We start from the raw sequence: 57,671 nt of genomic DNA on the forward strand, positions 1-57,671 counted from the left end.
GTTGGATTATCACTTCTTGTGTAGTCATAAATTTTATCACCATCTTGTTTTTTTAAATCAAATGTTCCTGTATTGTAAATAGGAAAGTGAGAAGCTCCTGTTTGTTCTTTAAATGGTGCAAATTTTGCAATATGGCTTAATGATGTTTCTACATGTTTTTTCATAAAGTGTCCTAATTGTTATTGTAATTTTTCATGATTATATCTAAGTTTTAATAAGAGTTAAAATGATGAAAAAAGAAGTATTAATTTTTCTAATACTAGAGTAAAATAGTTTGATTTAAATTATGACATCAAATTATATTTTTTTGATTATTCTCAATTTCAAGTGTATCAAAAGTAAATTTTATATCTATATCTAATTCAACATTCTTTTTCATCCAATTTATATAATCTATATCATTATTATAAATATCACTTATTTTTTTGCCTTTATATTTACCATATTTAAAAATATTTAGAAGAATTGGTGTTTTAGTAAATTCTTGCATTTTATCTATAATATTGTCATTTGGAAACTTTTCTTTTGTTAGTATTTGAAGTTTTGAAAATAATAGTTTAGTAACTAATACATCACCAATTGCTGTATGTTCTTTCATAACAACGCCATATTTAATTGCTTCGTTTTCTTCATCTTCATATAATTTAAGTGAATATCTAAGATATGGAAGAGCTTTAGATCTATCTTCTGCTAAAAGATGTTTAGCAACTCTTAGCGTATCAATAATTTTAAAATTACACTCAAATCCTTCTTTTTCTAACATGCTTAAGTCAAATGGCATATTATGTGCGACTAAATAGTTTTTATCATTATTTAATTCAAGAAGTCTTTTATAAAATTGTGTTTGAGTAAATTTACATTTCTTTTCTATCATCTCTTGTGTGATTTTATGAATAAGGGTAGCTTCCATTTTTATAGGAACATCAGTACTACAAAGCTCGTCTAAAACTTGTATTTCACCTTTATTATCAATAATCATTGCCGCAACTTCTATGATTCTATCTTCTTTATAAAATCCAGTAGTTTCAGTATCAAATATTATAAATTTTGGCATATGTTATTCCTTAATTATTAGCTTTGATTGAATTCTTTTATATTATACATCAGAAAATAGTAGAATTTTTTTTATTTTTATAATATAATTTTGGAAATAAAAAATAATAAGGAAATAAAATGAAATATCTTTTACAGATAGATTTTCCCTTTAGTGGACCATTTAATGAAGAATTCTTTGAATCTATGAAAGATTTAGCTCAAGATATTGCACAAGAAGAAGGTTTAATATCTAAGATTTGGACTGAGAATGAAGAGACTAAAGAAGCAGGTGGAATTTATGTATTTGATAACTTAAATGATGCAAACAGATATTTACAAAAACATACTAAAAGATTAGAATCTTTTGGTTTTACAAATATAAGAGCAAAAATCTTTAAAATAAATGAGGAATTAAGTTCAATCTGTAAAGCTAATTTTTAATTAAAATATAATAATTTGGGGGACATTGATTTTTTATCATATTGATAAATAAAATTAGACTTCTTCTTCAAGTAAATAGTTCTGCATTCTATAAACTTTGGAAGCAATTCGTTTACAATCTTGCATATCGTGGGTAACCATTATTGTATGTAGTTTATGTTCTTGTGTGATATTTTTTACTAAGTCTAGCATTATTATTTTAGTTTGCTCATCTAATCCTGAAAAAGGTTCATCTAATAGTAGTATTGGTTCATTTCTAAGTAGAACTCGAGCTAGGGCAACACGTTGTTGTTGTCCACCTGAAAGTTGTGAGGATAGGGTATGCTCAAACTTTTCTAGTCCTACTTTTTTTAGAATATTTGAAACTGCTTTTTTATCATCAGCATTTGTTCTTCCTAATCCTAATAAAATATTTTTTTGTACATTTAAATGCTCAAAAAGATTATGGTTTTGAAATAAAATACTCATAGGTCTTTTTTCTACACTTAAACTTAATAGTTCTTTTTGATCTAATAGTATACTTCCGCTAAGTGGATCTATAAATCCAGCTATCAAATCTAAAAGTGTAGATTTCCCACTTCCACTTTGTCCTAAGATTGCTATAATTTCGCTTTCTTTTACTTCTAAATTATAAGTATACGTTTCTTTTGTATTTGAGTTTTTGTACTTGTATTGTAAATTTTTTATTTTAAGCATTTTTGCTCCTGAATATTCTTGGTATTAAAATAAACACAGCTAATACTAGTATTAAAAGTATTAGTGCCACACCTGCTGCATCGTTTGTATTGTATGAACCCATAAGCTGATAAAGGTACCAAGGTAAGGTTATAAATTCATCCGAACCAAATAGGGCAATAATACCTAAATCACCTAGTGAAAAACAAAAAGATAAAGTAAACACATAAGCAATTGATGATTTTAAATAGGGTAGTTCTACTTCTTTATATCTTTGGAAGGTACTAAGTCCTAAAGAAAAAGATAGTTTGTCATATCGTTTTGCTATTTTTTGCATAGCAGGTGCAATTACAGCTAAAGCAAAGGGTAAAGACATAAGTACATTTGCTGTTATTAGGGCGAATGTTGACCAAAGAACAAATGAACCATCATATTTTTGATACATCATAAAAAAACCTAAACCTAATACTAGTGAAGGTATTGCTAAATATATATTGCCAGAAAAAGCAATGAAAAGATTTAATATTTTAGAAAATGGATTTGAAGCTAGTCTTGTATCTAAGCTAAAGTTTCGTCTTGTATTACTTAGAAGTATTGCTGCAATTACTGTTATGATACTTGATACAGTTGCAAGTGTTATAGAAGTAAAAAATGATTGTATAAAAATCTTATCTGATAATATCTTTGTAAAGTTTGCACTCAAACCATCTAAAAAAATCACGATTAAAGGAGAGATAAAAAATATAGTAAAAACAAAAATGATAAACCATTGCAAAGTTTGAATTTTTTTAGAATTTTTCCAAACTATGAAAGTATTACTTGTTTTAATATTGCTAGTACTTATTTTAAAAGAAGAAGATAATACTACTAAAACAACAGAAATACTAAGCTGAATAAGTGCGAGTTTTAAAGCAGTTTCAATATCAAAATCTAACTTTACAGCTTCATAAATAGCAACTTCTAAAGTATTATAACTAGGATTTCCACCAAGCAATAAAACAACAGCAAAGGAAGTAAAACAAAGTAAAAATATTGTAGAAGAAATACTTAATAAGCTTGATTTCAAAGCAGGGTATTCTACATAATAAAAACATTTCAAAACAGAAAAGTTTAAACTCTTTGCTAATTTATATTTTTCTTTTGGAATTGCTTCAAAACTATGTAGTAATGATCGTAGCGCAAAAGAGGCATTAAGATAAACATGAGCTAATAAAATTCCACCTAAACCGTAAAGATATGTACCAAAAGAAGTATCAAAAAAATAAAGACTTATTTGATTTATGTATCCTTGCCTTCCAAAAATACCTATTATTCCAAAAACTACAATTAGTGTTGGCAATACTAAAGAAGAAGAAAACAAAGCAATTAAAGTTGAACGTCCTTTGAAATTAGTTTGATGACTTAACGCCCAAGCTAATAATAATCCTACAAATACTGAAAGAACAGTTGATAAAAAAGCTTGAAAAATAGTAAATTTTAATAAGCCATATATTTTACTATCAACTTGCGTAAAAAGATTTGTTTCTTGTGCGGTGTATAAAGTGTAAAATATAAGAAAAGAAAAAGATAATAGTGCAAAAGATAAAGCTCCACCCAAAAGTGTAGAACCCTTAAATCTTTTCAAATTTTTAAACATTATTATTTTTGTACTGCACTAAGCCATTCATTTATTATAGCTTTTCTTTTTTCTTCTACTTCTTTTCCATCCATTAAAATAAACTCTTTAGGTTTATGTAATTTATCAAAATCTTTATGAAGTTTAACACCTTTTATTACAGGATATGCCCAGTTAGCTGTTGGAATAAGTTGGGCAAATTCTTTAGTATATAAAAATTCCAAAAACTTTTTTCCTAGTTCTTTTTGTTTTGAAGATTTAACAATAGCTGCAACTTCAATTTGAGCATAATGACCTTCTTTAAAATCTGCTGATTTAATATTGTACTTATTTTCTTCTATCATATGATATGCAGGAGATGTTGTATAACTTAAAACCATATCAGCTTCACCTTTTAAAAATAGACTATAAGCTTCTGACCATCCTTTTGTAATAGTTAGAATATGTGGAGATAAACGTTTCCAATAATCAACTGTTTTATCTCCATAAATAGACTTAACCCATAATAATAAACCAAGTCCTGGAGTTGAAGATCGAGGATCTTGAATAACTATTTTAAAATCTTCTGGCATAGAAGCTAAGGATTCAAAAGAATCTGGTATATTTTTTATTTTTTTTTCATCATAAACAAAAGCAAAATAACTATAATCAAAAGGTACAAAAGTATCATCTTTATATGAATTTGGTAAATCAATTATAGATGTATCCAAACCATGAGGAGAAAAAAGTTTAGTTTCTTTTGCAACTTGTGCAATTGCTGTATCTAAACCTAATATTACATCAGCTTTTGTTTTTTTACCTTCAAGTTGAATTTTACGTAAAGTTGCAATTGAACTTGAAACTCCTACAAATTTTATATTACAATCGCAAGTTTTTTCAAAAGCTTTTTTCACTTTTGGTGCTGGTCCCCATGATGCTGCAAAAGCATCATAGGTATATACTGTAAGAGTTGGCTTTTCATTTCCAAAGGTTAAAATACTAGTTAAAAGTAATAAATATATTGTTTTTTTCATTAGAAATAATACTTCGCTGTAAATCCAAATGTTCGAGGATCACCCTCTTGAGTATAAAGTTCTGTAGCATATCCATTACCTGGATTATTTCCAAAACTTCCAAAACCTCTTGTTTGATAAGATTTATCAGTAAGGTTTTTACCCCATAAAGTTAGAGTCCAATCAGAAGCAAAATAAGAAACACTTGCATTTAAAAGTGCATAAGATTTTGATTTTGCATTGTGTCTATTTGAGAAGTAATATGAATCTTTACCTTCTACATCAGTTTTAAACTGAACATCATTTGTAAGCATATAATCAAAGCCTACATTGTATTGATAAACAGGAGATTGAGCTGGTGTTCTTCCATTAACATCTACATTACTTGGATTTGGGTCTTCATATTCATCAAACTTAGATTTAAGTAAACCAAGAGATGCAAATAAATGCAAAGTATTATCTGCATAATAATCTGTTTGTGCTTCTACACCATAATAACTACTTTTAGCAGCATTTGCTAAATAATCTGTAAATTCTGTACTTCCGTCAGTTCTTACTGTTACAGTAGAACTTTTAACTTGTTGGTCACGTCTTAAACCATAAAAAAAGTTTATTCTACTTTTTAGTTTGTTATCTAAGTTAGAAAAACTTTTCCCAATATCCAAGTTCCATAAATGTTCAGTATTAAACTCTCTTGCATTGCTTGATAGTGAATTATCTGCATTAACTCCACCTGGTTTATAACCTTTTGAAAGTGTTACATAGTATAAATCATTTTCATTTTCTTGATAATTTAATCCAACTTTTCCACCAACAAGTACTTCATCTGTATCTATATTTAAAGAATCAGAATCACTATATTTAGCTTCCCATTTTTCAACTCTTAAACCTGTTGTTAAAGTAAGCTTATCTGCAATATGAGAATCTAACTGTCCATAAATAGCTAAGTTTTCAGTATCGTAACTACTAGTATACGGTGAGCTAAGATATGTATAATTTCTTGTTAAGTCTTCACTTTGATTTTTATAATATGTTCCAAAAGTCCAATCTGTAGTATTATTTAAAATTCGACCATCTTCATCAGATACTAATCGTAAATCAATATCTACTTTTTCTCTTTTTCTTAAATACTCATCAAAAGAGCTATATGGATATAAACTATCTGCAAAAGCACCTTTATATGACCAATCTTCATCATAAGAATATGTACTATCTGATTTTGAGAATGATGCTTTACTTATTAAATGCATTTTTCTATTGATTTGATATGTAGATTTAATTGCAATTGCATTAGTTTCTTGTGCATCTGTTCCTGGTTGGTCTGAATAAGTATTATAAGAGTTATCAAATGTCCAAGCATCATAACCATTATCTACATCAATATGTGCAAGATTAATATCTACTGTATGCTCATCGCTTGCTAAGTAAGTTAATTGACCTTTAAGTGCTAGTTCATCAATATTTTGAGTATCTTTTTTACCTAAATATTTATTTTCCATAAAACCATCACTAGTATTTTTATAAACAGAAAATCTACCTAATAATGTATCTTCAATCAATGTCCCACCTAAAGCAAGTCCTATTGATTTTGTATTGTAGTTTCCAACTGTAGTTTCTATATGACCTTCAAAATCTTTTGTGGGTTGATTACTTTGTAAGCTAACAACTCCCGCCATTCCATTTGAACCAAATGTTGTACCTTGTGGACCTTTTAATACTTCTATTTGATTTACATCAAACATTGTAAGTGCAAGTGCTGATTCCGATACATCAATACCATCTAAAACTAAACCAACAGATGGATTTACAGGAGAGATAAATTGACTTCTTTCACCAATTCCTCTTATTTGAATATAGTGAGCTCTTGAACCTCCTGTTGAAAAGTTTACATTTGGTATTTGACCTATTACATTTTCAAATGATTGATGAGCTTTTTCTTCTATTTTATCTTCTGATAATACGCTAATAGCATTACTTGTTTGTGAGAGATTTTTATCTCTAAAATCAGAAGTAACAGTAATAGAATCTAATGTTATATCTTCGGCATAGGCTAAAGAACTTAATAATATAAATGATGTGCACGCAGATAGTGTTAAATTTTTAATTTTCAATATGTTTCCTTAAATAAAATTTTATTTATGTAGGAAAAAGTTGTATATAAAGTATGATTAAAATATCATAGTAGGATTATTTACATTTCTCTTCCTTACGCTGGAATTACCCAGTTCAAGTTCAACGGGACAAGCAATTTGCTATCTCAGCTTTTATCTTAAGAAGATAATAGCGCCCCTAGAGGTTGATTCTTAATTTTACTTTAAGTTCTATTTATGAAAGCTTAAATCAATTTATTCATCTGAAAGCAATTCTTACTATAATGCATAAATTCAAAGGAGATGATTTTGGATTTATCAATTATTACATATGAATTAATGATTATACTTTTTGCTGTCGCTGTCTTCGCAGGTTTTATCGATACTTTAGCAGGTGGTGGAGGATTGATTACAATTCCTGCTTTAATTTTGACAGGAATGCCTCCTCTTCTTGCTCTTGGTACAAATAAATTTCAAGCTTTTATTGGTAGTGGTACTGCTTCTGTTATGATGCTTCGTAAGAAAAAAATTACGTTTAATGAAGTTAAATATTTGATGCTTATGGCTTTTGTAGGTTCTGTAATAGGAACAATTTGTGTTCAATTTATTGATGTAAAACTACTAAATTTTGTAATACCTATAGTTCTTTTACTTATTGGTGTATATTTCTTATTTATGCCAAAAGCTTCTAATATTGAATCAAAAGCAAAAATAACTGAAAAAACTTATCAATATACAGCTGTTCCTTTTATTGGATTTTATGATGGTATGTTTGGACCAGGGACTGGTTCTTTTTTATCCTTATCCGCAATTGCATTAAGAGGAATTGAACTTATAAAAGCTACTGCAATGGCTAAAACTATGAATTTTGCAACTAATATAGGGTCTGTTATAATCTTTTTAATTTATGGACAAGTTATCTTTAGTATTGGTATTTTAATGATGTTAGGTCAAATGATTGGAGCATATATTGCTTCACATTTTTTACTTAGAATAAATCCTTTACATCTAAGAATTATTGTAATTGCTATGTGTTTTTTAATGTTAATTAAATATTCTTTTCAAATGGGTTGGTTAGGATAAAATATATGTATTATCATAGGCTTATAATCTCATATAAAGGAACAAATTACTTTGGGTGGCAAGACCTTGGAAATAATAGTGATAAGCCAACAGTTCAGGCAAGTATTCAAAAAGTACTTGATAAAATTTGCAAATATCAAGATAGTATTATTTCATCTGCAAGTAGAACTGATGCAGGTGTTCATGCCCAAGGACAAGTGCTAAAAGTATCTATTCCTTTGGAAATTGAATCCTCAAAACTACAACTTGGAATGAACTCATTATTGCCTCCTGATATTCGTATTTTAGAATGTGAAACTAGTAATATTGGATTTAATCCAAATAAAGACAGCGTGAGCAAAGAATATCATTATTGCTTTTCTACAGATAAAGTCTATAATCCTATTTTAAATGATATTGTAACTCACATATCTTCTAATAATGGAATACTTGATATTAAACTTATGAAAGAAGCTTGTAATCTTTTTATTGGTGAACATGATTTTTATTGTTTTGCTAAACGAGATACAAATATGAAATCTACAATTCGTACAGTTTTGTCTTGCGAAATATTAGAACTTCAAGCTTCTGCTTTTTCTAATAAAATCTACTATCTTAAGATTGTAGGAAATGGTTTTTTAAGTCATATGGTTAGATATATTATGGGAGCTTTATTTGAGTTAGGAAATAAGAAACTTAGTTTAAAAGATATTAGTGAAGCGTTAAAAAATCATAAAGAAGAAAAGATTAGTGTTAAAGCTAAATCAAAAGGCTTGCAATTGATTGGGATTTCTTATTAGAATGGAAATACTAATTAAAAGGATTCATAAATATGAATCCTTCGTGTTCCAAAAGTAAGTGATTGTAAAATGCCTTGTTCAGCGAAAAAAGGCGAGTAGTTTCTCCGATGCAATAACTTGTTATGCATCTCACCAATTGTATTTAAATATGTACAAAAATACTTTTGTGTTCTCGTCGCGACTTTGGAAGTTTGGCGTTATAGTCCTCTTCAATGTGATGATACCCTATAGCCAAAGCAACATCACACTGATAACCATCTAGTTCTTTTTTAAACTCTTCATTTACTAGATCGGTATCAATCCCTTCCATAGGTGTGGAGTCAATTTTTAGACGAGCTAAAGTATGTAGAGTATTTCCCAAAGCTAGATAAGTTTGAGCTTTAGTCCAAGCACTTGTATCACCAGATTCATCAGTATTAAGTTCAGCAAAAAACATACCACCAAAAGCACTTTCTCTCTTTTCGGGTTTAGTACGCTTATCTTTGATACCTTTATCTACTACTTCAGCGTAATCATCACGAGAGTAATGAGGGTTATATGCAAAGAGAATAATCATCGAGCTATCAAAAACATGCGGTTGATTCGTTTGAAATTTATGGGCAAAGGTTTTGTTCATTCTTTCTTTGGCTTCATCACTTTCAATCACAACAAACTTCCAGGGTTGAGAATTGATTGAGGATGCTGAAAGACGCATTGCTTCAAAGAGTATATTAAGATCTTCTTGAGGAATCTTTCTAGCCTTATCGTATTTTTTAGTAGTATGTCTCCAAAGAAGATCTTCAATTATTTGATTTTTTTCATTCATAATGTTTCCTCGTATAATATATTTATATAACGTTAATACTTACTTATTTAAATTATCTTTTACTTTTTCCAATAAACTACAAAGAAGTATTTTCTCATCGTTGGAAAATCCTTTATAAGTTTTATCTAAAAGTTTTGTAGATATTTGATCTAAGACAATAGGTTTAGTCTCATGTCCTTTTTGTGTAAGTTTTACTATTGTACTTCGGCTATCATGTTCATGTTTAAATTTTGTAAGAAATTCCATCTTTTCTAATTTATTGACTAAAGCTGTAACCGTTGATTTGTCTTTATTAATTGTTGATGTAATTTTATTCATAGGGACACCTTCCTCATTTTGATATAAGAGTATTAATATATCTCCATGAGATGGTGCAAGTCCTGTCAAATTATGTTTTTTAAGTTCATCAACAATAAGTTTATTTGCATTATTATGAATATTTGCAATTACTGAAATTACCGCGTTTGTATTTATCATTAGTTTTATATCCTACTATTTATAAATGAAATAATAACCACTATTTCTTTATTGTTTTATTTATCATTTTCAAAAACAAAGTTTTTAGAAGACAAGGCTTCTTCAGGTTTTTCACAAATCATATGAGGATAAAGGTCACTAGATTTAAGTGTTTCATCGTTAAATGTAGCAAGTTTTCCAAGTACATAAATTACATAATTTATACCCCATCTCTCCCTGTCTGTTTCTTTTCCTACTTTTGCAGTAACTTCATCTCCATCTTTATCTTTCATTGTTGTAATATATTCAGAAGAGAAATGTGTATATTCAAAGTTACTATCTGGCCAAAAGTTTTTTAATAAATCAATCATTTCATTTTGACTTAAACTATTATAATCCATTTGAACACACTTATTTAATGTTCTGTCATCAGTAAGTGCTAGGGCTGCAATGTGACCAATATCATCAATACTATGAGTGAAAATTGGAAGTTCCATTTTCCCAAACGTAGTGATTTTTTCAAAGAAACGTAAATTTGGAAGACAGTAATCAAATATTAAACCATTATAGAAAAATGTCCATCCTATTCCTGATTTAATTATCTTTTCATGTAGTGATTTCTTATAATCAAAAAGAATTCCATCACCTACTTTTATCCCTCTTGTATGAACACCAAACTCATTGGGTACAAATCTTTTAACACCTGCTTTAAGTGCTGCTTCTAATAGTGCAGGTTCCATTCTTGTAACAGTAAACTCATTTGCAGGAGTACAAACAATAACAGTATCGTAACCTTTCATAGCTTCGCTCATAAGCTCTACATTTGAAGTATCAGCTTCAACATAAACTTCTGCTCCAAGTGATTCATAAAGTTTTAATTTTAACTCATTTGACTCATCTCTTTTTCTTACAACTGCTTTTACATCATGACCTAACTTTAATAGGTTTTTTGTAAGTGGTGTTCCAATTTGACCAGCCGCGCCAACTACAAATACTCTTTTCTTATTCATTTCACACTCCTTCTTTTGAATTATTTATTATTACTAAAATTTACCGTTTGTATTTTGCCATTTATCTTGTGATGGAATTTCTTCAATAGTATCCCAATGCTCAACTATTTTTCCATTTTCTATTCTAAATAAGTCATAAAAAGAATGAGCTTTTCCATGCCATTGAACTTCACTTGTAGAAAGAACAAAGTTACCTTCTCCTAATATTTTATGTACTTTTTCATAAGTAAACATATCGTTTTTAGAAACTAAGTATTTAATAGCATTACCTAATCCAGATAAACCATCTTTAATTGCAGTATTGTGTTGGTGATAATTTTCTGTTGAAATATATTCTGTAATTTTATTTGGATTTTTTCCAAATAATATATCATCAATAAAATTTTTAACTAGTGTTTTGTTAGCTTCAGTTTTATCTAAATCAGTAATTTTAGTTGCTCCATCAAGTTGAGTTCTTCCACTTACTGTTTTTGCTATTTTTTCTTGTAAGTTGTCCCAATGTTCTACAATTTTTCCATTTTCAAATCTAAAAATATCAAAACCTACTTTGGGTCCAAAAAAATTATAATCTGTATGAGTAAACACAAAAGGTCCATCTTGGAATGCTCTAAGTACTCTTGCTTTTATGCTTCCTTTTGGTAACATTGCTAATACTTCACCAAAACCTTCAAGACCATCTTTAATACCCAAGTTGTGTTGAATATATTTATTTTTATTAATATAAGAAGCAGGTTTTTTATCACCATTTTCCATTGATTGCAATAACTCGACAACTTTTGTTTTATTTGATTTTACTTCTGCTTTGTTAACATCTTGATTTACAACACACCCTGCAAAAATTGAAGTAGCTAAGATAGATGCTAAAACTATTTTTGTGTTTAAAAATTTAATCATTTAATTTCCTTGTTCATTTTTAGTTTGACATCAAACTTTATTTATACTGGAATTATAGTTTGATATCAAACTAATGTCAAGAGTTTTTAACATAAATTTTTTAATTTATATTACTTGAAGTAATAAAGTATTTACTTCAGGATGAGGTCGTATGTTATCCCTTTATTAATCAAGTCTAATTACTATTCGACTTCGATAAACTTCATTGCAACTAACTTATTTCTTTAGTTCTTCAAATACTTTTTTAAAGTTTTCAAAACTTTGTGCACCTACAAGTACAACTTGATCATTAATTATAAAAGTTGGTACACTTGTAATATTGTTATCTCTACAAAAATATTTATTATTAATCAAACTATTTTTATATTTATCTGTATAAAATACATTATCAACTTCTTCTTCTGAAATTCCTATAGATAACGAAATTTTCTTAATTTCTGGAATTAATCCAATATTGATTCCATGAAAGAAGAAAGCCTCATACATTGCCGTATTATACTCTTCAGACTTATTTACAGATTTAGCATATTCTGCAACTTGTAATGCTTTATTTGAATTTGGCATCTCTGTAATATCAGTAAACTCTAATCCATACTGTCTTCCAAATTCTTGCAATTGAATATTTTTTTGTTTTGCATTTGGAAAATAGATTTCTGATCGTATTCCATTTTCAGGAATATCAGGATGGATTTCATATCCTCTAAAAAGAATTTCTATATCATATTCTTTTTTTAGTCTATCTACTATATTTTTTGCAATATAGCAATACGGACATTGAAAATCAGCAAACATTGTAATTTTATATTTCATTTTTTCTCTTTCTCTTTTTATATTTATTTTAAGCTATATGCAGATACTTTTTTACTAAAAATAAAGGGCGCATATAAAGTATTACCTTCCATACTAATATCTGCTAAACCTTTTTCAAAAGTACCTACTAAAATTCTTTCTTTTTTTGTGATTGTATACAATTCGCCAGTAGGATTACTGGAAACTAATAAAGCATCATTAGTACTAATTAAACCATCTAATCCACCTAAATGGTATGAACTTGGAATAAGACTACAAAATTTGGTCGTTAAATTAACTTTATAGATAGAACCATAATCGTCTACTTTTAAATCATGAGATAATTTACTCGCAAAATCTGCAATAAAAAGATAATTGTCTTGAACAAATAAACCATTAGGATGTTTAATTTCAGGAGCTTCAAACCATACTACTAACTTGCCATCTTTTATTGTAAAGATTTTTCCACTTGCAATATCAGAAACGAACACTTCACCTTCAGTACTAATAGTCACGTCATTTAAAGCATTAGCTTCTTTTGAAGATATGCTTTTAATAAGCTTTTGTTTTTTCACATCTATAATATGTACTTCTGAACTATCACCAATATAAAGTTTATCACCATATAAAGCAAGACCGGCAGGATTGTTTAAACCTGTAATCCATTTTAGATTATCAATTTTTCCATCTTTACTTAATCTAGAGATAAATCCTTTTTTATTAGCATTTACATTTGAAACATATATCCAGTTACTATTTTCAGAAGTTGCCATAGATTCAGGCATAGAAAAGCCATTAGTTTCCCAAAGTTTTTCTAACTGTGCAGCTTGAGAACTACTTATTAAACAAAAGCTAACTACTAATATATTAAATATAGTTCTCATTATTTTTCCTTCTTACTTAGCGCTTTTTGTCTTTTAATAAATTTACCAATAGCTTCTTTTATATCAGGTGAAGTTGCTAATTTATCAAATGCAAGTTGGTCATTTCTAAGAGCAGTTTTATAAGTTTCGTTATATGAAAGTGCCATTCTTTTTTTGAATTGTGCTAAAGCTTTTTTATCTAAATTATCATTTAATTGTTGCGCCAAAGCAATTGCACGTGAGAGAACTTGTGCATCTGGAAAAACAGAGCTAACTAAACCAATAGATAAAGCCTCTTTTGCATCAACAAATCTTCCTGTTAAAATCATCTGCATCGCTCTACTTTGTCCAATAAGCCTTGGAAGTCTTTGCATCCCACCAAATCCTGGAATCAATCCAGCTTGTAATTCATGTTGTCTAAACTTTGCACTCTCTCCTGCAATTCTAATATCACAAGATAAAGCAAGTTCATTTCCGCCACCTGCACTTATTCCTAAAACTGCGGCAATAACTGGTTTTGGAAAAGCTTCAATTTTATTAAATACTTTATGGGCTAAAAAAGAATGAGTTTCCTCATTTTTTTTTACTTTTTGAAGACTCTCTCCTCCTGCACCAGCTGAAAAAACTTCTTGTGATCCTGTAATAACAATAGCTCCAATTGACTCATTATTTTGTGCAAAATCAAGACCAGCACTAATTTCACTTAAAACAGCTGTTGATACAGCATTTTTTGGTGGAACATTTATTTTTAGAATAAGCACTGAATCATCTTTAGAGGCTTCAATATTTTTAAAATTTAAATCACTAATTAGCTCACCTGCTTGGACAAGTGTAATTACACTAAATACAAGTGTTAGTATTACAAAAAACTTTCTCATTATTCTTCCTCTATTATTTGTATATGTATCTATTATTTAATTTCTGTTACAAAATTCATATATTGTTCTAAATTTCCAACTACTGATTCATTCATAAGTGCACCAGTAATCTCAGCATATGGTTGTTTAAAATGAATATCCCATACGTCAGATTCTTTTCTCCAGTGCTCATATACCATTAATGTGTCATCTTGACCTTCAATTGTAAATAAATCAAACAGTAGGTTTCCTTTTTCTTTTCTAGTTTCTGGTATATGTTTTCCAAATCTTTGGATAAGTTTATCTTTGTATCCATCTTTAAATTTAAACTCAAAGAAGATAACAAACTCATCATCTTCTTTATTCGCTTCTTTTAGAGCAATTGGAAGTGGATTTGTTTCACCTAAACTCAAAAATTTAACCGGTGTAGATAGAACTACGGGAATAAGTTTTTCAAGTTCTTTTACATAATCTTGATTCAAGTGATTCTCAAAAGCAGCCTGATCAATAAATCTTTCATACGTAAAAAATAAACTTGGATTCTTATTATCAACATAAACTCTAAACTCGACACATCCAAGTTCTTTTTTTGTATTTTCTTTATCATTTAAAAGTGCCGTTTTAAAACTTTCAATATATTCTGGTTTTACATCAAATTTAACTATTTTATTTATCATTTTATCTCCTTATAAAGTTACTATCACTTTTCCTACTGATCTACCTTTTTCAACTTCTAAATGTGCATCTTGCATGTTTTCAAAAGTGAATGTTTTTGATATTGCAGGTTTTAATTTTTTATCTGTTATTAGTTGAGCTAAAGTATCCATATCTTTAGAACTAGATTGAACTAAAATATTTATAATATTTACATTTTTCTTTTTAGCTTCATTGATAAGTTCATCAGAAAATTTATCTTGAGGTAAACAAATTATTGTTCCATTCTCTTTCATAACTTTTACAGATTTCTCTAATGTATCTCCACCCATTGGATCTAAAACAAAATCAATATCTTTTACCACTTCTTCAAAAGCTTGACTTCTATAATCAATATGTTCATCAGCACCTAAACTCATTACAAAGTCTTTATTTTTTGCAGACGATGTAGTTATTACATATGCTCCTAAATGTTTTGCAATTTGAATAGCAAAATGTCCTACACCACCAGAACCTGCATGAATTAAAATTCTATCATCTTTCTTTATATTATTTTCAAGAGCCTGTAGTGCTGTTAAGGCTGCAAGTGTAGTTGCTGCTGCTTGTTCAAATGACATGTTTTCAGGGATTTTTGTCAAATGATTTTCTGGTGATGCAACAAATTGTGCATAGGCATTTCCTCGTCCAGGGAAATTAACCATTCCAAAAACTTTATCACCTTGTTTAAACTTAGTAACTTTTGATCCTACTGATTTTACAATTCCAGAAATATCCCATCCTAAAATAACATCTTCATCACCATAAATTGCACTTACAAATTCAGGTGTTGCTCTAATCTTTACATCAGCTGGATTTATACTCAATGCTTTTACTTCTATTAAAACTTCATTTTCTTGTATTGTTGGTTCTTTGATTTCTTTTATTACAAGATTTTCTACGCTTCCTGCTTTTTCTAAAATAATTGCTTTCATCTATTTTCCTTTTGATTTTATACTTATTTTGTTATGTGATAATTATAAAATAAAAGGAGAATTTAGTGTAGGTTTAAAAGAGATAAAAAATGGTAAATATTGAACCTAGCATTAAAATGCTAGACTTAATATTTAAAAAAATTCAAATATATTATGAATTTGACAAAGATACTTCATTTTTGGATTTTTGAATAATAAGAATTGACATACTAATTAAAATGATTACAAAAAGTGTTATTCCTAAATTTAAAAAGAAATTTTGTGTACCAAAATAATCAACAACATTTTGAAATATTAAAGGAGAAGAAAATTGTCCTAAAAATAATGCGCTAGTAAAATATCCAGAACTTTTTACTCTATTACCTGAAAATGTCATACTTAACATCCATGTAGTTAAATTTGTTAACATAATTCCAGCACCAAATCCCATCATTGGAGCAGGTATAAAAAATAAAGATAGACTATTTGAAAGTCCAAGTCCACTAAAACCCATTGCAAAAAAACTAAGTCCTATTAAAAGTACAGCTGGATATGAAAATTTAGATTTTAATTTTACAAATATAATTGCTCCTAAGGCATTTGAAACAAAAGCAGAAGCAATTATTCCTCCAGCAAATTTACCACTAGCTCCAAACCCTTCAATAAGTAAAAAAGGCATTTGTGTTGGCAATAGAAAAAATAATGACATATATACAAATGCAAAGAAATAGATAAGATAAATACTAGAAGATATTTTATCATCAGTATTATTTATTGTTCTTTCTAATTTTATTTCCTTAATTGAAGTAATAGCAAGAGGTAAAAGTAATAAAGAGATTAAATAAATTCCAAAAGTTGTTCTCCATGAAATATCAGATAAAAAACCACCTCCAACAACAAATAAAATTCCACCAATACCTATGAAAGCATTTTGTAATCCCATGAATTTTGGTCTATCTTCTACTTTAAAATAATCTCCAACTAAAGAAGTTGTTATAATCATTAATGTTGCAATTGCAATACCAAAAAATGCTCTAGAAAATAAAATTATTTCAATTTGATTTAAATATAAACCTGTACTTCCAGTTATTGCAAAAACTAGAAGTGATACAATAGTTGAATTTCTCTTTCCAAACTTCACCACAACTTTTCCCATAATAGGTGCAAGTATTGCAATAACTAAAGACGGCAAAGTTATTATAAGTCTCGAATAAAAATCTATATTTGCAACATCTTTAAATTGTTCTTTTAATGCAGGAAGTGCTGTAACAATTGCAACATTTGACATCATAGTTATCATTGATAAGAGTAATAATGTAATTATTGAGACTTTCTTTATATCATCATTCATTTTATTTCCTTTCTATAAAATAATTATAAAGTAAAAGGAGAATTTAGTGTAGGTTTAAAAGTAGTAAGAAATAGTAAATATTGAACCTATTGAGTTTTTATAAATATAAAACTTGAGCATCTCTAAAAGTTTTTGGAGTAAACCCAGTATGTTTTTTAAAGAATTTTACAAAATTACTTACTTCCCAATATCCCATATTTGTAGAGATTTCTTTTATTGGTAATGTTGAAGAAGCTAGATATCGTTTTACTTCTACAATTTTAAATTTATCAATAAATGCTTTTGTAGTCATTCCTGTAATTTGCTTACAGATAACATTTAAATGCTTAGGAGTAACTCTTAATATATTCGCATACTCTTCTGCATTATGTAGTTGCGTAAATTCAGACATAAGAGTTTTTTTGAAAGAATTAAAAAGTTCACTTTTTTTAATATCTTTTGTAGTTTCGGGAAAATGCTCTTTACTTTTGTGCAAAATACAATTAACTAAAGAAGCCACAACACCCTCTTTAAGATTAACAGTACTTTCAATAAATTCTTTTAAAAGTAATTCAAAATAAATATCTAAACTATCATCTTCTAAAACTAATGCTTTTGTTATATTTTGGAAATAAAGATGGTCTATAATATGTCTATTGGCAATTTGTAAAAACTCACGATTTAAAAATGCTTCTGTGAAAATACATATATAGCCATCATAAGTACCAAGTTCATCAAAAGCTTGTACTTGGCCAGGAGAAGAAAAAGATAAACTTCCTTTTTTAAGAGTAATAGAATGAAAATCAACCATATGATTGACTTCACCATCAGTAATAAAAATCATTTGAAAGAACTTTAATCTATGAGGTTTATATATCTCTGCTAAAACATAATCTTGTTTGAAAAAGTCTTTAAGTTTCATAACTTTAAAATCTCGAGTACATCTTTCATGATTAAAATCTATGTTAGGTATTTCTTCTTTCATATGATTATTATTACCTTTCTTTTATTCTTTATTAATTAAATACAATTATATGTAAAATGAAATTAATTACTAGGTTTAAATGATACATAAAATGGTAAATTATGTACCAGATTTAAAAACTTCTATTAAAATTTAATTGCAATTTTCCCAATATTTTTACCACTTTCAGTTAATTCATGGGCTTCTTTTAAACTTTTAACATTAAAACCTTTAATTGTTTTACTAAGTGTAGTTTTGATCTTTCCTTCATCTATTAAAGAAGCAATTTGACTTAAAATATTACTTTGCTCTCTAATATCTTCAGTATTAAACATAGCTCTTGTAAACATAAACTCCCAGATAAAAGTTACTGATTTTGGCTTTAATTTATTGATATCTATAGGTTCTGTTGTATCAACAATTGAACAAATTTTACCTTGTGGAGCAATAAGTTCAGCCATAGCATCCCAGTGAATTTTTGTATCTGCTAAGTTGAAAATATAATCTACATATTGGAAACCAGCTTCTCTAACTGAAGTTAATAAATCTCTATGATTAACAACAACATCAGCTCCCATATCTTTACACCATGTACTTGTTTCTTCTCTTGAAGCTGTTGCAATTACAGTAAGTTCTGTAGTTGCTTTTGCAATTTGTGTTGCAATTGATCCAACACCTCCTGCTCCACCAATGATTAAAATAGTTTTTTTCTTATCTTTTTTGATATTCATTCTATCAAACATTGCTTCCCAAGCAGTAAGAGAGGTAAGTGGTAAGACTACAGCTTCTTCATCATTGATTGTAGTTGGAGCTAGTGCAACAATTCTTGAATCAATTAATTGAAATTCACTATTTGAACCATTTTTTGTTACATCTCCCGCATAAAATACTCTATCACCAATTTTGAAGTTTGAAACATCATCTCCTATACTCTCTACAATACCAATTCCATCATATCCTAGAACTTTTGGATTTTCTAAAACAGTATCTTTTGCTGTATTTGCTCTAACCTTAGTATCTACTGGATTCATAGAAACAGCATTTACTTTTACTACGATATCAAACCCTTTTGCAAGTGGTTTACTTGTTTCAAATTCTATTAAACTATCTTCGTGACCAATCTTGTGTGATGTTTTAAATCCTATAGCTTTCATATTTTTCCTTTTTTAATATTGTTTATTTTCTTATAAATAAGAGATTCTATTGTTTTTATATATTAAGAAATTGTCAATCACTTCTCTTCTTGAAGCTTTTATAAATGACTTTAATTCAGTTAAAAATTCATTTCTTGAATCTAAATCTATATTATCAAATATAATTTTTATTGAACCTGATTCTAAAATTTTAATATCTAAACCTCTATTAGCAAAATGTATATTTGCTAATTGTGCAAAAGGAGAAAATATTTCAATACTATTATTATAAGTCTTAGCAGGTAAAAATTCAAATCCTGATATTATAGTTTCCTGACAACGCTTTGTTATTAGTATTCTACTCATAATATACTCCTAAACTTTTCTTATTATTATAATCAATCAAAAAAATAAAATCTTTATCTTATATTCTTTTTTTGTTATCCTAAATTACTATTTTTTTATCTTATGATATACTATAGACATGAAAAAAGATACTAAACATATAAGAGCAGATATAGTTAACAAGTCTCTTAATTATATTTATAAATATATTAATTCAAATATTACACTTGAAGAATTAGCAAAATTAAATAGTGTAAGCAAGTCTCATTTTCTTACAATTTTTAAAGAAGAAATTGGGGAAAATGTTTTTGAAAGAGTTACAGCTATAAGACTACAAAAAGCAGCCAACCTACTTATTACTAATAAGTATTCAACTATTAGTGAGATAAGTCAACTATGTGGATATGCATCTCATACTTCTTTTATAAAAGCATTTAAAAAACGTTTTGTTTATACTCCTACACAATGGAAAAAAGGTGCTTATAAAAACTTCACCAAAGAAAAACTTCATTTAGAAGAAAACTTTTATGAAAAATTTATAGGAATTGAACCAAAGATACAAGTAATTCCAACAAAAACTTGTGCCTACATAAGACACAAAGGATATGATGGAGATGCTTTATCAAAGTTATGGCAGAGACTTATGGCCTTTGCATATGAAAAAGATATTACTAATTCTACCCAAATTGGCGTTTATCATGATAATACAATTATTATTCCTTATGAAGAGTGTAATTATATAGCAGCATTAGAAGTCGATAAAAATTTTGAACCAACAAACTCAATTAGTAAATTTGAAGTATTAGAATCTTTATATGCAATTTTTCACTATGAAGGAGTTTATGGAGAAGTTTGTAAACTTATGACTTATATATATCAGTATTGGATGCCAAATAGTGGATATGAAGCAAAAACATTGCCTGCTTTTTCAATATATCATAAGAATCACTATCTAGATGAAAATGATTCTTTTATTTTAGATTTTTATGTACCAATTCAAGTTGTGTAAATATCTTTGAAAAGATTTACATAATTTTGATTATATTACTTGGTTGTAAATCTAGAAGTTTAATATCTTCATGACCAACTGGTACAATGCTATAACTTTGTCTTTTTGCTTTTAATACTAAGAATTCGTGGTCTTCTTTTAAAGTTAAGTTATAATGTCTTTTTAAGTACTCTAGAAGCTTACTTGTTACAGTTACTCTATCAAAGCTATCAATTTTTTTTAGTATTGCTTCCGTTGTGATGTTTGATAAATCACCGCTTCCTAATTTACTTAGTTTTATCACTGGCTAGTCCTATTTATATTCTTTATACTGTTATACTACAATCTCAAATAAATAGCAATAGCACTGCCACTATTATCTATGCATACACGGTCTTTTTTTTATTAATATAAAAATAACATGACAACTTTGGATTTGAAATATATAATGAGTGTTCATGTAGATATCGTATTTAAAACCTTTAGTACTGTTTTTCTACTTGAAAACAGTCGTTTACTAATTTCCAAGTATTATCCTCTTGTTTTACCCATTCTTCTAAAGTAATTATACCTTCACCTATATTCATTTTCCAATCAGAATTTAAATGAATTGTATTTTCATTTATTACTAGTATATTTGTATTTAAATACTCTATATGATTTGCTTTTTTTGTGAGTTCATTCCAAAACCCTGCTATCTCTTCTTTACCTTCAAATTTTCCAAGACCTTTAACAATCATTCTTGCATCATCTACATAAGCATCAATACAGTATTGCACATTTCCCTTATTGAAATTTTCAACCCAAGCATTTGTATATACTTGGAACTCTTTTAATACATTTTCTTTATTCATAATAATCCTTTTTTATACTTACTATATAGTAAGTTATGTGGAATATTATCAATAAAATATTTTTTTGTCAAGACTTAACTTATGTATTAGTAAGTTAAAGTAATATACAATCAAAAAAAACAAAGAAGAAATATGAAGAAATCAAGAATAGATGATGTAATAAATACTGCAAATTGTATTATAAGAAGAGTAGGATATTCAAATCTTAGTTTCACTCAAATTGCCAAGACACTTGATGTTACAAGAGAGAATGTACACCACTATTTTAAGAAAAAAGAACTTTTGGGAAATGCTTGCTTAGATGTTATGGCAGAAGATTTAAATCAAAAATTTGATTTAATTATAAATTCTGAACTTTCAAGTATAAACAAATTAAAAGAGTATTTTAAAATATATAAAACTCAACAAAATGATAAAGAAGATTGTCCTATTGTATCTTTACTTTCAGAGTATGAACTTTTACCTGAGTCAATGAAAGTTCAAGTTAAGAAGTTGGCCAAGATAGAACAATCTAATATGGAAAAGATATTACACGAAGGTGTGAATACTAATTGTTTTGTTATAAACGGAAGTATTGAAGAAGAAGCTTTTTTTACAATTTCTTTATTAAAAGGTGCTGTTTCTTATACTAAGATATATGATAATTTCGAAAAAACAACTATTTTTATATTAAAATCCTTAACAAATGATATTAAATAGTAGGTTTTACTTCTTTTGGAGGATATCCAAAATAATTCTTAAAATCTCTACTAAACTGTGATGCGCTATCATACCCCATTTCATAGGCTGCATCAATAACTTGATAATGTTGTTTAGCTATTAGATCCTTTCCTTTTGTCAATCTTATTTTCTTTATATATTGTAAAGGAGTATGTGAAGTGATTTGTTTAAAGTGAGTATGAAAAGAAGCTACACTCATATCTTCTTGTCTTGCCAAAGTTGCAATATTCAAATTTGATTCACATTCAGTATGAATAATTTTTAAAGCTCTTGCAATTTTTGCTTCTTTATTATTATTTAAAAACATTTTATATAAAAACTTTGAATTATTGCCTACTGCTACTCTATAAAATAGTTCTTTTAAAATAGATGTTCCTAAAATAGTTGATTCTTCTTTGGATTGTAATATTTCTAAAAGATTAAAAGTTAGCTCTTCTATTTTATTATTAACATTATCTGAAAATACTCCAAGTGAATTTTTTTTTGAATCAATAAATTCTTTTTTTGAAATATTATCTATTATTTCATACATTACTTTTTTATCTATTGAAATAATTAATCCTATAAAAGGCTCTTCCTTTGATGCATATGTTTCACATTCTAAAGGTAAAGTAGTAGGTACAACCAAATAATTTTTTGAATCATATATTAATTTATTATCTCCAAGATGACCTATCTTTTTACCTTGTAAAACTAAAATAAGACATACATCATATATAAAAGGACTTAAAGGGTCATACTTAGAAGTAGTATATATTTTTACATCATCTAAAAATGTATCATGGATTCCATCATCAGTAAATAACTTATGGGCTTGTGTTAAAATTTTTTTATTCATTTATTATTACTCTTTTTTACTAACATCTAAAATAGTTTTTTTCTTCAATATTTTCCATTATTCCTATTTCTTTTTCATTTGTTACACAAAACACTTTTGAGTAAGAAAGACTTTAATCATTTTTATCACTTATTACAAACTTATTATTTAATAATAAGTTTGTAATATCTGTATTTTGGACTTATGTTATCCCATTTTCTTTTTATGTTAGTTGAATACTCAAGTGTGGAATTAATCTATTATTTGAAATATCCTCCAAAAGATGTTAAATCATCTTTTGAAGAGAATTGTAGTATTTAATACTATTTCATAGACATAGTTAAAATTGTAGAAACTTTATCTAATGTAATAGTTCCATTTTCGCCAATTTCTGTATAACCATTTTTGATTAAAGCATTTGAAACATTTTCAATGACTTTATCATCAATTTCATATGCAGTTAATTTAGTTGGTACTCCTACTTTATTATATACTTTTTCCATTGCTTCAATTACAGCTGCATTGTCATTTTCAATTCCAAATACATTTTTACCTAATTGTGCAATTTTCTCTTTTTTCTCTGCACCCATTACTTCTAATAAATAAGGTTGAACCACAGCTAAAGATCTGGCATGATCTAATCCATAATTAGCTGTTAACTCATGTCCAATAAGGTGAGTTGACCAATCTTGAGGAACACCTGCTCCAATTTGGAAGTTTAGTGCTTGATTTGCAATATGCATTAAGTTTTCTAACCATGCATCTGTTCTTCGCTCAGACCAAGTATCAGATAGTTTTACTAAACCTCTAAATAAAGTTTCTGCATAACCATCGTTTACTAATGCAGTTGTTGGATAAGTGATATATTGTTCTGAAGTATGAACAAAGGCATCAACTAAACCATTTCCTAATTGTCTATCACTTAATGTAGCCATAAAAGAAGGATCCATTATTGCAAATTGTGGGTATGAATGATTTGAGAAATACATTCTTTTTTCACCTGTTTCTTTTTTAGAAACAACAGTTAAATGATTAGTTTCAGAACCAGTTGCTGCTAATGTTAAAACTACGCCTAAAGGTAAAGCTCTCTCAACTTCTTTTGTTCCATCTAAGAAATCCCAACCATCACCATCATAAAGTGCAGCTGCTGCTAAATATTTACAACCATCAATTACTGAACCACCACCAAGAGCTAAAATAAAATCAACATTCTCTTTTTTTACAATCTCTAATGCTTTATGCATAGTTTCAATACTTGGATTAGGTTCTACTCCTGAAAATTCAAAAAATGTATGATTTTCTAAAGCTTTTATAACTTGGTCATAAGAACCATTCTTTTTAACTGAACCACTACCATATACTAGTAATATTTTTTTATCTTTACTAATCTTGTTAGTAAGCTCTTTTATTTTTCCTTTTCCAAACTCAATTGCTGTTGGATTATCATATGAAAATTCCATCTTTATTTATTCCTTTAAATTTTTTGTGAAAGGATTATATATATTTTCAGTTGTTTAGAGAATAACAATTTATATAAATATAATGACAAATTCTATAAATTGATTTTAACTGCATGAGTTTAGTTAAAACATATATTTGGGGGAGTTAATATCATACTTGAGATTAAAAGGTTTTGAGATAAAATAACAAGTTCAACAATATGTTTTTTGTGTTTAAACATTGATAAAACGTTTGGATATTATCGTATAGAAGTATTATCCGTCTTTGTAAATGGGCTTTTACTGTTTTAAAACAATCAACTAATACTCTAATGGAAAGTTCACTAGTTGATGTAAATGAAGTTAAAAAATAAATTAGTATGGAAAGAAAATGGAATTGATTTTAATTGCCATAGCCTTAGCTATGGATAGTGTTGCTGTATCAATAGCAAGTGGTGTAAAATATAAAAGAATAAATGTTTATACAGTAATGAAAATATCATTATTCTTTGGTATATTTCAAGGATTGATGCCATTAATAGGCTATTTTGCAGGAACTATTTTTTCATCACAAGTAGCTGAGTATAGTCATTATATTGCTTTTGTTATACTTATTGCTTTAGGCTTAAACATGATTAAAGAAGCAAGAGAAGATGATTTTGAAAATGAAGTAAAAGATTTAAAAAATAAAACTTTATTTTTTCTTGCAATTGCAACTAGTATCGATGCCTTAGCCATTGGTGTTACTTTTTCTTTTCAAGATATTAATATTTATTATGCATCTTCTTTAATTACAATCGTTACATTTATATTATGTTTTATTGCAGTTTATGTAGGAAAAATACTAGGCGGATTTTTAGAATCAAAAGCAGAATATTTAGGTGGGATTATTTTAATAATATTAGGATGTAAAATTCTATTTGAAGGTTTAGGTATTTTTCAAATTTTTTAGATAATACTACCGATAGCTTTATAAATCATTACCTATACCTTTTGAAGAACTAACATAGTTTCATACAAGTGATTAAAAGATCCTAAGATAAAAAAACAAGTTCAATAAGATGTACAGAATTTTATATTTCTGTGGAATAAAAAGTGTAACTAGATCATTACTTCTTCTTACATTAACTTATAGGCAATTTAACTGAGAGCTCAGCTCCCAAATATTCTTTATTGTGATGTGCATAACTTATATTATTTGCCTTTACACTTCCCTGCATTCCATCTACAATTAAACTGTAAGTGATACTAAGTCCTAATCCTGTTCCTTTTGATTTATTCTTAGTTGTAAAATATGGCTCAAATATTCTAGGTAAAGTTTCTGGTAATATGCCACCAGCATTATCTTTTATTTTTATAAATACTTTGTCATTTTTTATAGAAGTTGATATAAATATGAATTTATCTGTAATTTCTTTTTCTTTGAGTGCATCTTTAGCATTATTAAATATATTTATCAGACATTGTATCAGTTCATTTGGATAACCATCAATAATAATACTATCATTTAAATCCAATACTAAATTTATATTATTATTTTTAATTGATCCTTTAACAAGTTCCAAAAAACTATTTATATTTTCACTTAGATTGAAAGTAACTTTTATCCTATCATTTCTTATAAAATTTTTAAAATCCTCAATAGTTCTAGACAGATACTGTGCATTATTATTTATATCAATACATGTTTTATCAAATAACTCATCAGTAAGTAAACCGTATTTTTTTTGTAATTGCATACCTGTAGCGCCTGTTGATATTATAGATAATGGTTGTCTCCATTGATGAGCAATATTTCCTATCATTTCACCCATTGCTGCTAATTTAGACTGTTCATATATTAATTTATCTTTCTTTTTTTGTTCTGTAATATCATCAAGAATACCACTCCATAAAATACTACCATCAGAAAGCTTTTCAGGTGTTGATTTCACATGAATCCAACGCAAACCTTTTTTTGGAAGATTAACTCTATATTCCAAATTCCATTCTTCCATTGTTTCAATAGATTTTAAAATGGAAAGTTCAAATATTTCCTTATCATCTGGATGTGTATAACTTAAAATAGCACGTGAATCTTTAAGTGCATCTTCAGGAGACACATCATATACATTTTTCATACTTTTACTAAGGTATGTAAATCCTGAATTTCCATTTGTATAAAGTCTATATTGATAAATAGCACCAGGTACATTTTCTGTTAACTTTTGAAGTTTCTCATGACTTTTTTTAATCTCTAATTCTAGTAATTTTTGTTTAGTAATATCATGATGAGTTCCAGTCATTTTAATAGGACTTCCATCTTGATCATAAGTAGCTTTACCTCTAGACTGTATCCATATCCAAGAGTTATTTTTATGTTTAAACCTATAAATAGCTTCAAAATATTCTGTTTTAGCATCTATATGATCTTGTATACATTCTTTTGCATTAGCTATGTCATTAGGATGAACTCTATTTTCCCATATTTCATATAGATTTGGTAATTCATGATCTTCATAACCAATCATCTCTTTCCATTTAGGAGAGAAATAGACACTATTATCAAGCATATTTAGATCCCAAATACCATCATTATTCCCAAATAATGCTCTTTTCATACGTTCATTTAAAAGTTTTATTTCTTCTTGTGCTATTTTAAGTTCAGTCATATCTCTGTATGAAGAAATTGAATATAATATCTTACCATTTGAGTCCCGAACAGCACTAACATTTAAATCAACATTTATTTTACTTCCATCTTTCTTTTTTAGTATTAATGGAATATCTAGAACATTTCCTGTTGTAATAAATTGTTCAAAAGCTTTTCGTGCATCATTTATAGCATTCTCATCATATAAATCAAACACAGATTTACCAATTATTTCATCTCTAGTAAAACCTGTTTTTCTTAAAAATGTCTCATTACAAAGAAGAATTTTTGAATCTTCTGAAGATACTGAAATATACATGTCTGGAGAATTCTCATATAGGGACCGAAATTTTTCCTTAGAATTATGGAGATTATTTAGAATTTTCTTTTGTTCTGTAATGTTAGTAAAAATACAACTTGTATATAACATTTGACCATTATCATCATTGATAATAACACCATCTAATGATACTGTTATTTTATTTCCATTTTTATGTAACATATCAAACTCTACACCTGAAACATGACCATTCTTTATTAAATTTGGGAATTGATTGAAATATGTTTGTTCTGTTTGGGATGTAAGAAAATCTTTAAATTGACGACCAATAATTTCTTCTTTTTTATAACCAAGTTCATCACACCATTTTTCATTTACATTTAATATCTTTCCTTTAGAATTTAATGATTGTGAAGGTTGAGGAATTTTTTCTAATATTTTAATAAGTTGTTCATTTTTGTTTGTTGCTATAGTTAATAAATTTTGTAATTCTTTTATTTGATCTTGCATTGAACTTATATTTGTAGTTGCTTTTTTATCGATCATATTATATACCTTAGCATTATTATTAATCTATTATATAAAAATGTCACTAAAAGGGACTTAATTAAATAGATATGGATATTTGAATTAACAAATAGAGAGGTTACATGTATTTATACTGAACATGTTTCTAACTACAACTCTTTTTACTTTTAACTCATTCTTTATAAAATTATTATAGTTATTAATATAAATAAATCAATAATATAGATTTAGCTAAAATAATACAAATGTATATTTAGGATTTTTGTAAATGGAAGAAAGATTAAGTCAGTTGATAAGTAAAAATAAAGTCATTCCTTTTGTTGGGGCAGGGGTTTCTTTATCTATTAAAGATAAAAATGATAAAACTGTATTTGTCACTTGGAAAGAATTATTAAAGAAATTAGCTGTTAATCTATCTAATTATGGAAAATCAAACAAATCTCAAATTATAAATTTATTAATAGAAGAAGATGAAGATTATCTTGAAATAGCTGATAAAATTAAGAAATATTATCCTCTTGATTCTTTATTTTTTGATAAACTTGAAGAAATATTTGATATTAAAAAAGAAATAATAGATGATTCATCTTTATCTTTAGCTAGAAGTATTTGGGATTTAGAGCAAAAACTTATTATTACTACTAACTATGATAATGTTTTAGATTGGGCAGCTCCTAAAAAAATCAAAGCTTTAGATATTCAGTCTGATTATGAATTAGCATCTTCTATTCGAACAGAAATAGATGAAGAAACTGTTCTTTATTTACATGGGCATATTGATAAAAAATCCAATATGATATTAACTACTGAAAACTATAATCGATTATATAATGACTCTTCTGATTCAAAATTTAAAATAGCTATAAATACATTAAAAACTAAATTAGCAACTAAGTCTTTTCTTTTTATTGGTTATAGTTTAGATGATGAATTTTTTATTAATGAACTCGAAAGAGTTTGTGATAACTTTGGAAATAATAGTAGTGAACATTATATTCTTTTGGAAGAGGGAAAAACTCTTCCTAAAAAGTTCAATAAACGAATTATTCCTATTTATTTTGAATCCAAAGGACAAAAATTAATAGATAAAATCAATTCATTAAAATCATTACCACAAAGTAAACCTATCTCAGTAGTTCAAGAAGAAATTAATTTTTGTAGTCTTACAAGTTTACCAGCTATTAATAATGAATTTATTGGTAGAAAAGATGAACTTTTAAAAATCGAAGAAAATCTAAATAGTGATAGTTTAATTTATATAGTAAATGGAATAGGTGGAGTAGGTAAAAGTGAAGTGTCTTCACAATATTTACACCAAAATAAAGATAAATATAAAAATATTGCTTTTATTGAGATGACAGAAGATACAGCTTCTTTAGAAGAGTTGTTTATTACAAAATTTAAAAATAGTTTAGGATTAGATGATAAAGTTACTTTTGATACTGTAATTCAAGTTTTACAAAGTTTACCTAAAAAAAATCTACTTCTTTTAGACAACTTAGAAAACAAACAAGATTTTGAAAAAATAAAAGCTTTAAACATTAATTTTGATTTATTAATCACAACAAGAATAACAGATATAGATATAAAGAATCAATTAAACCTAGATACTTTAAATGATGAAGATGCAAAAGAATTATTCTTAAGTATTTATGATAAAGATGATGATATTGAAGATATATTAGATTATTTAGATAATCATCCTTTATTTATAAACCTAACTGCTAAATCATTGAGTAAAGAGTATATTACCTTAGAAGAATTAAGAGAAAATATTAAAAATCAAACTATTTCAAAAATTGATTCAAAAGATGATAAAACATTTAAAGAGCATTTAGAAAGTACATATAATAAGCAGTTTAAATCTGTAGATAATCCTGAATTAAAAGAACTCTTGCAATTATTAGCATTTTTCCCATCTATTGAAATTAGTTTTGAGATATTAGAAAAGTGTTTGTGTCTTGATAAATTGAAAGTAAAGTTACAAAAACTAGTTGAGCGAGGATGGTTAAGTAAAAAAGATAATACTTATAAATTGCATCAAATTATTAAAACATTTATTTTAAATGAATATAAATTAGATTATGAAAATATTACATTTATTTTAAAAAATATATTAGAATATATAAATCTCGATGATTCTACTTTAATAGCAAATAGACTAAATGGCTATATTCCAATAATTGAATCTTTTTTAAATACATTTAGAACTAAAGAAGATGAGTATATTTGTGGGATTTTAGATTCTATAACATTCTTATTGTATTCACTTGCTCAATATGATAAATCGCTATATTATCAAAATAAATCTTTAAAAATAAGGATAAAACTTTTTGGAGAAAAGTCTGAGTTTACAGCAAGAAGTCAAAACTTATTATCTACGATTTATCAAGCTATGGGGAAATTACCAAAAGCTTTAGACTATCAAGAAAAAGCCTTAACTTTAAGAAAAGAAGTATTAGGAAAAAAACATCTTGATTTAGCCCGAAGTTATAATAATATTTCTGCGATTTATAAAGTTATGGGAAAATTACCAAAAGCTTTAGAATATCAAGAAAAAGCCTTAACTTTACTAAAAACCTTAACTTTAGAAAAAGAAATATTGGGAGAAAATCATCCAGATTTAGCCATAAGTTATAATAATATATCTACGATTTATCGAGCTATGGGAGAATTACCAAAAGCTTTAGAATATCAAGAAAAAGCCTTAACTTTAAGAAAAGAAATATTAGGAGAAAAACATCCTGATTTAGCCCAAAGTTATAATAATATATCTGGTATATATAGGGATTCAAAAGAATGCAAAAAAGCAAAAGAATATATTGAAAAAGCTATTGATATTTGGAAGAATACGGGTTACTATAAAAAGGAATTATTTAATGCAAATGAAATTCTAAAGAAAGTTAAATCCAATATTAAAAAAGAAAGAAAGGCGAAGTTTAAAGATAAAGGTAGATTTTGTAAAGATAGTAAATAAGTTTTATTTACTATCTAGTTAAAATGACTATTTCTTCTTAGCTGCTAAAACCCAAAGCTCTACTTTTTCATTTGCTCTATCATCTTCACGTTTTGTTCTTCTTGATGATGCTCTTACATCTCTTCTTAGGTGTAAATCTTTTCTAAATCTGTTATTATTTCTTAGTTCTTCTATTATTGGATGTGTACTTTCTTCATCTACTACTTCTGCAAGGTTTGAGAATATTAGTACTACTTTTCCATCAGGTTTTAGATGTTGTGATGCTTGTTCGAAGAATCTTTCAAAAAGTTCATCTTCATAATACATCGCTTTATCAATTCCTTCTTCAAGTTTATGTTTTGCTTTTATCCATGGAGGATTAAATACAATAACATCAGCTTTTACATCGCAGTTTTCAAATAAATCTGCATGATTTAAAGTGATTTTATCTTCATATCCTAAACGCCAAGATTCTTCTTTTACACCTATAACTGCATTTTTGTTTGTATCACTTGCATAAATATCGTTAAATCCATTTTTGATTAATTGATATGATAAAATTCCACTACCAACTCCAATTTCAATAGCTTTTTCTTTTGAACCTGTATATTTTTTTAGCCATTTATCAAAGAGTTTTAGATGATCAAATCTAGTAGGGAAGTATGCTCCATAATAAGGATTAATTGTTATTCCTAAAGTCTTAATTTCTAGACCTTTTTTATTCCATTGCCATGAACTATTCATTCCTTGAATATCTGGAAATGAAATATAAAATTCGTGAACTTCAGGATATAAAATATCTAACCATCCAATATGTGGAGCTTTCTTAACTGTGATTTTATTATCTACTACTTTTAATAATAATCGATGAGAAGCCTCTCTATATGCACTTCTATAATCTCTTTGACCTTGAAAACTTTTATCATTATATTTTGCTGATAGGTTCTTTTTAAGTTCTTCTAATACTTGTAATCCATTAGAAAAGTATTCTTCTACAATTACGTATCTTCCCTCAATCATTTCTTTTACAGTTGACTGTGTGTCCATTTTACGATAAAAGCCAATTGCATTTTCTATGTCTGTAGTTATGATATTTGGTCTGTCTGGTTTTAAATCTTTTATATCTTGATTCATTTTTTATTCCTATTTTTTTGCTTGGTTGGTTTTGGTTCTATTTATGAAAAGCGTAAATAGGGCTGTTTGTGATTTTTATATCTTTTGTTAATAATTTTCCATATTTATCATAGACTTTATTAAATTCTGTTAGTTCTATATCATCTTTTGACGACCAGATAATATCAAATGTATTTTTTCCTTTTTTGCAAGTTAGTACATATAAACTTTTTGCATTTGTAAAGTTTATAATAGTTGAGTTATTAATATATTCAATCATAGTTTTATAAGCTAAAGAGCTTTTTTCATCTTTCAATAATTCTTCATCAAAATAAAACTTATCAACTTTTCTTGAAGCAAAGGCTAAAAGAGAATATCTTAATAAATTGTTTATTTGTGAATTATTAAGTCTAGATTTTTCAAATGACAATGCTATTTCTATATTTTCATTTGGTACTTTTGCACTTAACATTGACATAGCATGATAAATATTTATAACTTTGTAAAAATCAAACATAAAAGATTTTTCTTCTGGTATTTGTGAAATATCAATATCAAAGTTTATAAATGCTTTATCATAAATAGGTGATTGTTTATCAAAAAAAAGATGTATATTTTTATAAAAAGTACAATCTTTTGAATATACTTCTAGTATTTCCTTTTGTTTTAATCTTCTTTTTTTATTAACAAAAAAATTTGTATATTCTTTCTTTTTGCCTTTTAAAAAAGTAGAAAAAATTAAAATCAACGGAGAGATAGATAAAGTGTGTAATTTTGTTTTCATTTTAGTCTTTATAGTTTTATACATTATATCATTTTATTAAGTCACTTTTTACTGTAAAGTAAATAAGACAATTTTTATCTCATTTTTTAAATAGTTTTGCTATCTTATTTCTTACAATTAAATATATTATTAAAAGAGAAAAATTATGAAATTAAATGATTTAAAAGTTGATATGGATTATTTCCATATGGATGGAAATTTATACCAAAAATTAGAAGCAACACCTTTAAAAAATCCAAAACTTGTATCTTATAACAAACAAGCCTGTGATTTAATAGGTTTAGATTATAGTGAATGTGAAACAAATGAATTTTTAGAATTTATAAATGGAAGTAAAGTCTTAAAAAACTCAAAGCCTTTTTCTATGGTTTATGCAGGACATCAATTTGGGTATTTTGTACCACAATTAGGTGATGGAAGAGCTATAAACTTAGGATGTGTTAATAAGTGGCATTTACAAACAAAAGGTTCAGGAGCTACAAAATACTCAAGACGAGGAGATGGAAGAGCGGTTTTAAGATCTTCTATTAGAGAGTATATTATGAGTGAAGCTATGCATTCTTTAGGTATTCCAACTACAAGAGCATTAGCAATAATTGATTCTGATACTTTTGCTCACAGAGAATGGGAAAAAGAGTCTTGTTCTATAGTTTTACGAATGTCACCTTCTTGGATAAGAATAGGTACATTTGAATTTTTTGCTAATACTTCTAATGCAAAAGAAAATTTAACAAAATTAGCTGATTATGTAATAGAAGAATCATATTCTCACTTAAAAGATGAGGAGAAAAAATATGAAAAAATGTTTTATTCTCTTGTAGATAAAACTGCTTTGATGTTGGCAAAATGGCAAGTTTATGGTTTTATGCATGGTGTTATGAATACTGATAACTTTTCAATGGCAGGTGTTACAATTGATTATGGTCCATTTGCATTTATGGATTATTTTGATAAAAATTGTATTTGTAATCATACAGATTCAGAAGGAAGATATTCTTATAATAATCAACCTTATGTTGCAAGATGGAATTTGATGGTATTAGCACATAGTTTAAAAGAGATTTGTGATGAAAATAAATTATTAGAGTATATGCAAACATTTTTACCACAGCATGAAAATATTTATTTACAAGATATGAATAAAAGATTAGGATTAGATGCAAGTAAAAGTGGAAATTCTAATTTAGATTTAATAGTAGAATTATTAGGAGCATTAGAAAGCTCAAAAATGGATTACAATGTATTCTTCTATGGATTAACAAACTTAGATAGTTTTGAAGATTTAAGTAGTGTTATAAATCTTGCAGTATTTAGAACTCCACTTGAAGATTGGTTTGAATCGTATAAAAAAGTTTGTGAAAAAGAAAAAAGTAGTTTTGAAAATAGAAAAGAGATAATGAAAAAAGCAAATCCTAAATATATTATCAAAAACTATATGCTTCAAGATGCTATAGAATTAGCACATAGTGGAGATTATACTTTAGTAAATGATTTACTAGATATTGCACAAAATCCATTTGATGAGCATAAAAAGTTTGATAAATATTCAAAACCAACTCCAATGAAGTTTGCGAATATTAAACTTTCATGTTCATCATAAGTTTATAATCTATAGATAGTTTTACGATTTTATTTAAATGGAATCGTAAATTTAATATCTACATCTGAATAAGATTTGTTTTCATGGAAAACCGCACATTTTTTAGCAAATGCTAAAAATGGGTTTTTCATATCAAAATCTAAAATTTCAATAGTTCCATTTGCAATAATATTTCCATCTTTAATATCATAAGCCATTGGTACTTCTTTTGATACTTCATTCATAGTAACATTTAAAACTAATGTTTTTTTAGCTTCATCTACACTTTTAATAGAACCTTTTATCACTTTTGATGTTGCAAGAGAAAATAAAGTACTAGTAATACTTGCATCTCTTCCTGGATTTTTAGAATCAAAAGATGCTGTTTGTATTTCTACTTTTGCACTTTTTAAAAATTTAGTTAATTCATCATTTTTTTCAATATTAATTTTTATATCTTTAAATGTACCAGAAACAGCAACTTTTTTTTCTGTTTTAAATCCTGTCCATTGTACGCCTAAATCACCATTTATTTCATAAGCATTTAAGTTTAAACCTAATCCTAATGCTAAAATTGAACTTAATAATATTTTTTTCATTTTAATCCTTATTATAATATTTTTGATTATAACAAAAAAAAAGATTAAAAGATATTAATATTAATTTAGAAAATAACAAATATTTTTAATATAAATAAAGAATATTTATCTATAATTCCAGTTAATAAAATTTATTTAATCTAATAAAGGTAAAAATGATAAACAAAAAATATGAAAGAATAGTATTCTCTTTTTTTATGTCCTTATTTATGAGTTTTGTGATGAGTTTTGTAATTACATATATAAATCTTGGTTTTGTAGATGGTTTTATATTGATTTGGCTAGAAGCTTTTCTAAAAGCATTTTGTTTTGCTTTTCCCGTTATCTTAGTTGTAGGACCAATAGTTCAAAAAGTAGTGAAAAAAGTAATTATACAAGAAAATTAAGCTCTCAAAAAATTTATAACTTTTATGGTATATTATTTAATGATTACTATAAACAAAGAAACATCAAATTTATTAATTATTACAATTTTTTCACTTCTTTTTTTAGCATTGAATTCTATTCTCTGTAAAGCTGCTTTAGTTAATAATTATATTGATGCTTACTCATTTACTTTTTATAGACTTTTTTTTGGTGCAATTACATTAATTTTGATTTACTTTTATAATCATAAAAAAATAAAAATATCTAAAAATACTAATTGGTTAACATCATTTATGTTATTTGTTTATGCTCTTTGTTTTTCTTATGGATATATAAAACTTGATGCAGGACTTGGGACTTTATTATTATTTGGTATTGTTCAAATTGTAATGCTTATTAGCTCATTTTTTCATAAAGAAAAGATAAGTTTTCAAAAAGTTATAGGAATGTTTGTAGCATTTTTTGGTCTAGCTTTTTTACTTTATCCAAGAGAAAGTTTAGATATATCATATTTTCATGTTTTTCTAATGGTTTTATCTGGAATTGCGTGGGCTGTTTATTCTATACTAGGAAAAAGATCTGTTGATGCTATATCAAATACTATGGATAATTTTGTAAAAGCAACGCTTTTTGCTATTGTTTTTTATCTTTTATTTAATATGAGTGATATACATTTATCTCTTAATGGAATAGGCTTAGCTTTTATATCAGGAAGTATTACTTCTGCTATTGGTTATGTAGTTTGGTATAAAGTTTTACCTAAAATACAAATTATCACAGCATCTGTTATACAGTTATTTGTGCCTTTGATTTCTATTATTTTAAGTGTGATTTTTTTAAATGAGATATTTACTTTTGAGTTGGGTATTTCTACTATTATTATATCATTAGGTATTTTATTAACTATATTTTCAAGGAAATAAATAAATAAATTTATTTCCTTTAGTTTATTTATATTACAGCACCTGATGCTGCCATAATTTCTTTTCCTTCTTCACTTACCATTTCATTTGTCCATCTAGGTGAAAAAGTTATATGTACTTTTGCTTGATCTACTTCAGGTACAGCAAGAGCTACAAGTTTAACTTGTTCCATAATTGAACCAGCTACTGGACAAGCTGGACTTGTTAAAGTCATATAAATAAGACAGTCTAATTTATCTTCTTTAATACTTAGATTAATTTCATAAATTAAACCTAAATCATAAACATTAACAGGAATTTCAGGATCGAATACCTTCTTTAAATTTTCAATTATCTTTTCTTTTATTTCATCAAAGTTATAATCACTAGCCATTATAAATCCTTTTATGCTTTTTGTGCATATTCTTTAATTTTTTTAATCATCCCAATAACGCCACTTTGTCTATTTGGATTTATTACCTCACTAAGACCTAATTCATGAACAATGTCCATATTAATATCTTTTAATTCTTGTATTGTTGAACCTGAAAATATTTGTAAAATCATATATGCTAAACCTTTTACAATAATAGCATCAGCCGTTCCTGTAAAAAATAGTTTTCCATCTTTTTGTTCACATATTAACCAAACTTGTGAAGTACAACCGTGTACTAAGTTTGCTGGTATTTTATATTTTTCTTCTAATGGTTTTAATTTTTTACCTAAATCAATAATATATTCATATTTTTGTAATTCATCTTCAAAGAATTCTAAATCTTCTTTAATATCTTCAACTCTTTTTTCAATACTCATTTCTAATCCTCTAACATTTGTAAAGCTCTTTTTAATGCAACAATTAACTTATCAATATCAGCATAATCATTATAAAAACTCACAGATACTCTAATTGTACCTTTTAATCCAAGCTGTTTCATAATAGGTTGCGCACAATGATGACCAACTCGTAGAGCGATTTTCATTTTATCAACTAAAATACCAACATCATCATGAACTAAACCTTTGAAATTAAAACTTCTACTTCCTATAGTATTATTCATATCATTATAAAATTCTATATTAGGAAGTTTTTCTAATTCTTTATTTAAGTAATCAAAAACATTTTTTTCAATTGCTTCAATATTTTCATAACCAATACGATTTAAATATTTCAAAGCTTCTGCAAAACCAATAACACCAGCGATGTTTTGTGTTCCTGCTTCAAACTTAAAAGGTGATTCTAAAAGTGTTGATGAATTAAAATCAACCTCATGAATAGTAGCTCCTCCTGTTTGATAAGCATCTACATCTTCTAAATATTTTTCTTTAATATAAATTGCTCCAACTCCTGTTGGTCCATATGTTTTATGTGCAGAAATAGCAAAAAAATCCGCATCTAAATCTTGCATATCAACTTTCATATGAGCTAAACTTTGTGCTCCATCTATCATAATAACTGCATCATATTTATGAGCTAATGTTATAATAGCTTTAATATCGTGTATCTTTCCAAAAGCATTAGAAATATGAGTAACACTAACAAAAGCTCTTGGGTTGTTTTTTAAAAGTTCTTCAAAATGTTCCATATCAAAATCTAAATTTTCATTACATTTTACTACTTCTAAACCATTTCCTAAACTTCTATTTTGCATATGCCAAGGTACAATATTTGAGTGATGTTCTAATGAAGAGATAATTACAGTTTTAAACTTTTTTGCATAAGAAGCTGCTATAAAATTTATTGATTCTGTAACACCTTTTGTAAATATAATTTCTTCATTAATACTTGCATTTATAAAGCTTTTTAGCGTTTTTCTTGCATTTTCATAATTTAGAGTTGCCTTATTGGCATCTCCAAAATTACTTCTATGTGTATTTGCACAATATTTTTCATAATATTCAACTTGTGAACTAACTACTTCTTTTGGTTTTTGAGTAGTTGCTGCATTGTCTAAGTATACAATGTCAGAATTCTCAAAATATGTGAAATCTTTTTTAAACATAGTCTTCTCTTTTATATGAATCTACAAATTCTTTGATTAATGTATCTTCAATATTATCATAAATTTTTTCTTCAAAAGCTTTTAAAAGCATTTCATATGATAATTCTTTACTTATTCCACGAGACTGTAAATATAATAATTGTTCTTTATTTAAAGTCCCAGTTGTTGCTCCATGACTAGCTTCTAATTCATCTATTAAAATCTCTAAATGAGGTTGTGCAAAAATAGCTGCATCATTTGAAAGTAAAATAGTATCAGTATTTTGAAATGCTTTTGTAAATAAAGCTTTATCATTTACAATTGAAATTACTTTAAAAACTGCTCTTGAAAAATCTTTTAATGAATGTTTATAATTTATATTACTTATAGAACTTTCATTATTGTGAGTTGTTCTAATTACATTTGCAGTATTTGATGATGCTGTTGATTTTACAAGACCATTTAATTCATAATCACAATTCTTTTTATTTAAAATATTTATAAAGTTATTTATAATAATCCCAGTTCCAAAATCAAAGTTTGTAAGTTTACATTTTGAGTCTTGTTCTTGATTAATATCAACATTAAATACTAAATAATTTTTGTCATTAATATCTTGAATTCTTGCATATTCAAAATTTGCATTTTCATCTACTTGAATTACTCTATTTACACAATAAGCACTATTATTTGAAGTGTTTGTAAAAACTTCTATAACAGAAGCTTTTACGTTTTCTTTTACTTCAATTTTTAATGAATTAGTGAAAAATGTTTCATCTTCATTAATTTTATGAACTATACAAATAGGTTTTTCAATATTAGAATTGATTGTTAAAACCATTTGATTTTCATCTATTTTTTTTGTAATTTCAAATAAGCTATTTTGATAAGTTTTATTATCTTTTTGTACTTCTAATCCATCAATATTAAATTCATAAGTTTTAGTATTTTTAAAATCATAAGAAAAAAGCTCTTCAAAATTTACTTTTACAAATTCTTCACTTCTTTTTTTTGGAAGAGTTAATCCATCAATTTCAATTAGTCTCATCTTTAATTCCTATTCCTTCATAACCTTTTTCATCTAATTCTAATGCAAGAGAATAATCACCTGTTTTTACAATTTTCCCATCATTTAAAATATGAACGAAATCTGGTTTGATTAATTCAAGTAATCTATCATAGTGAGTAATCATTAAAACAGATTTTTTCCCATCTAACATAGAGTTAATAACATTTGCAACTGTTTTAATTGCATCAACATCAAGACCTGAATCAATTTCATCAAGCATAATTAAATCAGGATTTAAAAGTAATAATTGAATTAATTCATTTCTCTTTTTTTCACCACCTGAAAAACCTTCATTTAAATCTCTTTGTAAAAGTTTTCTATCTAGGTTATATTTACCTGTTTGTTCTTTAATTAATTTTAGAAAATCCATTGTATCAATTTCTTCTTGACCTTGATATGTTCTTTTCTCATTAATTGCTGTTTTAAGGAAATAACTATTATTTACTCCTGGAACTTCAACTGGATTTTGGAAACTCATAAAAATTCCCTCATTTGCACGATCAGCAACATCCATTTTTAATAAATCTTTCTTTTTATAAGTTACAGTTCCACCTGTTACAACACAGTCATAATGTGCGCTTAAAGTTTTTACTAAAGTAGATTTTCCAGCTCCATTTACACCCATAAGGGCATGAACTTCACCTTCTTTAATATTTAAATTTAAACCTTTTAAAATCTCTTTTTCGTTTATTGATACTTTTAAATCTTTTATTTCTAACATTCTTTTTTCCTTAACGCTGGGATTAACCAACACTTCCTTCTAGTGATATATTTAATAATTCTTTAGCTTCAGCAGCAAATTCCATTGGTAATTCTTTTAAAACTTCTTTACAAAAACCATTTACAATCATTGATATTGCATTTTCTTCATGAATACCTCTTTGTGATATATAAAAAAGTTGCTCATCAGAAATTTTAGAAGTTGTTGCTTCATGTTCAATAATTGCATTCATATTTTTTACTTCATGGTATGGATATGTATGTGCATTACATTTATTTCCAATTAAAAGTGAATCACACTCAGAAATATTTCTAGCACCATCGGCATGTTTACCAACTCTTACTAATCCTCTATAAGCATTAATCCCATTCATTGCAGAAATACCTTTTGAAATGATTGTTGATTTAGTATTTTTACCTAAATGAATCATTTTTGTTCCTGTATCTGCTTGTTGAGATTTTGATGAAATAGCAACTGAGTAAAACTCACCAACACTATTGTCACCTTTTAAAATACATGATGGATATTTCCATGTTAAACTTGAACCTGTTTCAACTTGAGTCCATGATACTTTTGAATTAATACCATTACATGCAGCTCTCTTTGTAACAAAGTTTAAAATTCCACCTTTACCATCTTTATCACCTGGATACCAGTTTTGGATAGTAGAATATTTAATATGTGCATTATCAAGTGCTACTAGTTCAACAACAGCAGCGTGAAGTTGTCTTTCATCTCTTGTTGGAGCTGAACAACCTTCATTATATGAAACATAAGAATTTTCATCACAAATTATAATTGTACGCTCAAATTGTCCTGTATCAAGTGCGTTAATTCTAAAGTATGTTGAAAGTTCCATTGGACATGTTGTATTTGGCGGAATATATACAAATGAACCATCTGTAAATACAGCCGAATTTAAACATGAAAAATAATTATCTGTTACTGGAACAACTGAGGCTAAATATTTTTTTAATAATTCTGGATATTTATTTGCAGCTTCACTAACTGAACAAAATATAATTCCAAGTTCTTCTAACTCAGCTTTATATGTTGTTTTTACTGAAACCGAATCAAAAACAGCATCAACCGCAACAGTTTTTACACCTGCTAATTGCTTTTGTTCTTCTAGAGGAATTCCTAACTTTTCATAAGTTTTTAGTATTTCAGGATCTACTTCATCTAAAGAATCTAAAGCTTTTTTAGGCGCTGAATAATATGCAATGTCTTGATAATCTATTTTTGGATATTTTAGATTTGCCCAAGAAGGTTCTTCCATTTTTAGCCATTTTTTATAAGCTTTAAGCCTAAAATCTAATAGCCAAGAAGGTTCTTCTTTTTTTACAGATATTGCTTTTATTACGTCTTCGTTTAATCCTTTAGGAAAAGTATCACTTTGTACTAAAGTTTCAAATCCTAATTTGTATTCGCTATTTATAACGTCATGAATGTGTTTATTATCACTCATAATTGACTCCATATTTGTTGGTATTTTTAAAACAGGACAAATCTTGTCTTAATTGGAATATAACAGTAAATTAATTAAATAAAACTTAAATAGGATATAAATACTCCTATTTAATGTTTTTTTCTAATCTACTCGTATAATAAGAAATAGGGTAGGTTAACATTAAGTACCCAATCGCCAATGGAATATAACTTTCCAATGTTGAGTATGTTATCGCATCTACTTCTTGTGCGTTCATTGTAAATTCAGAGATTGCAATAATTGATAAAAGAGATGAATCTTTTATAATTGAGGCAAACTGACCAGTTAATGAAGGTAACATTCTTTTAAAAGCTTGTGGAAATATAATATATCTATATATTTGATAATTAGTCATTCCTAAGCTTAAACCTGTTTCAAATTGCTCTTTTTCAATTGATTGAAGAGCTGCTCTAATAATTTCAGATACATAAGCAGCTGAAAAAATCGCAAGTATAAATGTTCCGACTATATATCTGTTTTCAAAACCTAAGTTATTGGCAAATACATAGAAGAATATTAAAATTTGAACAAGTAGCGGTGTACCTCTTATTATTTCAATATAAAATCTTGAAAAAAATCTCAAAATTATAAGTTTTGAATTTTGTGCATAAGCAAAAAATAAACCAATTACAAAACTTAAAATTAATGCAAAGAATGATATTACTATTGTCATAATAAAACCATTAATAAACTTCTGTTTATATTCATATACATGTGACCAATTAAAATCATAAGAGATATTTGAAAACATAATATAAACAGGAGTGATTACAATAACACATAAAAAAATGAGATTAAAAAGATATGCTCCCTTTGAAAGGGAGTTATCTTTTTTATAACTTAATTCATTAATAAAGAGATTTTTTAATTTAAAGATAAGTACGTCCTAAAAGAAAAATGGTATTTTCAATTCATCAAATGTAGCTTTCGCAGCACTTAAATGTGTTTTTGCGAAAGTAGCAAATGTACCATCTGCTTTTGCTTTTTTAATAAATTCATCAACTTGTGCTCTTAATTGTACATTTTTTTTATTTAAAGCAACCCCCCAATGTTCAGGATTTTCTTGAAAAGGTTTCAAAAGTGCAATAGTTGTATCTTTATGTTGCGCATAATTTTTATAAATTGTTAGTTGATCATATAAAAAACCATCAGCTTTACCTTGAACAACTTCTAATACACAAGTATTTTCTTTATCAAATACTAAAATCTCCGCATTTTTTAGATTTTTTGTTGCATAAATATGTCCTGTTGAACCTTTTTTAACCGCAATTTTTTTACCAGCTTGATTTAATTCATCAATATTAGTAACCGCTGAATCTTTATTTGCTAAAATTGCTAAAGATGTTTGAGCATAAGGAATTGAAAAATTAATTGACTTTTTTCTTTCATCAGTAATTGTCATTGATGAAATAATTAAGTCAATTTTACCTGTTTTTAAAGATGGAATTAATCCACTCCACGCTGTATTTTCAATTACAACTTCTCTACCTAGGTATTTTCCTAAAGCTTTTGCAAAATCAACTGATACACCTTGTGGATTTCCTTCTTTATCACTCATTTCAAATGGAGGATATGCTAATTCCATCCCAACAGTTAATACTTTTTTAGCAGGTTCTTTTTCTACTTTTGTTTCTTGTTTCTTGTCACACGCAGTTATGAATAATGATACTAATGTAATCATTAAAACAGAAAGAATTTTTTTCATGTTAAGTTGCCTTTAATTATTATTTTATATATTATCTCATACTAAACTTAACATCACTTTATTAGATTAAATAGTATATTAATTTTTAATTTTGTAACTTATAATATGTCTATATTTTTATAAAAATTTGACTATAATCATACAAGAGTTTAAAAATTAATTATTGTTATTTTATGTTACTTCTAGGAATAAGAATTAAGGGAATTTTTAATTAAGACAATTCTTATCCTATTTACACTAAAATACGGAATAAATATAATAAATAAATACAAAATTAATAGGAATATAGAATATGATGGAAGTTTATTTAGATAATAACGCAACTACCGTAGTAGATCCAAAAGCTTACGAAGAAATGAAACCATTTTTTTGTGATATTTATGGAAACCCTAACTCATTACATAAATTTGGAGCAGGTACTCATCCTAAAATGGTTGAAGCTTTAGATTTCTTATATGAAGGAATAAATGCAGCAGATGAAGATGATATTATCGTTACTGCAAATGCAACTGAAAGTAATAATACTGTTATAAAAGGTATTTGGATAGATAAAATTTTAAATGGTAATAAAAATCATATTATTACAAGTGAAGTTGAGCATCCAACTATTACAGCTACATGTAAATTTTTAGAAACACAAGGTGTTTCGGTGACTTATTTACCTGTAAATGAGCAAGGTGTTTTAGAAGCATCACAAGTAAAAGAATTTATTAAAGATGAAACTGCATTAGTTAGTATTATGTGGGCAAATAATGAAACTGGAAAAATTTTCCCAATAAAAGAGATTGGACAAATTTGTAAAGAAGCAGGTGTTGCTTTTCATTCAGATGCGACTCAAGCAATTGGAAAAATTCCTGTTGATGTTCAAGACTGTAATTTAAACTATCTTTCTTTTTCAGCACATAAATTTCATGGACCAAAAGGTGTTGGTGGATTATATGTTAAAAAAGGTTCTGAAATAACTCCATTATTACATGGTGGTGAACAAATGGGTGGTAAAAGAGCTGGAACTGTTGATGTTGCATCAATGGTTGGAATGGGATGGGCTATGCATTTAGCTACTTCAACTATGGCTCTTGCTTATGAAAAAAATCATGTTAGTAAATTAAGAGATAAATTAGAAGATGCAATTTTAGAATTACCTGAAACAATTGTAATTGGTGGAAAAGATAATAGAACTCCAAATACAACGTTAATTTCAATTAGAGGTGTTGAAGGTGAATCTATGTTATGGGACTTAAATCAACAAGGTATTGGAGCTTCAACAGGAAGTGCTTGTGCTAGTGAAGATTTAGAAGCGAATCCAGTTATGAATGCATTTGGAAGTGATAGTGAATTAGCACATACAGGTGTTAGATTTTCATTAAGTAGATTTAATACAGAAGAACAAATTGATTATGCAATACAAGCTGTTAAAAATGCTGTTACAAGATTAAGAGCAATTTCAAGTTCGTATGCATACGCACCAAAATCACATCATTCTGGTTTATAATAAATAGAAATTAACAAAAGGAAGTTTAATGGCAAAAAACGATTTAATTAGTGGATCAATTTGGGATGAGTATTCAAACCAAGTTGTAAATCGAATGAATAACCCACAGCATCAAGGTGAAATCACTGAAGAGCGAGCAAAAGAATTAGGAACAAAATTAATTGTTGCTGATTTTGGTGCTGAATCATGTGGAGATGCGGTAAGATTATACTGGGCAGTAAATGAAAAAACGGATGAGATTGTTGAATCTAAATTCAAATCTTTTGGTTGTGGTACTGCAATTGCATCTTCTGATGTTATGGCTGAATTATGTGTTGGTAAAACTGTTGATGAAGCTGTTAAGATTACAAATATTGATGTTGAAAAAGCATTAAGAGATAATCCAGATACACCAGCTGTTCCACCTCAGAAAATGCACTGTTCAGTTATGGCATATGACGTAATTAAAAAAGCGGCATCTGAGTATAAAGGTGTGGATATGGAATCTTTTGAAAATGAAGTTATTGTATGTGAATGTGCAAGAGTTTCATTAGGAACGATTCAAGAAGTGATTAAACTTAATGATTTAAAAACTGTTGAGCAAATTACAGATTATACAAAAGCTGGTGCATTTTGTAAATCATGTATTAAGCCAGGTGGTCACGAAGATAAAGATATTTATTTAGTAGATATTTTAAAAGATACAAGAGCCTTAATGGAGGAAGAAAAAATGAAAGAAGCAGCAGATGCAAGTGAAAATGGAGAATTAACATTTGATAAAATGACTTTAGTTCAAAGAATCAAAAAAATTGATTCAGTTCTAGATGAAGATATTAGACCAATGTTAGTTATGGATGGTGGAAATATGGAGATTATTGATATTAAAGACAATATTCCTCATTACGACTTATATATTAGATACTTGGGTTCATGTTCAGGATGTTCGTCTGGGTCATCTGGAACATTATATGCAATCGAATCTGTATTACAACAAAAAATTGATGAAAACATTAGAGTTTTACCAATTTAGTAAATACAAAGAATGATTAAAAAGGCTTGTGCATTTTGCATAAGTCTTTTTTTATGCTTATTCTTTAATACCTTGATTATCTAAAGTCTCTAAATTAAGTTTATAACATATTTTTATACCATATAAATAAATTATCCATGAAATATAAATCCAAAGAAATGTAAATAATAATGTTGCAAGTGAACCATAAATTGTTGTATATGTTTTATTATAAATTACATAATAAATAAACAGGTTTTTCGTAATAGATAAAGCAATCAATGTAATAAAAGAAGAAAGTAATGCTGCTTTATTAGATATTTTAGTATTTACACTTATTTTAAATAGAGTGAAAAAAAGTATCCAACTAGAAATATATGAAATAAATAAATTAAATACTGTATTGTTGTAAAAAGACATTATTAGATTTATTATTATAAAAACTATAGGAATAAAAACTAAAAATATTGAGTAAAAAATAAAAGAAATATGAATTGATTTTCCTTTTACTTTATGTATTTTATTTACAATGTATTCATAATCTTTGAAAAACATTATAAACACAAAAAGCATATAAATAATTCCAATGGAACCTAGTTCACTTGAATTTGAGATATAGTTTTTTAATGAGTTTACAATTTCTTCTGAGTGTGTTGGATTTATCATATCAAAGATATATGAAGTGAAAACTTCAAGATAGCTATCAAACTCTTGAAAGTTTGATATTATTGCAATAAGTAATGCGATTATAGGAAGAATAGAAAATATAGTAAAAAAGCTTAATGATGCTGCATAATATGTCGTATCATCGTTAAAAAAAGAGTCTAAAATATTTAGCCCTTTTTTTAATAAACTTTTTTTACTATTATCTTCATTCATAATTTCATTATAATCCCATTTTACTTGGATTTAAAATATTTTTTGGATCAAAAGCTTTTTTAATACTTCTAAATAAATTCATTTCTGCTTCATTAAAAGCTATTGACATAAATGGAGCTTTAGAAGTACCAATACCATGCTCACCACTTAATGTTCCACCCATATCTACAACAAATTGGAAAATATCTTCAATAGCTTGGTGACCATCTGCCATTTCTTTTTCATTGTCTTTATCTTTAACCATTACATTAACATGGATATTTCCATCTCCTGCATGACCAAAACAAGGAACTTGGAATCCGTATTTTTCACCAATTGCATAAATTCCAGCTAGTGCTTCAGGAAGTTTTGATCTTGGAACTGAAATATCTTCATTTAGTTTTTTCGTTCCATAAATTGTAACAGCTGGTGATGCATTTCTTCTTGCAAACCAAAGTTTATTACCTTCTATTTCATCATTTGCAACAATAAAATCAGTAGAACCATTTTCTAAAAAAGACTCTTTTAATGTATCTAATTGAAAGCTTACTTCATCTTCTAGGTTTCCATCAACATCGCCAATTAAAATAGCTCCTGCATCTTCTGGTAAGTCTACATTTAATTTATCTCTTAATGCTTTAATTACAAGTGCATCTAGAAATTCCATTGCAACAGGATTTGCACCTTTTGCAAGAGATTTAAATACTGCATTCATCGCATTTTCAACACTTGGGAACATCCCCATATATGTTTTTTTATGTCTTGGTTTTGGAATAAGTTTTAGTGTAATTTCTGTTATTACTGCTAGTGTTCCTTCACTTGCTATCAAAATACCTGCTGTGTTATATCCAGCAACATCTTTAAGTGTTTTCTTACCTGCTTTAATAATGTCTCCATTTGGTAAAACAGCTCTTAATGCCATTACATAATCTTTTGTAATTCCATATTTGGCAGCTCTCATTCCTCCTGCATTTTCAGAAACATTTCCACCTAAAGTAGAATAGTTTTCACTAGCTGGATCTGGCGGATAAAATAAGCCAACTTCTTCAACTGCTTTTTGAAAATCCATATTTATAAGTCCTGGTTGAACAACTCCAACCATATTTTCCATATCAATTTCTAATAATTTATTCATATGTCTTTCAAGTGAAAGTGTAATACCACCATTTGCAGGTAAAGCACCACCTGTGAAACCAGAACCTGCTCCTCTTGGAACAATAACTATTTCATGTTCATTACAATATTTTAAGATTTCTGAAATTTCTTGTTCATTTCTTGGAAAAACAACTGCATCAGGCTCAAATCTTGTTTTTGTTGCATCATAACAATAAGCTATTAAATGAGCTTTATCACTTTTTATATTTTCTTTTCCAACTATATTTGTTATAAAATCTAAATGTTTTTGTTCAATCATTACTTTAATCCTAGTAATTGTTTATAATAGTCATCATATGATAAATCTTCTCTATTAGAAAATAGCTCTATATCAAAATTTGTAGTTTCTATTTCGCTTACTCTTGTATAAAATGGCATTTCACTTTTACTTGTATCATATGCTATTTTATAGCTTGTTAATATTTTAAAAGTTTTTGTATCTAATATATATACATTTTGATTGGCAACTATAAAAATAGTTCCTAAATTTTGATTTATAGCATACTTTTGAATATATTCTTTAGTTAAATAAGGCATATTATCAATTTTCAATTTTGTAGCAAAAATATCAGAATGTAAGAAATTATTATATTTAAAGTTTGATCTTATTGCTTGAAAAGTATTTAAATCAGGTGCAATTAATAATGATGCTGTATATAAATAATTTAAAACTAAAATATCATTTTTTTGTACTTTTCTTTTTGTAGTAGGAATTGCATTTTGTTCTAAATCATTAAATTTGAAATATTCAACAACCGATGAAGTTTCATTAGATTCTATTACTTTTGCATTTGCAACTATCATTCTTTTGTCATTATCATAAATATGAATAACAATACCGCTTTGACCAACAATTAAATTACCTATATCTATAGTAGTTTTATTATTTTTTATATTAGTTATTTTAACACCTCTAGCATTAAATGATAAGTGCTTTTTACTACTTGTTTGATTGGTATTTATTTGAGCTTGTACATTGTCATTACTTGTATTTATTTTATCATTACTTAAAAGATATTGATAACTTAGCTTATCTTTTGATGAATCTATTTTAATATCTAAAATATTCCATCCCATTTCTTGCATTTGTTTAATTGAATATTTACTTGCACACTCTCCACCATCTAAAGCAGTTGTTTCAATAGTTGAAGGAGAAGTCCAATCTTTTTTAAAACATACTGTAGTTTTTGCATTTGCAATTGTCATTGATAGTAATATTGTTATACTAATTAGTAAAAGTTTATTCATTCTATTTTCCTATTAATTTGATTGTAATTCTTGAAGTTTTTCTTTTACTTCATTTACATGTAAAATTTCAATTTTTTCACCTTTTACGGTTTTCTTTTTTCTTACACTTACTTTATCCCAAATAGCTGCTATTTTACCTTCTGGAGAAATTATGAAAGTGCTTCTTACTACTCCCATATATTCTTTACCCATAAATTTTTTAAGTTGCCATACACCATAATCTTCGCATATTTTTTTATTAGTATCAGCTAATAATGTAATTGATAAATCATGTTTTTCAATAAATTTCCTATGTTTACTTGTATCATCAGGAGAAACACCTAATATAACTGCATCTAAATCATCAAATTCTAAATGAGAACTTGTAAAGTCACAAGCTTCAGTAGTACAACCAGGTGTTAAATCTTTTGGATAAAAATATAATACTATCCATTTTCCATCTAAGTCTCTTGAACAAATTTCAACGTCATCTTGATTAGCTGCACAAAAATCTGGTGCTTTATTTCCTATTTCTAACATATAATTGTATCCTTCATATTTTATTTTATTGCAATAAATGTGGCAAAATTTACCCATTTGAAGACTGTTTCACAATGTGAAAATCCTGCATCTAATATCATCTTTTTATTTTCATCTTCTGTATATGGTATTAAAACGTTTTCTAATGCTTCTCTTTTTTGAGAAATCTCAAATTCTGAGTAGCCTTGAGTTTTCTTAAATTCATAGTATTCATCTATACTTTGTTTGTTTAATTTTGAATTTGATGATATTACTTTTTCACTAAATATAAAGATACCATCATCTTTTAGTGAATTAAAAACTTTTTTAACTAATTTTTCTCTTTGTAGGGGTCTAATAAATTGTAATGTATAGTTTGAAAGAATTAGTTTAGCGTTTGTGTAATCAACATCATGTAAATCAGAATTTATTAATTCTATATCAACGCCAAATGCTTTAGCTTTTTTTGAAGCTCTATTTAACATTGCAGTAGAATTATCTATTCCAATTAGTTCTAATTTCTTATCACAATGCTTACTTAATTCGATTAATGTTGAAGCTGTTGAGCAACCCAAATCATAAACTTTATCGTTTTCTTCTAGAAATTTACATGCAAAATTAATTGATAATCTTTGCATCTCTTTATAAAAAGGAACTGATCTGTTTAACATATCATCAAATACTGAAGCTACTTCTTCATCGAATTCAAATTGTTTTTTTATTGATTTTTCAAATACTTTATCTACCATAAGAATTATTTTATCTAAATGCTTATTAATAAGTATTTAGAGTATTATATATTATTTGTGAAATAGACTTTAGCGACATTAATATCAGATAAAATTTGCTTTTTTAATTCTTCAAATGATCCAAATTTTTCATTATCTCTTATCTTTTTATAAAATTTAATTGCAATTTCATAATCATCATTTTTAATATCTTTATCTAATATATGTGTTTCAATTGCATAAGAACCATCAGTTGTAGCTCTATGTCCTAAAAATGTGATTGAGTTATACTCTTTTTCATTTAATATTGTTTTTGTAATATATACTCCACTTTGTGGTAATAAAAAATCTTTTACTTTTAGATTTATTGTTGGTACAAAACTTTTTGAACCTAATCCTTGACCTTTTATTTGTGTTCCATAGATTTTATATTTTTTATTTAAAAATTTATTTGCACTTTCTAAATCACCTTTTGAAATATATTCTCTTATTATTCTTGAATGTACTGAAATATTATCAATTTTAAATTCATTTACTACAATAACTTCACCTTGGAATATTCCTTTTAATTGCTCAATACAATAGCCTCTATTCTTACCAAAACAAAAATCAAAACCTACAACAATTCTTTTTAGATTAGGATATTCTTCTTTTAAAAGGTCTATAAATTTATCACCACTTAAATGTTTTATATCTTTTAAAAGATAATAGTATATAGGATATTTTGAGTATTCTTGTCTGTACTTTTTAGGAGTTAAGGATGAAGAATCAGATTCAATTGATAAAATAGCTCCGTTTTCATCTAATTTTTTAAATAATTCTTGATGAGCAGAATGCATTCCATCAAAACCTCCAATTGCTATTGAAGTGATTGTACTTTTATTTACTAAAGTAGAAAAGTTCTTCTTCATTTCCATCTTTTCCTTGTAGTTTACTCATAGAACTATATTTTAATTCCCAATTTAATAGTTTTGTATAATCAATAAATTTATTTCTTGCTCGCACAATTGCTTTATTGTCTTTTACAACACCTTTTTTATCTCTTTTTACATTTGTTCCTACTTCAAATTGAGGTTTAAATAGGATAATAATATCTTTTTTAGATAATCTATTTATATCTTCTATAATATGTAAAATAGATATAAAAGAAACATCACAAGTAACTATTTCAAAAGCATCTTTACTTTGAAAAACTCTTATATCAGTATTTTCAAAAAAAGATATTCTTTTGTCATCTTTTACTCTTTCATGAAGTTGATTACTCCCAACATCAACACAAGTTACTGAGGAAACATTATTTTCAAGTAATATTTGCGTAAACCCACCAGTACTAGAACCAATATCTAGGCTATTTTTATTTTTTAAATCAAAGTGTTTTAATTCATCTAAAAAATATTTTAGTTTATATGCAGCGCGTGATACATAAAAATCATCTTCAAGGAGTTCAATCTTATGATTTTCCTCTACTTTAAAAGATGGTTTTGTTATAATTACGCCATCGCATTTGACTTTATTGGATTTTATTAATTCACTAGCCTTATTACGGCTTTGAATATTGAAGTTGGTGCTTAAGTATAAATCTAATCTCATGGGGGAATTATAGTTGAAATTTGTTCAAAAAGAGTTTAGCTACACTTACGAAGAAAAAAAATCAAAATTTATTGCTTTTTTAATGCCTTATAAAATGTTTAATGAAGTAATGACACAATTAAGAGATAAGCATCCAAAAGCTCGACATTTTGTATATGCATATCGATATCTAAATGAGTTTGATCAAGTTGTTGAAAATAGCAGTGATGATGGAGAGCCAAAAGGTACAAGTGGCAAACCAAGCCTTGCAGTATTAGCGGGAAATGAACTAATAAATACAGCAGTAATAATTATAAGATATTTTGGTGGTGTTAAACTTGGAACAGGCGGACTAGTTCGTGCTTATTCTGCAAGTGTAAATGAAGTTATAAATATAAGTGAATTTAAAGAATATAAAAAATTAGAAATAAAAACCCTAGAGTGTGAATATAGTGACTTTTCTCAACTAGAATATCTTTTAAATCAAGAAAATATAAATATAAAATCGAAAGATTTCTCTACAAAAGTTGTTTTAGATATTGAACTTACAGAAGAAGAATTTATTAATCTAGAAGCAAAACTTACAAGAAATATTAAACAAATCAATTAAATACTTTTAATAGTAAGCTTAATAATAAAAAGTGAAGAAACAAAAGTAAGATTGTTTGTATACAAATAAAAATAGTAAGCAAAATAATGATATAATAATAAAAATTATTTATAAGGTTTGTAATAATGAAATCTTCAAATTAGAAATAAGTTAGATTTTATAAGCATAAAATCTAATAAAATTTGTATGAAATATATATCAAAATAAAATATTTTGATGAGTTATATAAAGCTTATTATATACAAAATATCTAAATATTGGAGTTAAATTATGAAATTGATTAAAATTATTCTTTGTATATTAATATTAAATTTTTTATCTTTGGCAGATGAAAAAATAAATGTTAATTTTAAAGATTTAAAAATTATGGATTTAGTAAAAATAACATCTAAAATTATAGGGAAAAATATTTTACTGACTGAAGATATAAAAGGAAATGTGGATTTTATTTCAAGTAAACCTTTGAATAAAAAAAATTTAGTAAAAATATTGATTTATTCACTTGAAGCAAAAGGTTTTACTCTTATTCAAGGTGATGATATTATGAGAATAATAAAGCTAGAAGAAAGTGCAAAAAATAATGTACCTATAATAAATGAAAATAAAAATAACCTATATTATCAAATGTTTACGGAAATATTCCCAGTATATAATGCAAATGCGGATTATATAGCTTCAAAAATTGGACATCTTATTTCAAAAAATGCAAAATTAGTTACAAATAAAGAATCAAATAGTTTAATTATTACAGATTTTAAAGATAATATTAAAACTATAAAAAAAATTGTGGATATTATGACTAGTGGGGCTAAGAAAAATATAGAAATAATTGTGTTAGAAAATATAAAAGCATCAGATGCAAAGAAGAGTTTAGATGAGCTTTCTAAATCAATTTTTAATAATAAAATAGAAACTCAAAAAGTATCAATTATTGCTAATGCAAATAATAATTCATTAGTAATTGTAGGAAAAAATCAAAATATTAGATATTTAAAAAAATATATTAAAGATATTGATAGAAATGATTCTCTTGTAAAAAGAGTTGTTGAAGTTTTATCCTTAAAAAATATAGAAGCTAAAAATGTTATTAAAATAATTAATGGAATCATTGGAAAGAAAATATATTTAGATCCTAATTTAAAACCATTATCTTCAGTTGATGAAGAATCAAATTCAATTGTTTTAATGGGGCCTTCTGATGAAATTGATTATATTAAAGATTTAATTAATGAATTAGATAAAGATAAACTACAAGTTTATGTTGAAGCTAAAATTATTGAGGTTAGTGAAAATAGAACTAAAGATATTGGTATTAAATATGGATTAAGTGGAGGAATCTCAGGTAATGGAGGATTATTTTCCTTTGCATCAAATTTAGGTGGGAATTCTTTTGTATTAGATTCTTCGATATCTTCTATTATTGAAATGCCAACTAATTTAACTAAAGGTTTAGCTTTAGGCGCAACAATAAACCTATTAAAACAAAACCAAGCTATTGATATTGTTTCAGAACCTTCAATATTATGTATAAATAATAAGGAAAGTTCAATTTATGTTGGAGAAACAAAATCTTTTCAAACTTCTTCTATTGTTGATTCTACAAATCTAACCACTTCTTCAAACTCTTTTAAGAGAGAAGATGTTGGATTGACATTAAAAGTTAAACCTAGAATTTCAAATGAAAATAAAGTTACACTTGAAATAGAAGCAATTTTAGAAGATGCTAGAGAATTAAAAGAAGGACAAATTAATGCTGATACAACAAAGAAAGAAGTTAAAACTTCAGCTATTGTAACAAATGGTGAAGCAGTAATTATTGGTGGATTAATAAAAAATAAATCAGATATTCTTAATGATGATGTACCGTTTTTCAGTGATATTCCTTTATTTGGAAACTTATTTAAAAGTAGAAAAAAAGTTAATGATAAAATCAATTTAGTTGTAATAATTACTCCTTATATTATTCCTAAATCAAAAGACTTAACTTATATTAGAAATCAATTATCTCAACTTTCAAGATTAGAAGATAAATATACAAAAGAATTAGAATTTAGACTTAAGGAAAATAAGTTATTTCAAGATAAAGAAGATTTAAAAAGATTAAAAAGAAATAAAGAATTGGAAGAAGAAATAAAAACTTTTAAAAAAGAAAAAGATAACTATATTAATAAAGATAAAGAAATTAAAGAAATTGATACTAGAACAGAGCATGAGAAAAGAGTTGCCGAGATATTAGGATATTAAAAAATTATATGATACTGATGAAAAATCGTTATCATATTATATTTAAAAGTTCTAATATCTATTATATTAAAAAAATAGTCTTATCCTGCTACGTATTTCATTAGTGATTCATTTAATTGTAAGGATGCAATACCATTTTTAGGATTTTGAGAGTTTATTACTTTATTACAATCTGAACATAAAATGATAATATTTTCAAAGTTATAACCGCCACCTTTTGAAATATCTTTTGCAAAAGTAGTAAAAGTATCTTCAAGTCTTATTTTTGTACCACATCTATTACATTTATTCTCATCTCGTTGCCATGCAAGTTTTCGTCTTTCTTTCCAATCACTAGGAACTTTTGGATTTGAAAATGATTTTTCTTCATATCCAGTCCAATGTTTTTCTCTAGGTATATCTTTTTGAGTTTCTTTTTCATATTCATAGTAATAAAATTGATTGATTATATCTTCAACAATTAAAGTTTCTTTAATTCTTATATCTTTTTCATCTTTAGTTTTTTCAATAATAGAATAATCAAAAGACATCTTTGGATGATTTCTTTGCATATACTCTTTTAAATCTTTTATAAAAAGATCTAAATCACCTGTTTTATAAGAAAAAGAAAAAACTTTCCTTCTATAGATATAAAGTGGAATTAAACAAGCTATTAGCAAACTAGCTAAGATTATAAATGTTAAATCTAATTTCAATTTTTCTTACCTTTATCTTATACAATCTCAGGATTGATTTGATGTTTAACTAGCGTTTTCTTAGCGATTTTATGTTCACCACTTGCAAGTTTTTGTAATTCATTTATATGAATTATAGGTAAAATTACTTCTCTTCCTGAATATTTTTCTAATGCTTTCCTATTATAATCAAAAATATAGAAATCATCATCATTATCAACTAATAAAAAATCAGCATTATTATCAAAAGCATCTAATAATATTGTCGTAGCAACTTGATATGTAATATCTTGGTTTTTGTTAAATGTATTTTTTGCTAAATCTAATTTAAGAGTTTCTAAATTTAAGAATTTTGCTTTTAATTGATTTAGTAAAGAAGTAGTTTTTTCACATTTTTTTGATGAATAATAAGCAATGTTAAAATCATTAAAATCGTGTTTGATTTCATTTGTTTCTTCAAAATTCCCAAAATCAATAATCAAAGTATTATTAACTCTAAAGTTTTGTTTGTCATCTACTAACTTAAGTTTCTTTTGAATACTTATAATTTTATCTTCAATACATTTATCAAATTTATAGATTCTATTTTCTAAACTAGTATGAAATGAAGCTCCTGCTTCATGCTCTTTTAATATATTTAATATTTCATTTTCAATAGATTTATTAGCTAAAATTAAATCATATGCCAAAATTAAAACAGCATCTCCTACATAATCACTATTATGATTTAAAGTATTTGAAGCATAATAATATTGTTTTAAATCTAAGTAAGATTGTTTATCTTCATCAGAGATAAAGTCATTTAATATATTTAATTTTTTATTAAAATCATCATCATTAATAATTAAGTCATTTCCTGCTCTTCTAACAGAAATAGGCTCAATAGTTAAGTCTTTTCCAAACATATCAACTAATTCATTAATTGGTGTAGATGCTTTTAAATATAGTCCATTTACTACAAGATCAAAGTTCTCGTCATTTTCATATCCGAATGGTTTTTCATTATTAATAGTATTTAAAATATCTAATAGTGTTTTTTCAGATTGGATTTTTAAAAAATGTTTAGTGTAAAATGGTAAATAATCAGATTTTTTGTCGAATTTAAATAAAGAGATTTCTAGTTTCATTTTAATATTTCACCTTTTGTATAATTGTTATGATTTTATTTAATTTATACTTAAAAAAATGATAAGTCAAGTGTTTTTAACCTATCATTATAAAAGGTGTTCTATTCTGTAAACCTTTTTACATTTGCACCAATTTTTGTAAGCTTTCCTTCAAGGTCTTCGTATCCTCTATCAAGATGATAAATTCTATGAATATTTGTTTCACCTTTTGCAACAAGTGCTGCTAAAACTAAAGCAGATGAAGCTCTTAAATCAGTGGCCATTACATCAGTACCACACAATGTTCCACTTTTCCCATTTATTGTTGCTGTATTTCCATTTAGATGAATATCAGCACCAAGTCTTAATAATTCACTAACATGCATAAATCTATTTTCAAATAATCTTTCATCAATAGTACTTGTACCATTTGCTTGTGTTGCTAATGCCATAAATTGTGCTTGCATATCAGTTGGGAAACCTGGATATTCTGTAGTGAAAATATTTACAGGTTTAATTTCATCTGTAGGAAGTATAGTTACACTTGTTTCATCTTGTAAAACTTTAAAATTCATTTCTTCAAGTTTTGACGTAATTGCATCTAAGTGTAAAGGAATAACATTAGAAATTTTAACTTTTTGATTTGTAATAGCTGCTGCACACATATATGTACCTGCTTCAATTCTATCAGGAATTACATCAAAATCTTTTATTTCTAAAAGTTCTTTATTTGTACCAGTTATTTTTAATGTAGAAGTACCAATACCTTCAATTTTAACTCCAGAGCTTGCAATTACTTCACAAAGCTGAACAATTTCTGGTTCTTTTGCTGCATTGATAATTGTAGTTTCACCATTTGCTAAAGCTGCTGCCATAACAATATTTTCAGTTCCACCAACTGTTACTTTATCAAATACAATTTTTGCACCTTGCAATCCATTTGGTGCTGATGCTTCAATATATCCATGATTTATAATTATATTAGCACCCATTTGTTCTAATGCTTTTAAATGTAAATCTACAGGTCTTTGACCAATAGCACATCCACCTGGAAGTGAAACTTCACAATGTCCAAATCTTGCAAGAATTGGTCCTAAAACTAATATAGATGCTCTCATTGTTTTTACAATATCATATGTTGCAGTAGTTTTATCAAGTTTTATTGTTGATATATTTGCAGTGTGATCTTTTTTTGTAAAAGTTCCACCAAGTTTAGCAATA

General features: G+C 26.7%; 59 protein-coding genes and 1 riboswitch (2 of these 60 cut by a window edge). Of the genes, 14 read left to right on the top strand and 45 right to left on the bottom strand.

Annotated elements, in window-relative coordinates:
• Together D9T19_RS08925 and D9T19_RS08930 are read right to left on the bottom strand one after the other, a co-directional pair.
• A protein-coding gene (locus tag D9T19_RS08925) for a trans-sulfuration enzyme family protein (protein ID WP_121627892.1) crosses the window boundary here: on the bottom strand, positions 1-164 show its beginning. It extends 988 nt beyond the left edge of the window; 164 of the gene's 1,152 nt are visible here — the first part of the coding sequence; the start codon lies at positions 162-164; the stop codon falls past the left edge of the window.
• 128 nt (positions 165-292) lie between these two features.
• Positions 293-1,054: a 3'-5' exonuclease gene (locus tag D9T19_RS08930; protein ID WP_121627893.1), complete on the bottom strand. Its 762-nt coding sequence runs from the start codon at positions 1,052-1,054 to the stop codon at positions 293-295.
• Between the two features lie 119 nt (positions 1,055-1,173).
• Here D9T19_RS08930 and D9T19_RS08935 point away from each other — a divergent pair, with 119 nt between their 5' ends.
• On the top strand, positions 1,174-1,476 hold the full coding sequence (locus D9T19_RS08935; RefSeq protein WP_121627894.1) for a monooxygenase: 303 nt from the start codon (positions 1,174-1,176) through the stop codon (positions 1,474-1,476).
• Between the two features lie 54 nt (positions 1,477-1,530).
• Here the strand turns inward: D9T19_RS08935 and D9T19_RS08940 are convergent, their stop codons facing one another.
• From D9T19_RS08940 to D9T19_RS08955, 4 genes are read right to left on the bottom strand one after another with little or no spacing between them, the layout of a single operon-like run.
• Complete coding sequence (locus tag D9T19_RS08940) at positions 1,531-2,172, bottom strand: thiamine ABC transporter ATP-binding protein (protein WP_121627895.1); 642 nt, start codon at positions 2,170-2,172, stop codon at positions 1,531-1,533.
• A complete protein-coding gene (locus D9T19_RS08945; protein WP_162984570.1) occupies positions 2,165-3,775 on the bottom strand; it encodes an ABC transporter permease subunit in 1,611 nt (536 codons plus the stop codon). Before D9T19_RS08945 ends, D9T19_RS08940 begins: the two co-directional genes overlap by 8 nt.
• 14 nt (positions 3,776-3,789) lie before the next feature.
• Positions 3,790-4,779: a thiamine ABC transporter substrate binding subunit gene (gene thiB / locus D9T19_RS08950; RefSeq protein ID WP_121627897.1), complete on the bottom strand. Its 990-nt coding sequence runs from the start codon at positions 4,777-4,779 to the stop codon at positions 3,790-3,792.
• Positions 4,779-6,869, bottom strand: a complete 2,091-nt coding sequence (locus D9T19_RS08955; protein WP_121627898.1) for a TonB-dependent receptor — start codon at positions 6,867-6,869, stop codon at positions 4,779-4,781. Before D9T19_RS08955 ends, thiB begins: the two co-directional genes overlap by 1 nt.
• Positions 6,870-6,944: 75 nt before the next feature.
• A riboswitch (TPP riboswitch) is annotated at positions 6,945-7,059 on the bottom strand.
• Between the two features lie 98 nt (positions 7,060-7,157).
• On the opposite strand from D9T19_RS08955, the gene D9T19_RS08960 reads away from it, so the two are divergent.
• Both D9T19_RS08960 and truA read left to right on the top strand, forming a co-directional pair.
• The gene (locus D9T19_RS08960) at positions 7,158-7,931 is read left to right on the top strand and encodes a TSUP family transporter (protein WP_121627899.1); all 774 of its coding nucleotides are present in this window, start codon (positions 7,158-7,160) and stop codon (positions 7,929-7,931) included.
• Between the two features lie 5 nt (positions 7,932-7,936).
• A complete protein-coding gene (gene truA / locus D9T19_RS08965; protein ID WP_121627900.1) occupies positions 7,937-8,710 on the top strand; it encodes a tRNA pseudouridine(38-40) synthase TruA in 774 nt (257 codons plus the stop codon).
• A 142-nt stretch (positions 8,711-8,852) separates the two neighbouring features.
• On the opposite strand, the gene D9T19_RS08970 is transcribed toward truA, so the two are convergent.
• The 13 genes from D9T19_RS08970 to D9T19_RS09030 form a co-directional block, all read right to left on the bottom strand.
• Positions 8,853-9,515 (bottom strand): nitroreductase family protein, encoded by a 663-nt coding sequence (locus D9T19_RS08970; RefSeq protein ID WP_121627901.1) that lies wholly within the window; start codon positions 9,513-9,515, stop codon positions 8,853-8,855.
• Positions 9,516-9,554: 39 nt separating this feature from the next.
• A complete protein-coding gene (locus D9T19_RS08975) occupies positions 9,555-9,992 on the bottom strand; it encodes a MarR family winged helix-turn-helix transcriptional regulator (RefSeq protein WP_121627902.1) in 438 nt (145 codons plus the stop codon).
• A gap of 56 nt (positions 9,993-10,048) precedes the next feature.
• Positions 10,049-10,981 carry an NmrA family NAD(P)-binding protein gene (locus tag D9T19_RS08980; RefSeq protein ID WP_121627903.1) on the bottom strand — a complete coding sequence of 311 codons (933 nt, stop codon included), beginning with the start codon at positions 10,979-10,981 and terminating at the stop codon, positions 10,049-10,051.
• A gap of 33 nt (positions 10,982-11,014) precedes the next feature.
• Complete coding sequence (locus tag D9T19_RS08985; protein WP_121627904.1) at positions 11,015-11,875, bottom strand: nuclear transport factor 2 family protein; 861 nt, start codon at positions 11,873-11,875, stop codon at positions 11,015-11,017.
• A 216-nt stretch (positions 11,876-12,091) separates the two neighbouring features.
• Positions 12,092-12,685 (bottom strand): DsbA family oxidoreductase, encoded by a 594-nt coding sequence (locus D9T19_RS08990; protein ID WP_121627905.1) that lies wholly within the window; start codon positions 12,683-12,685, stop codon positions 12,092-12,094.
• Between the two features lie 23 nt (positions 12,686-12,708).
• The gene (locus tag D9T19_RS08995; protein WP_121627906.1) at positions 12,709-13,548 is read right to left on the bottom strand and encodes a YncE family protein; all 840 of its coding nucleotides are present in this window, start codon (positions 13,546-13,548) and stop codon (positions 12,709-12,711) included.
• Positions 13,548-14,405, bottom strand: coding sequence for an enoyl-CoA hydratase/isomerase family protein (locus tag D9T19_RS09000; RefSeq protein ID WP_121627907.1), 858 nt, complete (start codon positions 14,403-14,405; stop codon positions 13,548-13,550). The genes D9T19_RS08995 and D9T19_RS09000 overlap by 1 nt, the downstream gene beginning before the upstream one ends.
• A gap of 32 nt (positions 14,406-14,437) precedes the next feature.
• The gene (locus tag D9T19_RS09005; RefSeq protein ID WP_121627908.1) at positions 14,438-15,061 is read right to left on the bottom strand and encodes a putative quinol monooxygenase; all 624 of its coding nucleotides are present in this window, start codon (positions 15,059-15,061) and stop codon (positions 14,438-14,440) included.
• A gap of 9 nt (positions 15,062-15,070) precedes the next feature.
• A complete protein-coding gene (locus D9T19_RS09010) occupies positions 15,071-16,009 on the bottom strand; it encodes an NADP-dependent oxidoreductase (RefSeq protein WP_121627909.1) in 939 nt (312 codons plus the stop codon).
• 151 nt (positions 16,010-16,160) lie between these two features.
• A complete protein-coding gene (locus D9T19_RS09015; RefSeq protein WP_121627910.1) occupies positions 16,161-17,339 on the bottom strand; it encodes an MFS transporter in 1,179 nt (392 codons plus the stop codon).
• A 97-nt stretch (positions 17,340-17,436) separates the two neighbouring features.
• Positions 17,437-18,303 (bottom strand): helix-turn-helix domain-containing protein, encoded by an 867-nt coding sequence (locus D9T19_RS09020; protein ID WP_121627911.1) that lies wholly within the window; start codon positions 18,301-18,303, stop codon positions 17,437-17,439.
• Positions 18,304-18,428: 125 nt separating this feature from the next.
• On the bottom strand, positions 18,429-19,436 hold the full coding sequence (locus D9T19_RS09025) for a zinc-binding alcohol dehydrogenase family protein (protein ID WP_121627912.1): 1,008 nt from the start codon (positions 19,434-19,436) through the stop codon (positions 18,429-18,431).
• 30 nt (positions 19,437-19,466) lie between these two features.
• Positions 19,467-19,781, bottom strand: coding sequence for a hypothetical protein (locus tag D9T19_RS09030; protein ID WP_121627913.1), 315 nt, complete (start codon positions 19,779-19,781; stop codon positions 19,467-19,469).
• 118 nt (positions 19,782-19,899) lie between these two features.
• Between D9T19_RS09030 and D9T19_RS09035 the strand changes: the two genes are divergently transcribed.
• Positions 19,900-20,769 carry an AraC family transcriptional regulator gene (locus D9T19_RS09035; RefSeq protein ID WP_121627914.1) on the top strand — a complete coding sequence of 290 codons (870 nt, stop codon included), beginning with the start codon at positions 19,900-19,902 and terminating at the stop codon, positions 20,767-20,769.
• A gap of 16 nt (positions 20,770-20,785) precedes the next feature.
• Here the strand turns inward: D9T19_RS09035 and D9T19_RS09040 are convergent, their stop codons facing one another.
• Together D9T19_RS09040 and D9T19_RS09045 are read right to left on the bottom strand one after the other, a co-directional pair.
• Positions 20,786-21,052 carry a hypothetical protein gene (locus D9T19_RS09040; RefSeq protein WP_121627915.1) on the bottom strand — a complete coding sequence of 89 codons (267 nt, stop codon included), beginning with the start codon at positions 21,050-21,052 and terminating at the stop codon, positions 20,786-20,788.
• Between the two features lie 178 nt (positions 21,053-21,230).
• Complete coding sequence (locus D9T19_RS09045) at positions 21,231-21,602, bottom strand: Cif family virulence factor (RefSeq protein WP_121627916.1); 372 nt, start codon at positions 21,600-21,602, stop codon at positions 21,231-21,233.
• Between the two features lie 132 nt (positions 21,603-21,734).
• Here D9T19_RS09045 and D9T19_RS09050 point away from each other — a divergent pair, with 132 nt between their 5' ends.
• Positions 21,735-22,301 carry a TetR/AcrR family transcriptional regulator gene (locus D9T19_RS09050; RefSeq protein WP_121627917.1) on the top strand — a complete coding sequence of 189 codons (567 nt, stop codon included), beginning with the start codon at positions 21,735-21,737 and terminating at the stop codon, positions 22,299-22,301.
• Here D9T19_RS09050 and D9T19_RS09055 read toward each other — a convergent pair.
• Together D9T19_RS09055 and D9T19_RS09060 are read right to left on the bottom strand one after the other, a co-directional pair.
• On the bottom strand, positions 22,294-23,160 hold the full coding sequence (locus D9T19_RS09055; RefSeq protein WP_121627918.1) for an AraC family transcriptional regulator: 867 nt from the start codon (positions 23,158-23,160) through the stop codon (positions 22,294-22,296). The genes D9T19_RS09050 and D9T19_RS09055 overlap by 8 nt on opposite strands.
• Before the next feature lie 302 nt (positions 23,161-23,462).
• The gene (locus D9T19_RS09060) at positions 23,463-24,599 is read right to left on the bottom strand and encodes an iron-containing alcohol dehydrogenase (protein ID WP_121627919.1); all 1,137 of its coding nucleotides are present in this window, start codon (positions 24,597-24,599) and stop codon (positions 23,463-23,465) included.
• A 370-nt stretch (positions 24,600-24,969) separates the two neighbouring features.
• Between D9T19_RS09060 and D9T19_RS09065 the strand changes: the two genes are divergently transcribed.
• Positions 24,970-25,530, top strand: a complete 561-nt coding sequence (locus tag D9T19_RS09065) for a manganese efflux pump MntP (protein WP_121627920.1) — start codon at positions 24,970-24,972, stop codon at positions 25,528-25,530.
• 172 nt (positions 25,531-25,702) lie between these two features.
• Here D9T19_RS09065 and D9T19_RS09070 read toward each other — a convergent pair whose 3' ends face one another.
• Positions 25,703-28,036: a PAS domain S-box protein gene (locus tag D9T19_RS09070; protein ID WP_121627921.1), complete on the bottom strand. Its 2,334-nt coding sequence runs from the start codon at positions 28,034-28,036 to the stop codon at positions 25,703-25,705.
• 250 nt (positions 28,037-28,286) lie between these two features.
• On the opposite strand from D9T19_RS09070, the gene D9T19_RS09075 reads away from it, so the two are divergent.
• The gene (locus tag D9T19_RS09075; protein WP_121627922.1) at positions 28,287-30,995 is read left to right on the top strand and encodes a tetratricopeptide repeat protein; all 2,709 of its coding nucleotides are present in this window, start codon (positions 28,287-28,289) and stop codon (positions 30,993-30,995) included.
• A gap of 27 nt (positions 30,996-31,022) precedes the next feature.
• Here D9T19_RS09075 and D9T19_RS09080 read toward each other — a convergent pair whose 3' ends face one another.
• On the bottom strand, positions 31,023-32,108 hold the full coding sequence (locus D9T19_RS09080; RefSeq protein WP_121627923.1) for a methyltransferase: 1,086 nt from the start codon (positions 32,106-32,108) through the stop codon (positions 31,023-31,025).
• A gap of 37 nt (positions 32,109-32,145) precedes the next feature.
• Positions 32,146-32,871, bottom strand: coding sequence for a hypothetical protein (locus tag D9T19_RS09085; RefSeq protein ID WP_121627924.1), 726 nt, complete (start codon positions 32,869-32,871; stop codon positions 32,146-32,148).
• Positions 32,872-33,016: 145 nt separating this feature from the next.
• Between D9T19_RS09085 and D9T19_RS09090 the strand changes: the two genes are divergently transcribed.
• Positions 33,017-34,471: a protein adenylyltransferase SelO gene (locus D9T19_RS09090; RefSeq protein ID WP_121627925.1), complete on the top strand. Its 1,455-nt coding sequence runs from the start codon at positions 33,017-33,019 to the stop codon at positions 34,469-34,471.
• Between the two features lie 29 nt (positions 34,472-34,500).
• Here the strand turns inward: D9T19_RS09090 and D9T19_RS09095 are convergent, their stop codons facing one another.
• Positions 34,501-35,049 carry a YceI family protein gene (locus tag D9T19_RS09095; RefSeq protein WP_121627926.1) on the bottom strand — a complete coding sequence of 183 codons (549 nt, stop codon included), beginning with the start codon at positions 35,047-35,049 and terminating at the stop codon, positions 34,501-34,503.
• A gap of 155 nt (positions 35,050-35,204) precedes the next feature.
• Here D9T19_RS09095 and D9T19_RS09100 point away from each other — a divergent pair, with 155 nt between their 5' ends.
• Both D9T19_RS09100 and D9T19_RS09105 read left to right on the top strand, forming a co-directional pair.
• Positions 35,205-35,435 carry a DUF2798 domain-containing protein gene (locus D9T19_RS09100; RefSeq protein ID WP_121627927.1) on the top strand — a complete coding sequence of 77 codons (231 nt, stop codon included), beginning with the start codon at positions 35,205-35,207 and terminating at the stop codon, positions 35,433-35,435.
• A gap of 39 nt (positions 35,436-35,474) precedes the next feature.
• The gene (locus tag D9T19_RS09105; RefSeq protein WP_121627928.1) at positions 35,475-36,338 is read left to right on the top strand and encodes a DMT family transporter; all 864 of its coding nucleotides are present in this window, start codon (positions 35,475-35,477) and stop codon (positions 36,336-36,338) included.
• 28 nt (positions 36,339-36,366) lie between these two features.
• Here the strand turns inward: D9T19_RS09105 and D9T19_RS09110 are convergent, their stop codons facing one another.
• The 8 genes from D9T19_RS09110 to D9T19_RS09145 form a co-directional block, all read right to left on the bottom strand.
• On the bottom strand, positions 36,367-36,711 hold the full coding sequence (locus D9T19_RS09110; protein ID WP_121627929.1) for a metal-sulfur cluster assembly factor: 345 nt from the start codon (positions 36,709-36,711) through the stop codon (positions 36,367-36,369).
• Positions 36,712-36,722: 11 nt separating this feature from the next.
• Positions 36,723-37,130 carry a SufE family protein gene (locus tag D9T19_RS09115; protein ID WP_121627930.1) on the bottom strand — a complete coding sequence of 136 codons (408 nt, stop codon included), beginning with the start codon at positions 37,128-37,130 and terminating at the stop codon, positions 36,723-36,725.
• Positions 37,131-37,132: 2 nt separating this feature from the next.
• On the bottom strand, positions 37,133-38,317 hold the full coding sequence (locus tag D9T19_RS09120; RefSeq protein WP_121627931.1) for an aminotransferase class V-fold PLP-dependent enzyme: 1,185 nt from the start codon (positions 38,315-38,317) through the stop codon (positions 37,133-37,135).
• The gene (locus tag D9T19_RS09125; RefSeq protein ID WP_121627932.1) at positions 38,310-39,344 is read right to left on the bottom strand and encodes a SufD family Fe-S cluster assembly protein; all 1,035 of its coding nucleotides are present in this window, start codon (positions 39,342-39,344) and stop codon (positions 38,310-38,312) included. Before D9T19_RS09125 ends, D9T19_RS09120 begins: the two co-directional genes overlap by 8 nt.
• Positions 39,331-40,086, bottom strand: coding sequence for a Fe-S cluster assembly ATPase SufC (gene sufC / locus D9T19_RS09130; RefSeq protein WP_121627933.1), 756 nt, complete (start codon positions 40,084-40,086; stop codon positions 39,331-39,333). The genes D9T19_RS09125 and sufC overlap by 14 nt, the downstream gene beginning before the upstream one ends.
• A 22-nt stretch (positions 40,087-40,108) precedes the next feature.
• Positions 40,109-41,554, bottom strand: coding sequence for a Fe-S cluster assembly protein SufB (sufB, locus tag D9T19_RS09135; RefSeq protein WP_121627934.1), 1,446 nt, complete (start codon positions 41,552-41,554; stop codon positions 40,109-40,111).
• Between the two features lie 106 nt (positions 41,555-41,660).
• Positions 41,661-42,326 (bottom strand): amino acid ABC transporter permease, encoded by a 666-nt coding sequence (locus D9T19_RS09140; RefSeq protein WP_121627935.1) that lies wholly within the window; start codon positions 42,324-42,326, stop codon positions 41,661-41,663.
• Between the two features lie 135 nt (positions 42,327-42,461).
• Positions 42,462-43,280, bottom strand: coding sequence for a transporter substrate-binding domain-containing protein (locus tag D9T19_RS09145; RefSeq protein WP_121627936.1), 819 nt, complete (start codon positions 43,278-43,280; stop codon positions 42,462-42,464).
• A gap of 295 nt (positions 43,281-43,575) precedes the next feature.
• On the opposite strand from D9T19_RS09145, the gene D9T19_RS09150 reads away from it, so the two are divergent.
• Both D9T19_RS09150 and D9T19_RS09155 read left to right on the top strand, forming a co-directional pair.
• On the top strand, positions 43,576-44,772 hold the full coding sequence (locus tag D9T19_RS09150) for a NifS family cysteine desulfurase (RefSeq protein WP_121627961.1): 1,197 nt from the start codon (positions 43,576-43,578) through the stop codon (positions 44,770-44,772).
• A 28-nt stretch (positions 44,773-44,800) separates the two neighbouring features.
• Positions 44,801-45,781 carry an iron-sulfur cluster assembly scaffold protein gene (locus D9T19_RS09155; RefSeq protein WP_121627937.1) on the top strand — a complete coding sequence of 327 codons (981 nt, stop codon included), beginning with the start codon at positions 44,801-44,803 and terminating at the stop codon, positions 45,779-45,781.
• 57 nt (positions 45,782-45,838) lie between these two features.
• Here D9T19_RS09155 and D9T19_RS09160 read toward each other — a convergent pair whose 3' ends face one another.
• The 7 genes from D9T19_RS09160 to tlyA are packed head-to-tail and all read right to left on the bottom strand — an operon-like array spanning position 45,839 to position 51,837.
• On the bottom strand, positions 45,839-46,639 hold the full coding sequence (locus D9T19_RS09160) for a YihY family inner membrane protein (protein ID WP_121627938.1): 801 nt from the start codon (positions 46,637-46,639) through the stop codon (positions 45,839-45,841).
• Positions 46,640-46,646: 7 nt separating this feature from the next.
• Positions 46,647-48,032, bottom strand: coding sequence for an FAD-linked oxidase C-terminal domain-containing protein (locus D9T19_RS09165; RefSeq protein ID WP_121627939.1), 1,386 nt, complete (start codon positions 48,030-48,032; stop codon positions 46,647-46,649).
• On the bottom strand, positions 48,032-49,021 hold the full coding sequence (locus D9T19_RS09170) for a plasminogen-binding N-terminal domain-containing protein (RefSeq protein ID WP_121627940.1): 990 nt from the start codon (positions 49,019-49,021) through the stop codon (positions 48,032-48,034). The genes D9T19_RS09165 and D9T19_RS09170 overlap by 1 nt, the downstream gene beginning before the upstream one ends.
• A gap of 12 nt (positions 49,022-49,033) precedes the next feature.
• The gene (bcp, locus tag D9T19_RS09175; RefSeq protein ID WP_121627941.1) at positions 49,034-49,540 is read right to left on the bottom strand and encodes a thioredoxin-dependent thiol peroxidase; all 507 of its coding nucleotides are present in this window, start codon (positions 49,538-49,540) and stop codon (positions 49,034-49,036) included.
• 20 nt (positions 49,541-49,560) lie between these two features.
• The gene (gene cmoA / locus D9T19_RS09180; protein WP_121627942.1) at positions 49,561-50,268 is read right to left on the bottom strand and encodes a carboxy-S-adenosyl-L-methionine synthase CmoA; all 708 of its coding nucleotides are present in this window, start codon (positions 50,266-50,268) and stop codon (positions 49,561-49,563) included.
• Between the two features lie 44 nt (positions 50,269-50,312).
• A complete protein-coding gene (locus tag D9T19_RS09185) occupies positions 50,313-51,158 on the bottom strand; it encodes a bifunctional riboflavin kinase/FAD synthetase (RefSeq protein ID WP_121627962.1) in 846 nt (281 codons plus the stop codon).
• Positions 51,127-51,837 carry a 23S rRNA (cytidine-2'-O)-methyltransferase TlyA gene (gene tlyA / locus D9T19_RS09190; protein ID WP_121627943.1) on the bottom strand — a complete coding sequence of 237 codons (711 nt, stop codon included), beginning with the start codon at positions 51,835-51,837 and terminating at the stop codon, positions 51,127-51,129. Before tlyA ends, D9T19_RS09185 begins: the two co-directional genes overlap by 32 nt.
• 13 nt (positions 51,838-51,850) lie before the next feature.
• Between tlyA and D9T19_RS09195 the strand changes: the two genes are divergently transcribed.
• A complete protein-coding gene (locus D9T19_RS09195) occupies positions 51,851-52,426 on the top strand; it encodes a YigZ family protein (protein WP_121627944.1) in 576 nt (191 codons plus the stop codon).
• Between the two features lie 270 nt (positions 52,427-52,696).
• A complete protein-coding gene (locus D9T19_RS09200; RefSeq protein ID WP_121627945.1) occupies positions 52,697-54,670 on the top strand; it encodes a secretin GspD/PilQ domain-containing protein in 1,974 nt (657 codons plus the stop codon).
• An 80-nt stretch (positions 54,671-54,750) separates the two neighbouring features.
• Here the strand turns inward: D9T19_RS09200 and D9T19_RS09205 are convergent, their stop codons facing one another.
• The 3 genes from D9T19_RS09205 to murA all read right to left on the bottom strand — a co-directional run.
• Positions 54,751-55,365: an HNH endonuclease gene (locus D9T19_RS09205; RefSeq protein ID WP_121627946.1), complete on the bottom strand. Its 615-nt coding sequence runs from the start codon at positions 55,363-55,365 to the stop codon at positions 54,751-54,753.
• Between the two features lie 17 nt (positions 55,366-55,382).
• The gene (locus tag D9T19_RS09210) at positions 55,383-56,471 is read right to left on the bottom strand and encodes a DUF5644 domain-containing protein (protein ID WP_121627947.1); all 1,089 of its coding nucleotides are present in this window, start codon (positions 56,469-56,471) and stop codon (positions 55,383-55,385) included.
• Positions 56,472-56,572: 101 nt separating this feature from the next.
• On the bottom strand, positions 56,573-57,671 hold the 3' portion of the coding sequence (murA, locus tag D9T19_RS09215) for a UDP-N-acetylglucosamine 1-carboxyvinyltransferase (RefSeq protein ID WP_121627948.1). Its footprint extends 167 nt past the window's final position; the window shows 1,099 of its 1,266 coding nt (coding positions 168-1,266); the start codon falls outside the window, past its right edge; it ends in the stop codon at positions 56,573-56,575.

This window comes from Poseidonibacter antarcticus (assembly GCF_003667345.1).
Taxonomy (GTDB): Bacteria; Campylobacterota; Campylobacteria; order Campylobacterales; family Arcobacteraceae; genus Poseidonibacter; species Poseidonibacter antarcticus.

Bases quoted from the DNA above. Each gene is read 5' to 3' on its own strand.
- D9T19_RS09075 (WP_121627922.1), top strand. From the start codon at position 28,287: ATGGAAGAAAGATTAAGTCAGTTGATAAGTAAAAATAAAGTCATTCCT.
- D9T19_RS08985 (WP_121627904.1), bottom strand. From the start codon at position 11,875: ATGATTAAATTTTTAAACACAAAAATAGTTTTAGCATCTATCTTAGCT.
- D9T19_RS09150 (WP_121627961.1), top strand. From the start codon at position 43,576: ATGGAAGTTTATTTAGATAATAACGCAACTACCGTAGTAGATCCAAAA.
- tlyA (WP_121627943.1), bottom strand. From the start codon at position 51,837: ATGAGATTAGATTTATACTTAAGCACCAACTTCAATATTCAAAGCCGT.
- D9T19_RS09160 (WP_121627938.1), bottom strand. From the start codon at position 46,639: ATGAATGAAGATAATAGTAAAAAAAGTTTATTAAAAAAAGGGCTAAAT.
- D9T19_RS09060 (WP_121627919.1), bottom strand. From the start codon at position 24,599: ATGGAATTTTCATATGATAATCCAACAGCAATTGAGTTTGGAAAAGGA.
- D9T19_RS09010 (WP_121627909.1), bottom strand. From the start codon at position 16,009: ATGAAAGCAATTATTTTAGAAAAAGCAGGAAGCGTAGAAAATCTTGTA.
- sufC (WP_121627933.1), bottom strand. From the start codon at position 40,086: ATGTTAGAAATAAAAGATTTAAAAGTATCAATAAACGAAAAAGAGATT.
- D9T19_RS09045 (WP_121627916.1), bottom strand. From the start codon at position 21,602: ATGAATAAAGAAAATGTATTAAAAGAGTTCCAAGTATATACAAATGCT.
- truA (WP_121627900.1), top strand. From the start codon at position 7,937: ATGTATTATCATAGGCTTATAATCTCATATAAAGGAACAAATTACTTT.
- D9T19_RS09020 (WP_121627911.1), bottom strand. From the start codon at position 18,303: ATGAAAGAAGAAATACCTAACATAGATTTTAATCATGAAAGATGTACT.
- D9T19_RS08980 (WP_121627903.1), bottom strand. From the start codon at position 10,981: ATGAATAAGAAAAGAGTATTTGTAGTTGGCGCGGCTGGTCAAATTGGA.
- D9T19_RS09165 (WP_121627939.1), bottom strand. From the start codon at position 48,032: ATGATTGAACAAAAACATTTAGATTTTATAACAAATATAGTTGGAAAA.
- D9T19_RS08970 (WP_121627901.1), bottom strand. From the start codon at position 9,515: ATGAATGAAAAAAATCAAATAATTGAAGATCTTCTTTGGAGACATACT.
- D9T19_RS09170 (WP_121627940.1), bottom strand. From the start codon at position 49,021: ATGAATAAACTTTTACTAATTAGTATAACAATATTACTATCAATGACA.
- D9T19_RS09100 (WP_121627927.1), top strand. From the start codon at position 35,205: ATGATAAACAAAAAATATGAAAGAATAGTATTCTCTTTTTTTATGTCC.
- thiB (WP_121627897.1), bottom strand. From the start codon at position 4,779: ATGAAAAAAACAATATATTTATTACTTTTAACTAGTATTTTAACCTTT.
- D9T19_RS09015 (WP_121627910.1), bottom strand. From the start codon at position 17,339: ATGAATGATGATATAAAGAAAGTCTCAATAATTACATTATTACTCTTA.
- D9T19_RS08935 (WP_121627894.1), top strand. From the start codon at position 1,174: ATGAAATATCTTTTACAGATAGATTTTCCCTTTAGTGGACCATTTAAT.
- D9T19_RS09200 (WP_121627945.1), top strand. From the start codon at position 52,697: ATGAAATTGATTAAAATTATTCTTTGTATATTAATATTAAATTTTTTA.
- D9T19_RS09155 (WP_121627937.1), top strand. From the start codon at position 44,801: ATGGCAAAAAACGATTTAATTAGTGGATCAATTTGGGATGAGTATTCA.
- D9T19_RS09110 (WP_121627929.1), bottom strand. From the start codon at position 36,711: ATGGCTAGTGATTATAACTTTGATGAAATAAAAGAAAAGATAATTGAA.
- D9T19_RS09120 (WP_121627931.1), bottom strand. From the start codon at position 38,317: ATGTTTAAAAAAGATTTCACATATTTTGAGAATTCTGACATTGTATAC.
- D9T19_RS09065 (WP_121627920.1), top strand. From the start codon at position 24,970: ATGGAATTGATTTTAATTGCCATAGCCTTAGCTATGGATAGTGTTGCT.
- D9T19_RS09140 (WP_121627935.1), bottom strand. From the start codon at position 42,326: ATGTTTTCAAATATCTCTTATGATTTTAATTGGTCACATGTATATGAA.
- D9T19_RS09185 (WP_121627962.1), bottom strand. From the start codon at position 51,158: ATGAAGAAGAACTTTTCTACTTTAGTAAATAAAAGTACAATCACTTCA.
- D9T19_RS08995 (WP_121627906.1), bottom strand. From the start codon at position 13,548: ATGAGAACTATATTTAATATATTAGTAGTTAGCTTTTGTTTAATAAGT.
- D9T19_RS09005 (WP_121627908.1), bottom strand. From the start codon at position 15,061: ATGATAAATAAAATAGTTAAATTTGATGTAAAACCAGAATATATTGAA.
- D9T19_RS09095 (WP_121627926.1), bottom strand. From the start codon at position 35,049: ATGAAAAAAATATTATTAAGTTCAATTTTAGCATTAGGATTAGGTTTA.
- D9T19_RS09080 (WP_121627923.1), bottom strand. From the start codon at position 32,108: ATGAATCAAGATATAAAAGATTTAAAACCAGACAGACCAAATATCATA.
- D9T19_RS08990 (WP_121627905.1), bottom strand. From the start codon at position 12,685: ATGAAATATAAAATTACAATGTTTGCTGATTTTCAATGTCCGTATTGC.
- D9T19_RS09030 (WP_121627913.1), bottom strand. From the start codon at position 19,781: ATGAGTAGAATACTAATAACAAAGCGTTGTCAGGAAACTATAATATCA.
- bcp (WP_121627941.1), bottom strand. From the start codon at position 49,540: ATGTTAGAAATAGGAAATAAAGCACCAGATTTTTGTGCAGCTAATCAA.
- D9T19_RS08940 (WP_121627895.1), bottom strand. From the start codon at position 2,172: ATGCTTAAAATAAAAAATTTACAATACAAGTACAAAAACTCAAATACA.
- D9T19_RS09050 (WP_121627917.1), top strand. From the start codon at position 21,735: ATGAAGAAATCAAGAATAGATGATGTAATAAATACTGCAAATTGTATT.
- D9T19_RS09145 (WP_121627936.1), bottom strand. From the start codon at position 43,280: ATGAAAAAAATTCTTTCTGTTTTAATGATTACATTAGTATCATTATTC.
- D9T19_RS09210 (WP_121627947.1), bottom strand. From the start codon at position 56,471: ATGAAACTAGAAATCTCTTTATTTAAATTCGACAAAAAATCTGATTAT.
- D9T19_RS09105 (WP_121627928.1), top strand. From the start codon at position 35,475: ATGATTACTATAAACAAAGAAACATCAAATTTATTAATTATTACAATT.
- D9T19_RS09025 (WP_121627912.1), bottom strand. From the start codon at position 19,436: ATGAAAGCTATAGGATTTAAAACATCACACAAGATTGGTCACGAAGAT.
- cmoA (WP_121627942.1), bottom strand. From the start codon at position 50,268: ATGGTAGATAAAGTATTTGAAAAATCAATAAAAAAACAATTTGAATTC.
- D9T19_RS09085 (WP_121627924.1), bottom strand. From the start codon at position 32,871: ATGAAAACAAAATTACACACTTTATCTATCTCTCCGTTGATTTTAATT.
- D9T19_RS09000 (WP_121627907.1), bottom strand. From the start codon at position 14,405: ATGAGAAAGTTTTTTGTAATACTAACACTTGTATTTAGTGTAATTACA.
- D9T19_RS09115 (WP_121627930.1), bottom strand. From the start codon at position 37,130: ATGAGTATTGAAAAAAGAGTTGAAGATATTAAAGAAGATTTAGAATTC.
- D9T19_RS09125 (WP_121627932.1), bottom strand. From the start codon at position 39,344: ATGAGACTAATTGAAATTGATGGATTAACTCTTCCAAAAAAAAGAAGT.
- D9T19_RS08975 (WP_121627902.1), bottom strand. From the start codon at position 9,992: ATGATAAATACAAACGCGGTAATTTCAGTAATTGCAAATATTCATAAT.
- sufB (WP_121627934.1), bottom strand. From the start codon at position 41,554: ATGAGTGATAATAAACACATTCATGACGTTATAAATAGCGAATACAAA.
- D9T19_RS09055 (WP_121627918.1), bottom strand. From the start codon at position 23,160: ATGAATAAAAAAATTTTAACACAAGCCCATAAGTTATTTACTGATGAT.
- D9T19_RS08930 (WP_121627893.1), bottom strand. From the start codon at position 1,054: ATGCCAAAATTTATAATATTTGATACTGAAACTACTGGATTTTATAAA.
- D9T19_RS09070 (WP_121627921.1), bottom strand. From the start codon at position 28,036: ATGATCGATAAAAAAGCAACTACAAATATAAGTTCAATGCAAGATCAA.
- D9T19_RS09035 (WP_121627914.1), top strand. From the start codon at position 19,900: ATGAAAAAAGATACTAAACATATAAGAGCAGATATAGTTAACAAGTCT.
- D9T19_RS09090 (WP_121627925.1), top strand. From the start codon at position 33,017: ATGAAATTAAATGATTTAAAAGTTGATATGGATTATTTCCATATGGAT.